57 protein-coding genes and 1 pseudogene (1 of these 58 running past the window's edge) are annotated in these 57,447 nt (G+C 49.2%); 23 read left to right on the forward strand and 35 right to left on the reverse strand.

Features of this window, described 5'->3' with window-relative positions; translation table 11 throughout:
- Positions 1–166: the 5' end (the start) of an NUDIX hydrolase gene (locus DFR47_RS04305; protein WP_113943077.1), read on the reverse strand. Its footprint begins 275 nt before the window's first position; 166 of the gene's 441 nt are visible here — the first part of the coding sequence; it begins with the start codon at positions 164–166; the stop codon falls past the left edge of the window.
- Positions 167–634: 468 nt separating this feature from the next.
- Between DFR47_RS04305 and DFR47_RS04310 the strand changes: the two genes are divergently transcribed.
- From DFR47_RS04310 to DFR47_RS04320, 3 genes are all read left to right on the forward strand, one after another.
- Positions 635–1,426 (forward strand): amino acid ABC transporter substrate-binding protein, encoded by a 792-nt coding sequence (locus DFR47_RS04310; protein ID WP_113943254.1) that lies wholly within the window; start codon positions 635–637, stop codon positions 1,424–1,426.
- 159 nt (positions 1,427–1,585) lie between these two features.
- Positions 1,586–2,266 (forward strand): amino acid ABC transporter permease, encoded by a 681-nt coding sequence (locus DFR47_RS04315; RefSeq protein ID WP_113943078.1) that lies wholly within the window; start codon positions 1,586–1,588, stop codon positions 2,264–2,266.
- Entirely contained in the window at positions 2,266–3,042 is a 777-nt protein-coding gene (locus DFR47_RS04320; RefSeq protein WP_113943255.1) for an amino acid ABC transporter ATP-binding protein, read from the forward strand. The genes DFR47_RS04315 and DFR47_RS04320 overlap by 1 nt, the downstream gene beginning before the upstream one ends.
- A gap of 59 nt (positions 3,043–3,101) precedes the next feature.
- On the opposite strand, the gene DFR47_RS04325 is transcribed toward DFR47_RS04320, so the two are convergent.
- Together DFR47_RS04325 and DFR47_RS04330 are read right to left on the reverse strand one after the other, a co-directional pair.
- Positions 3,102–3,497: a hypothetical protein gene (locus DFR47_RS04325; protein ID WP_113943079.1), complete on the reverse strand. Its 396-nt coding sequence runs from the start codon at positions 3,495–3,497 to the stop codon at positions 3,102–3,104.
- Between the two features lie 21 nt (positions 3,498–3,518).
- The gene (locus tag DFR47_RS04330; protein ID WP_147245484.1) at positions 3,519–4,565 is read right to left on the reverse strand and encodes a hypothetical protein; all 1,047 of its coding nucleotides are present in this window, start codon (positions 4,563–4,565) and stop codon (positions 3,519–3,521) included.
- A 291-nt stretch (positions 4,566–4,856) separates the two neighbouring features.
- Here DFR47_RS04330 and DFR47_RS04335 point away from each other — a divergent pair, with 291 nt between their 5' ends.
- Positions 4,857–5,450, forward strand: a complete 594-nt coding sequence (locus DFR47_RS04335) for a nitroreductase family protein (protein ID WP_113943081.1) — start codon at positions 4,857–4,859, stop codon at positions 5,448–5,450.
- Positions 5,451–5,486: 36 nt separating this feature from the next.
- A complete protein-coding gene (locus DFR47_RS04340; RefSeq protein ID WP_113943082.1) occupies positions 5,487–6,092 on the forward strand; it encodes a flavin reductase family protein in 606 nt (201 codons plus the stop codon).
- Between the two features lie 138 nt (positions 6,093–6,230).
- Here the strand turns inward: DFR47_RS04340 and mazG are convergent, their stop codons facing one another.
- Entirely contained in the window at positions 6,231–7,055 is an 825-nt protein-coding gene (gene mazG, locus DFR47_RS04345) for a nucleoside triphosphate pyrophosphohydrolase (protein WP_113943083.1), read from the reverse strand.
- Between the two features lie 122 nt (positions 7,056–7,177).
- Here mazG and galE point away from each other — a divergent pair, with 122 nt between their 5' ends.
- The 4 genes from galE to DFR47_RS04365 all read left to right on the forward strand — a co-directional run bounded on the left by galE (position 7,178) and on the right by DFR47_RS04365 (position 12,072).
- A complete protein-coding gene (gene galE / locus DFR47_RS04350) occupies positions 7,178–8,188 on the forward strand; it encodes a UDP-glucose 4-epimerase GalE (RefSeq protein ID WP_113943084.1) in 1,011 nt (336 codons plus the stop codon).
- A gap of 243 nt (positions 8,189–8,431) precedes the next feature.
- A complete protein-coding gene (locus DFR47_RS04355; RefSeq protein ID WP_113943085.1) occupies positions 8,432–9,421 on the forward strand; it encodes a bile acid:sodium symporter family protein in 990 nt (329 codons plus the stop codon).
- Positions 9,422–9,597: 176 nt separating this feature from the next.
- Positions 9,598–10,422 carry a class I SAM-dependent methyltransferase gene (locus tag DFR47_RS04360; protein WP_113943086.1) on the forward strand — a complete coding sequence of 275 codons (825 nt, stop codon included), beginning with the start codon at positions 9,598–9,600 and terminating at the stop codon, positions 10,420–10,422.
- A gap of 228 nt (positions 10,423–10,650) precedes the next feature.
- Complete coding sequence (locus DFR47_RS04365; protein ID WP_113943087.1) at positions 10,651–12,072, forward strand: ISNCY family transposase; 1,422 nt, start codon at positions 10,651–10,653, stop codon at positions 12,070–12,072.
- Positions 12,073–12,349: 277 nt separating this feature from the next.
- On the opposite strand, the gene DFR47_RS04370 is transcribed toward DFR47_RS04365, so the two are convergent.
- Entirely contained in the window at positions 12,350–12,703 is a 354-nt protein-coding gene (locus DFR47_RS04370; RefSeq protein ID WP_113943088.1) for a cupin domain-containing protein, read from the reverse strand.
- Positions 12,704–12,856: 153 nt separating this feature from the next.
- Here DFR47_RS04370 and DFR47_RS04375 point away from each other — a divergent pair, with 153 nt between their 5' ends.
- Positions 12,857–13,924: a D-alanine--D-alanine ligase family protein gene (locus DFR47_RS04375; RefSeq protein WP_113943089.1), complete on the forward strand. Its 1,068-nt coding sequence runs from the start codon at positions 12,857–12,859 to the stop codon at positions 13,922–13,924.
- A 52-nt stretch (positions 13,925–13,976) separates the two neighbouring features.
- A complete protein-coding gene (locus DFR47_RS04380; protein WP_113943090.1) occupies positions 13,977–14,432 on the forward strand; it encodes a GFA family protein in 456 nt (151 codons plus the stop codon).
- A 59-nt stretch (positions 14,433–14,491) separates the two neighbouring features.
- On the opposite strand, the gene DFR47_RS04385 is transcribed toward DFR47_RS04380, so the two are convergent.
- The gene (locus tag DFR47_RS04385) at positions 14,492–14,815 is read right to left on the reverse strand and encodes a hypothetical protein (RefSeq protein WP_113943091.1); all 324 of its coding nucleotides are present in this window, start codon (positions 14,813–14,815) and stop codon (positions 14,492–14,494) included.
- Between the two features lie 81 nt (positions 14,816–14,896).
- Between DFR47_RS04385 and DFR47_RS04390 the strand changes: the two genes are divergently transcribed.
- A complete protein-coding gene (locus tag DFR47_RS04390) occupies positions 14,897–15,577 on the forward strand; it encodes a helix-turn-helix transcriptional regulator (RefSeq protein ID WP_113943092.1) in 681 nt (226 codons plus the stop codon).
- Positions 15,578–15,581: 4 nt separating this feature from the next.
- On the opposite strand, the gene DFR47_RS04395 is transcribed toward DFR47_RS04390, so the two are convergent.
- Together DFR47_RS04395 and DFR47_RS04400 are read right to left on the reverse strand one after the other, a co-directional pair.
- A complete protein-coding gene (locus DFR47_RS04395) occupies positions 15,582–16,514 on the reverse strand; it encodes a DMT family transporter (protein ID WP_113943093.1) in 933 nt (310 codons plus the stop codon).
- Positions 16,511–17,119 (reverse strand): TetR/AcrR family transcriptional regulator, encoded by a 609-nt coding sequence (locus DFR47_RS04400; protein WP_113943094.1) that lies wholly within the window; start codon positions 17,117–17,119, stop codon positions 16,511–16,513. The genes DFR47_RS04395 and DFR47_RS04400 overlap by 4 nt, the downstream gene beginning before the upstream one ends.
- A 563-nt stretch (positions 17,120–17,682) precedes the next feature.
- On the opposite strand from DFR47_RS04400, the gene DFR47_RS04405 reads away from it, so the two are divergent.
- Positions 17,683–18,984, forward strand: coding sequence for a GGDEF domain-containing protein (locus DFR47_RS04405; RefSeq protein WP_245416433.1), 1,302 nt, complete (start codon positions 17,683–17,685; stop codon positions 18,982–18,984).
- Between the two features lies 1 nt (position 18,985).
- Here the strand turns inward: DFR47_RS04405 and DFR47_RS04410 are convergent, their stop codons facing one another.
- Positions 18,986–19,309: a DUF982 domain-containing protein gene (locus tag DFR47_RS04410; protein ID WP_113943095.1), complete on the reverse strand. Its 324-nt coding sequence runs from the start codon at positions 19,307–19,309 to the stop codon at positions 18,986–18,988.
- Positions 19,310–19,826: 517 nt separating this feature from the next.
- On the opposite strand from DFR47_RS04410, the gene proV reads away from it, so the two are divergent.
- From proV to DFR47_RS04430, 4 genes are all read left to right on the forward strand, one after another.
- On the forward strand, positions 19,827–21,032 hold the full coding sequence (proV, locus tag DFR47_RS04415) for a glycine betaine/L-proline ABC transporter ATP-binding protein ProV (RefSeq protein WP_374788385.1): 1,206 nt from the start codon (positions 19,827–19,829) through the stop codon (positions 21,030–21,032).
- 21 nt (positions 21,033–21,053) lie between these two features.
- Positions 21,054–21,959, forward strand: a complete 906-nt coding sequence (locus DFR47_RS04420; RefSeq protein ID WP_113943097.1) for an ABC transporter permease — start codon at positions 21,054–21,056, stop codon at positions 21,957–21,959.
- Positions 21,960–22,090: 131 nt separating this feature from the next.
- Positions 22,091–22,957, forward strand: coding sequence for a glycine betaine ABC transporter substrate-binding protein (locus DFR47_RS04425; RefSeq protein ID WP_113943098.1), 867 nt, complete (start codon positions 22,091–22,093; stop codon positions 22,955–22,957).
- A 258-nt stretch (positions 22,958–23,215) separates the two neighbouring features.
- Positions 23,216–23,866 carry a pentapeptide repeat-containing protein gene (locus DFR47_RS04430; RefSeq protein WP_113943099.1) on the forward strand — a complete coding sequence of 217 codons (651 nt, stop codon included), beginning with the start codon at positions 23,216–23,218 and terminating at the stop codon, positions 23,864–23,866.
- Positions 23,867–23,870: 4 nt separating this feature from the next.
- Here the strand turns inward: DFR47_RS04430 and DFR47_RS04435 are convergent, their stop codons facing one another.
- The 5 genes from DFR47_RS04435 to DFR47_RS04455 all read right to left on the reverse strand — a co-directional run bounded on the left by DFR47_RS04435 (position 23,871) and on the right by DFR47_RS04455 (position 27,912).
- Positions 23,871–24,287 carry a hypothetical protein gene (locus DFR47_RS04435; protein ID WP_113943100.1) on the reverse strand — a complete coding sequence of 139 codons (417 nt, stop codon included), beginning with the start codon at positions 24,285–24,287 and terminating at the stop codon, positions 23,871–23,873.
- A 104-nt stretch (positions 24,288–24,391) separates the two neighbouring features.
- On the reverse strand, positions 24,392–24,988 hold the full coding sequence (locus DFR47_RS04440) for an ankyrin repeat domain-containing protein (RefSeq protein WP_342633942.1): 597 nt from the start codon (positions 24,986–24,988) through the stop codon (positions 24,392–24,394).
- A 155-nt stretch (positions 24,989–25,143) separates the two neighbouring features.
- On the reverse strand, positions 25,144–25,629 hold the full coding sequence (locus DFR47_RS04445; protein ID WP_113943258.1) for a GlcG/HbpS family heme-binding protein: 486 nt from the start codon (positions 25,627–25,629) through the stop codon (positions 25,144–25,146).
- Between the two features lie 106 nt (positions 25,630–25,735).
- Positions 25,736–26,341 carry a response regulator transcription factor gene (locus DFR47_RS04450; RefSeq protein ID WP_113943101.1) on the reverse strand — a complete coding sequence of 202 codons (606 nt, stop codon included), beginning with the start codon at positions 26,339–26,341 and terminating at the stop codon, positions 25,736–25,738.
- A gap of 2 nt (positions 26,342–26,343) precedes the next feature.
- The gene (locus DFR47_RS04455; protein WP_113943102.1) at positions 26,344–27,912 is read right to left on the reverse strand and encodes a sensor histidine kinase; all 1,569 of its coding nucleotides are present in this window, start codon (positions 27,910–27,912) and stop codon (positions 26,344–26,346) included.
- A 162-nt stretch (positions 27,913–28,074) separates the two neighbouring features.
- Here DFR47_RS04455 and DFR47_RS04460 point away from each other — a divergent pair, with 162 nt between their 5' ends.
- Entirely contained in the window at positions 28,075–28,569 is a 495-nt protein-coding gene (locus DFR47_RS04460) for a GNAT family N-acetyltransferase (protein WP_113943103.1), read from the forward strand.
- Between the two features lie 6 nt (positions 28,570–28,575).
- On the opposite strand, the gene DFR47_RS04465 is transcribed toward DFR47_RS04460, so the two are convergent.
- On the reverse strand, positions 28,576–29,007 hold the full coding sequence (locus DFR47_RS04465) for a GFA family protein (protein ID WP_113943104.1): 432 nt from the start codon (positions 29,005–29,007) through the stop codon (positions 28,576–28,578).
- A gap of 359 nt (positions 29,008–29,366) precedes the next feature.
- On the opposite strand from DFR47_RS04465, the gene DFR47_RS04470 reads away from it, so the two are divergent.
- Positions 29,367–30,236, forward strand: a complete 870-nt coding sequence (locus DFR47_RS04470) for an NAD(P)-dependent oxidoreductase (RefSeq protein WP_113943105.1) — start codon at positions 29,367–29,369, stop codon at positions 30,234–30,236.
- A gap of 74 nt (positions 30,237–30,310) precedes the next feature.
- Here DFR47_RS04470 and DFR47_RS04475 read toward each other — a convergent pair whose 3' ends face one another.
- The 7 genes from DFR47_RS04475 to DFR47_RS04505 all read right to left on the reverse strand — a co-directional run bounded on the left by DFR47_RS04475 (position 30,311) and on the right by DFR47_RS04505 (position 40,209).
- Positions 30,311–31,564, reverse strand: coding sequence for an OmpP1/FadL family transporter (locus DFR47_RS04475; protein WP_113943106.1), 1,254 nt, complete (start codon positions 31,562–31,564; stop codon positions 30,311–30,313).
- 577 nt (positions 31,565–32,141) lie between these two features.
- On the reverse strand, positions 32,142–34,874 hold the full coding sequence (locus DFR47_RS04480; protein WP_113943107.1) for a valine--tRNA ligase: 2,733 nt from the start codon (positions 34,872–34,874) through the stop codon (positions 32,142–32,144).
- Positions 34,875–35,297: 423 nt separating this feature from the next.
- Positions 35,298–36,056, reverse strand: coding sequence for a PopZ family protein (locus DFR47_RS04485; protein ID WP_170137437.1), 759 nt, complete (start codon positions 36,054–36,056; stop codon positions 35,298–35,300).
- 231 nt (positions 36,057–36,287) lie between these two features.
- The gene (locus DFR47_RS04490) at positions 36,288–37,241 is read right to left on the reverse strand and encodes an alpha/beta hydrolase (protein ID WP_113943109.1); all 954 of its coding nucleotides are present in this window, start codon (positions 37,239–37,241) and stop codon (positions 36,288–36,290) included.
- A 75-nt stretch (positions 37,242–37,316) separates the two neighbouring features.
- Entirely contained in the window at positions 37,317–38,681 is a 1,365-nt protein-coding gene (locus tag DFR47_RS04495) for a TolC family outer membrane protein (RefSeq protein ID WP_483470589.1), read from the reverse strand.
- Positions 38,682–38,990: 309 nt separating this feature from the next.
- Positions 38,991–39,659: a protein-L-isoaspartate O-methyltransferase family protein gene (locus DFR47_RS04500; RefSeq protein ID WP_113943111.1), complete on the reverse strand. Its 669-nt coding sequence runs from the start codon at positions 39,657–39,659 to the stop codon at positions 38,991–38,993.
- A gap of 304 nt (positions 39,660–39,963) precedes the next feature.
- On the reverse strand, positions 39,964–40,209 hold the full coding sequence (locus DFR47_RS04505; RefSeq protein WP_113943112.1) for a hypothetical protein: 246 nt from the start codon (positions 40,207–40,209) through the stop codon (positions 39,964–39,966).
- A gap of 286 nt (positions 40,210–40,495) precedes the next feature.
- On the opposite strand from DFR47_RS04505, the gene cml reads away from it, so the two are divergent.
- Both cml and DFR47_RS04515 read left to right on the forward strand, forming a co-directional pair.
- Complete coding sequence (gene cml / locus DFR47_RS04510; RefSeq protein ID WP_113943259.1) at positions 40,496–41,725, forward strand: CmlA/FloR family chloramphenicol efflux MFS transporter; 1,230 nt, start codon at positions 40,496–40,498, stop codon at positions 41,723–41,725.
- Positions 41,726–41,934: 209 nt separating this feature from the next.
- Positions 41,935–42,330 (forward strand): c-type cytochrome, encoded by a 396-nt coding sequence (locus DFR47_RS04515; protein ID WP_170137438.1) that lies wholly within the window; start codon positions 41,935–41,937, stop codon positions 42,328–42,330.
- Here DFR47_RS04515 and DFR47_RS04520 read toward each other — a convergent pair.
- Positions 42,296–42,742: an acetyltransferase gene (locus DFR47_RS04520; RefSeq protein ID WP_113943114.1), complete on the reverse strand. Its 447-nt coding sequence runs from the start codon at positions 42,740–42,742 to the stop codon at positions 42,296–42,298. The genes DFR47_RS04515 and DFR47_RS04520 overlap by 35 nt on opposite strands.
- 196 nt (positions 42,743–42,938) lie before the next feature.
- Between DFR47_RS04520 and DFR47_RS04525 the strand changes: the two genes are divergently transcribed.
- Positions 42,939–43,631, forward strand: a complete 693-nt coding sequence (locus DFR47_RS04525) for a glutathione S-transferase family protein (protein ID WP_113943115.1) — start codon at positions 42,939–42,941, stop codon at positions 43,629–43,631.
- 48 nt (positions 43,632–43,679) lie between these two features.
- Here DFR47_RS04525 and DFR47_RS21530 read toward each other — a convergent pair whose 3' ends face one another.
- Positions 43,680–44,003 carry a WYL domain-containing protein gene (locus tag DFR47_RS21530; protein ID WP_147245486.1) on the reverse strand — a complete coding sequence of 108 codons (324 nt, stop codon included), beginning with the start codon at positions 44,001–44,003 and terminating at the stop codon, positions 43,680–43,682.
- A 272-nt stretch (positions 44,004–44,275) separates the two neighbouring features.
- On the opposite strand from DFR47_RS21530, the gene DFR47_RS04535 reads away from it, so the two are divergent.
- Positions 44,276–44,479, forward strand: a complete 204-nt coding sequence (locus tag DFR47_RS04535) for a hypothetical protein (RefSeq protein ID WP_147245488.1) — start codon at positions 44,276–44,278, stop codon at positions 44,477–44,479.
- A gap of 68 nt (positions 44,480–44,547) precedes the next feature.
- On the opposite strand, the gene DFR47_RS04540 is transcribed toward DFR47_RS04535, so the two are convergent.
- The 11 genes and pseudogenes from DFR47_RS04540 to DFR47_RS04590 all read right to left on the reverse strand — a co-directional run bounded on the left by DFR47_RS04540 (position 44,548) and on the right by DFR47_RS04590 (position 57,175).
- Positions 44,548–44,964 carry a DoxX family protein gene (locus DFR47_RS04540; RefSeq protein ID WP_113943118.1) on the reverse strand — a complete coding sequence of 139 codons (417 nt, stop codon included), beginning with the start codon at positions 44,962–44,964 and terminating at the stop codon, positions 44,548–44,550.
- Between the two features lie 315 nt (positions 44,965–45,279).
- Positions 45,280–45,738 (reverse strand): redox-sensitive transcriptional activator SoxR, encoded by a 459-nt coding sequence (gene soxR, locus DFR47_RS04545; protein WP_113943119.1) that lies wholly within the window; start codon positions 45,736–45,738, stop codon positions 45,280–45,282.
- A 172-nt stretch (positions 45,739–45,910) separates the two neighbouring features.
- Positions 45,911–47,662 (reverse strand): annotated as a pseudogene (locus DFR47_RS04550) (amidohydrolase).
- Between the two features lie 266 nt (positions 47,663–47,928).
- Positions 47,929–48,948 carry a histone deacetylase family protein gene (locus DFR47_RS04555; protein WP_113943120.1) on the reverse strand — a complete coding sequence of 340 codons (1,020 nt, stop codon included), beginning with the start codon at positions 48,946–48,948 and terminating at the stop codon, positions 47,929–47,931.
- Positions 48,949–49,072: 124 nt separating this feature from the next.
- A complete protein-coding gene (locus tag DFR47_RS04560) occupies positions 49,073–49,900 on the reverse strand; it encodes an MBL fold metallo-hydrolase (RefSeq protein WP_113943121.1) in 828 nt (275 codons plus the stop codon).
- Positions 49,901–49,983: 83 nt separating this feature from the next.
- Complete coding sequence (locus DFR47_RS04565; RefSeq protein WP_113943122.1) at positions 49,984–50,760, reverse strand: TatD family hydrolase; 777 nt, start codon at positions 50,758–50,760, stop codon at positions 49,984–49,986.
- Between the two features lie 76 nt (positions 50,761–50,836).
- Positions 50,837–52,375, reverse strand: a complete 1,539-nt coding sequence (gene metG, locus DFR47_RS04570) for a methionine--tRNA ligase (protein ID WP_113943123.1) — start codon at positions 52,373–52,375, stop codon at positions 50,837–50,839.
- A 214-nt stretch (positions 52,376–52,589) separates the two neighbouring features.
- The gene (locus DFR47_RS04575; RefSeq protein WP_113943124.1) at positions 52,590–53,663 is read right to left on the reverse strand and encodes a DNA polymerase III subunit delta'; all 1,074 of its coding nucleotides are present in this window, start codon (positions 53,661–53,663) and stop codon (positions 52,590–52,592) included.
- The gene (gene tmk, locus DFR47_RS04580) at positions 53,656–54,309 is read right to left on the reverse strand and encodes a dTMP kinase (protein WP_113943125.1); all 654 of its coding nucleotides are present in this window, start codon (positions 54,307–54,309) and stop codon (positions 53,656–53,658) included. Before tmk ends, DFR47_RS04575 begins: the two co-directional genes overlap by 8 nt.
- Before the next feature lie 99 nt (positions 54,310–54,408).
- Entirely contained in the window at positions 54,409–55,620 is a 1,212-nt protein-coding gene (locus DFR47_RS04585; RefSeq protein WP_113943126.1) for a D-alanyl-D-alanine carboxypeptidase family protein, read from the reverse strand.
- Positions 55,621–55,903: 283 nt separating this feature from the next.
- The gene (locus DFR47_RS04590; RefSeq protein ID WP_281011558.1) at positions 55,904–57,175 is read right to left on the reverse strand and encodes a septal ring lytic transglycosylase RlpA family protein; all 1,272 of its coding nucleotides are present in this window, start codon (positions 57,173–57,175) and stop codon (positions 55,904–55,906) included.
- Positions 57,176–57,447 lie beyond the last annotated feature (272 nt).

The raw sequence follows: 57,447 nt of genomic DNA on the forward strand, positions 1-57,447 counted from the left end.
GTAAAGCTGCCACCGGCGATTCACCATTTTCGATTTTCCCGCCAGCCTGCATGAAAGCCGATGTCCCCGCTTTGCGCACCAGCAAAATCCGGTTATCCGGAGCCATCAATATTGCTGCTGCAATATGAATGCGTTTAACCGGTGTTGTTTGTGCAGTCGTGGACATAGGATAAAATTCCTGAGATGCTGGATACAGAATGAGTGGCTTCAATACATTGCCCGCTCTTTATAGCGATGCGCGGATGAAGCCCAGATGAATGATTTTCTTTATTATAGTCTGATTTGAGCAAAAATCTTCAAGCGTCAGGCAACGAAAAGCTCTTTCGCGCATTATTGAGCAAAATACCGCAGAGAATAAGCAATTCAGTAGAATGCATTTTTTCATGATTGCCGCTAAAATTAGCTACTGAGTAAAATTTTCTACAAGCATTCAAAATTAGGAATTTATTTTTGCATTCTGAGTTTCCGCAGGCGCAAATATATCTGTGACGTTCCGACCTGTCATGACATCTTAATCGCAACACGGACTGCATATCCAAACTGCACCGTAGAACAGTCAGGCACAGATAATAAGTGCTCTTTGATTATGGAAGAAGCCTTTGCAATCAAGGGTTTCGTAAAAAGGACAGGTAATATGAGCTGGTTTAAGTCTATTCTTGCAGTTGGCGTGTTGCAGACAGCCGTTCTTGGTTCCGGCGTTATGACCAGCCAGTCTTTCGCTGATGCGGCGCTAGACCGGATCAAAGCCGAAGGCGTTCTGAAAATCGGTACCGAAGGCACCTATGCGCCGTTTACCTATCATGACAAAGACGGCAAACTGGTTGGTTTCGATGTGGAAATCGGTCAGGAAATCGCCAAGCGTCTTGGTGTTGAAGCCAAATTCCTTGAAGGTAAATGGGACGGTCTGATCGCCGGTCTCGATGCCAACCGCTATGATGCCGTGATCAATCAGGTCGGCATTACACCGGAACGCCAGAAGAAATATAATTTCTCTGAACCTTATATTGCATCCAAAGCCGTGCTGATCGTGAAAACCGGTAATACAGATATCAAGAAGTTTGAAGATCTGAAGGGACGTAAAGCCGCCCAGTCTCTGAGCAGCAACTACGGCAAAATCGCCCGTGAATATGGCGCAGAGATCGTTGCCAATGACGGTTTTGACCAGTCCGTTCAGTTGGTTCTGAGCGGCCGTGCGGAAGCAACAGTTAATGCCAGCCTGTCTTTCCTCGACTTTAAAAAGCAGAAACCTGATGTGCCGCTGGAAGTTGCAGCCGAGCTTGAAAATGCTGACCGTTCCGGCGTGTTGCTGCGCAAGGGTGAAGAAGACCTGCTGGCAGAAGTCAACAAGGCGCTTGAGCAGATCAAAAGCGACGGTACATATGCCAAAATCTCCGAAAAATACTTCGGTGCAGACGTCTCTAAATAAGGTTTTCTCCCAAGAGCAGTTTCCTCAAAAACTGCGACTTTGAAAGGAAAAAGCCGGCGGTCACAGATCGCCGGCTTTCCGCGCCCGCAGCTGAGGGCCAGAACCTGTGAAACCACATAAGTCCGCTTGAGGGGCAACAAACATAGCGGGGACGCATAAATGGCTGACATTTTATCTCTGATGCTTGACTCTTTAGGGCCGCTTTTATGGGCTGCTCTGATCTTTACTATTCCGCTGACATTGCTGTCGTTTCTGTTCGGCACCACACTCGGGCTGTTTGTAGCGCTCATAAGGCTGTTTGCGCCGCGCCCGATAGCTGCAATTGTCAATTTCTATGTCTGGCTGATCCGCGGCACGCCGCTGCTGGTGCAGCTGTTCCTGATTTTCTATGGCCTGCCAAGTCTTGGTGTCACGCTGGATGCATTTCCGGCAGCGTTAATCGGCTTTACCCTGAGTATCGGCGCGTATTCCTCCGAGATTTTCCGCGGCGTTATTGTTGCTGTGCCAAAAGGGCAGTGGGAGGCCGCCTATGCAACGGGCATGACCTGGGGGCAGGCGATGCGCCGCACAATCCTGCCGCAGGCAGCGCCCAATGCCGTACCACCATTGTCCAACAGCTTTATCTCTCTGGTGAAAGATACATCGCTGGCCGCAGCCATTACCGTGCCGGAAATGTTTCAGGTCGCGCAGCGTATCGTTGCGGTCACTTATGAGCCGCTGATCCTCTATGTTGAGGCTGCATTGCTCTATCTGGCGCTCAGCTCCGTGCTGTCTTATTTGCAAACCCGTCTGGAAGCACGGCTGAAACGCTATGGCGGCTTTCTGGAGGTCCGTTCATGATGATTGAACTGAAGAATATTGTTAAAAAATTCGGCGACAACACCGTTCTCAATGATATCTCGCTTTCTATTGCTGAGGGCAGTGTGACGGCTTTTATCGGCCCTTCCGGTGCAGGCAAAAGCACATTGTTGCGTTGCCTCAATCTGTTGGAAGTACCGACCTCCGGTTCAATTGAAATCGCCGGTGACAGGCTGAGTTTTGAACTGGGACGCAAAACCAGCCAGAAGGATATTCATTTGATCCGCCGTCATTCCGGTATGGTGTTCCAGAACTTCCAGCTGTTTCCGCATCGTACCGTCACGGAGAATATTACCGAAGGTCTGATTACCGTTCAGAAATGGCCGAAGCAAAAAGCACGCGAACGGGCGATGCAATTGCTGGAGAAAGTAGGACTGTCCCAAAAGGCAGATGCCTGGCCTGCAACGCTCTCCGGTGGTCAGCAGCAGCGTGTTGCTATTGCCCGTGCTTTGGCACCATCACCTAAAATCCTGCTCTGCGATGAGCCGACATCAGCACTTGATCCGGAGCTTTCCGGTGAGGTGGTCGATGTGCTGGCACAACTGGCAAAAGAGGGCACAACAATGATTATGGTGACCCATGATCTGCGGCTGGCCTCCCGAATTGCGGAGGATGTGTTGTTTATTGATAATGGTATGATTGTTGAGCGTGGCACAGCACAGGCAATCTTCCGCACACCGCAACAAGAACGCACCCGCCGCTTCGTCAATACGCTGACCCATGAAGGGCAGGGCTTTAGTCAGGGAGCTGGTATTTAATTTAGTTCAAAACATTAAAAATATAATGCAATATATTGATTTAAGTAATAATCCTGCAATCATGTGATTGCAGGATTATTTAATTTAATTGAATGAGAGATGGTCGTATCGAGAAGCAACTTTAGAGCTTCAGGAAAAGTATCCGGCATGATTTCAAATTCCTGAATATCAGTCCATTTGTCCTCAAATGCATAGTATTCATAACGGGTATCGAAAATTTCAATTTCTATTGGTGGTATTGAATACAACCATATAATTCGAATTGTCGGCCAATAACCCAAACATATTTCATTCGGAACTTGGTATCGCTCTGTAGCAAACTTTACGAACTGCAACGCGTTTTCAAGCGTATTTTGTTCAACATTGGGATTTTGAATAGCAACCTTATGAATTGCAGCCTCAACTTCGAACCATGTAGCGCAATTTATAACGAGTTTATCATCATAATCCGGCATTGACGTTCAGCACCCATCTTTTTAATCAATCTGATCGCTATCGACTTCGTTTTCCGCTTTTGCAAACACGTCAACATCTTCATTCTTGCCGGATTCAACGGTAAATTCGCGCTGATACAAACGGTCTTTGTTCTTGGCTACAGCGATATAATCACCGGCAGCCAGCACCAGCGATGCATAGGCGCTCACGCTTTCAAAAACGATATCACCATTGGTATTGACGATATTCCATGACGTATCCGCCAGTGCTTCACCGCCAACGTCACGCAACAATTTCAAAGTCACTTCGGCCGCATTATGCTCAACAGTTGCTTCTGTCAGTTTACCCGCACTCACCACGATTTCAGCACGGATTGTTGCATTGGCGCTGCCGTAATTAGAAACCACGTGATAGGTGCCGCTATTGAGGCGCACCACGGTATTCGGTTTGATATTCGGCACGATCAGCGAGCGCTCATTGCCTTCATCGTCGTTCTCATAGATGGAAAAGCGCAGGAATTTATCCGAGATTTCTTTACCGTCCGGTAGCTTGGCGCTGAGCTTCAAGCCACCGGCATCAAGGATCAGCTTCTCATGGCGACTGGCGTTGCGGATTGTAATGCGCTTGGTCGCACCCGCACGGCCAAAGCTGGCATGAACCAGATAACTGCCTTGGGGCAGAGAGAAACTCGCGGTGCCGCCTGTTGCGGTGGCAATCAACGGCAGTTTGTCTTCAGCATTCGGTTCCGGTGAGAAAACACGCCAGACCAGACCTTTTTCCAGAGGCATGCTGTCTGGTGTCAATTGCGCTTCCAGCAGTAATTCATTCTGGTTTGCCAGTGGTGCATTTTGCGGCGCACGCGGATCAGCATAGGGTGTAATACCGGCCGCAGGTGAGGCGGGCGACATAATCGCGCCGGTTGGCGGTGTGCTACTATCCGGTTCTTCGCCTTCAGGCACAGAGATTTTCGGCAATTGCAGCTTGTCAAATTGTGCACCCGGCACAACGCGCATGGAGAACCCCTCCTGCGGCTGGGATAAATCCTGAGCCAGTGCCGAACCGGTGAAAATCAGACTCGTTGAAATCAACGCGGCAGCGCAGAGGCTCCGACTTTGCGCATAATATGCGCTATGAGCGGATCGTTTTCTGGCATGCTGAACAGGGCGGGATTTCATAAGCCGGTACTCATTTGAATTTCATAGTCACAGTCGTTAAACTTTGACCGCACTGTAAAGGCATTTTCAAGGCTGATAGTGTTAAAATGTCATGAGTTTGCATTAAACACACATATAACTGCATCCGGCCTCTGTCTTTAAAGCTGCAAATTAGCAATAAAGACATGCTTATAGTGCCAGTGAACAGAATGAACAGGAAATAAAGTGTCGGATCTCATTGATTTCTTTAAAACCCGTAGTTCCACCCCGATTGTAGGTCTGATTGAGCCTGCACCATCCGCAGAGGAACTGACAGAGATTCTGACAATTGCCTCCCGCGTACCGGATCACGGTAAGCTTAATCCATGGCGCTTTATCATTTATCGCGGCGATGCGCGTATTCAGGTCGGTGAAATGCTGGCAAAACGTGCTGCACAGCGCGCTGCGGAAAATAATGAAGAGTTCTCCGACAGCCATCGTGAAAAAGAGTTGAAGCGCTTCTCTCGTGCGCCGCTTGTTATTGGTGTGGTTTGCAGCCCGCGTGACACGCATCGTATTCCGGAATGGGAACAATTCCTGTCCTCCGGTGCTTGCGCTATGCAGCTTTGCAATGCTGCCAATGCGCTTGGCTATGGCAGCAACTGGATCACCAACTGGTATTCCGATGATGAAGAAGGCAAGCGCCTGCTCGGCGTTGCGCCTCATGAAAAAGTGGCCGGTTTTGTCCATATCGGCACGCCAAAAGCCGCAGCGCCGGATCGTCCGCGCCCTGAATTGCAATCCGTTGTGAGTGAATATACGGGCCCGTATCAGGGCTGATTTTGCGATTAGAGTGAAAAGAACAGAGATTTTCTGATGTTTTATGAGCCGCAAAAAGGCCATGGTCTGCCGCACAATCCGCTCAAGGCCATTGTTGCACCGCGCCCGATCGGCTGGATCGGAACACGCTCAAAAGAGGGCGCTTTGAACCTTGCCCCCTATTCATTTTTCAATATTGTCTGTGATACGCCGCCTTTGCTGATGTTCAGCTCTTCCGGCTATAAAGACAGCGTGGCTTTTATCGAAGAAACGCGTGAGTTTACCGCTAATATGGTAGGCGAACATCTGGCAAAACAGATGAATGCAACATCGGTTAATGCACCGCGCGGCGTCAGCGAGTTCGATTATGCCGGTCTGACTGCCGCACCTTGCGAGCAAATTCAGGCACCACGCGTAGCTGAAGCCTATGCATCGCTGGAATGCGTTGCGGTGGATATCCGCCAGCTAAAGGGCAGGGATGGCGCCCTTGCCGATGCCTATATGGTGATTGGTGAGGTTGTCGGCGTGCATATTGATGAGACAATCCTTGTTGACGGATTGATTGATATCACCAAGTCCAGACCGGTCACGCGTCTCGGTTATATGGATTTTGCCACAACTGCTGAGGTCTATCAGATGTTCCGCCCCAAATGGGGCGAATAATCTGTTTTAGAGCGGCTCCGGTTTTCATTGAACCGCAGAACCGCTCTAATTCCTTATTTTTACGCATTATCCGACGCAAAACCGCTTCGCACTTTTGCTGGAAATGCTTTAGCAATTACAGGCCGGAAGATAGAAATCTTATTTTCCGGCCTGTTTTGCTTTATTCCAAAGCGCCTCCATCTCATCAAGGCTTGCAGCCTCCAGAGATTGTTCGTCACTGTTCAGTGCATCTTCAATGAAGTGAAAGCGGCGTTTGAATTTCTCATTCGCTGCACGCAAGGCCATTTCCGGCTCGAGTTCCAGATGGCGGCCGAGATTGACCATAGCAAACAGCAGGTCACCATATTCTTCCGCAATATTGGCCTTCTCCTGGTTGTTCATTGCCTCGCGCAACTCCTGCGTTTCTTCAGCAACTTTGTCCAGAATAGGGGCAGCCTCTGCCCAGTCAAAGCCAACGCGCGCAGCTTTTTGCTGATATTTCAGCGCGCTTACCAATGCCGGTAAATAGGTCGGCACATCATCAAGGAAGCCTTTTTTCTCAGTTGTTTCAAGCCCAAGCGCAGTGCGGCGGGCAAGGCGTTCGTCTTTTTCAATCTGCTTGATACGGTTCCAAGACCCCTTGGCCATACCGGCAGAGCGTGCTTCTTCATCACCAAAAACATGCGGATGACGGCGGATCATTTTGGTGGTCACGGCCTCGACAACATGGCCGAAATTGAAACCGCCTTTTTCTTCTGAAATACGGGAATGGAACACCACTTGCAGCAGAAGATCGCCGAGTTCCTCACGCAGATCATCCATATCATCACGCTCAATGGCATCAATGACCTCATAAGCTTCTTCCAGCGTATAAGGGGCAATCGTGCTAAAATCCTGCTCAACATCCCACGGGCAGCCGGTTTCCGGATCACGCAGCGCAATCATTATATCTATAAGGGTTTGAATATTGCGGGAGGGCTGCATAGTAAATCCTGACGAAACAGAGACCGGACAATATATCCAGTTGATTATGTGGAAATTTGAACCTACTGGTGCCATAAAATTCAGCTTATGAAAACCGTCTGTAACCGAACAAAGAGAAACTGATGACAATTCTGGTAACCGGCGGCGCCGGCTTTATTGGTTCCCATGCTTGCGTAAGTCTGCTTGAAGCCGGACATGATGTTGTTGTTGTCGATAATTTTGACAATAGTCAGCCAGGTGTTTTTCAGCGTATTGAACAGATCACAGGCAGAATGCCTAAGCGTGAAACCGGCGATATTCGTGACCGTGAGTTTCTTGAAAACGTTATGCGTACCTATAATTGCACTGCTGTCATGCATTTTGCGGGTCTGAAAGCAGTCGGGGAATCCACGCAGAAACCGCTTTATTATTATGACTGTAATCTGGTCGGTACTTTGCGTCTGCTGCAGGCCATGCGCAGTTGCAATGTAAAGAAGATTGTTTTCTCTTCATCGGCCACTGTTTATGGCGATCCGCAGCGTCTGCCACTGGATGAAACCCATCCGCTGTCAGCAACCAATCCTTATGGCCGCACCAAGCTGATGGTCGAAGAAATGCTGCGCGATCTTTATAATAGCGATCCGGAATGGAGCATTGCCATTCTGCGCTATTTCAATCCTGTTGGTGCACATGAAAGCGGCCTGATCGGCGAAGACCCGAAAGGTATTCCGAACAATTTGATGCCGATCATCGCGCAGGTTGCTACTGGCCGCCGCGAAAAACTGAGCATCTGGGGTAACGATTATCCGACACCGGACGGTACCGGTGTGCGCGATTATATCCACGTTATGGATCTGGCCGAAGGTCATCTCAAAGCGCTGGATAGACTGAATGAGCCTAAATGCCTGACGGTTAATCTCGGTACAGGTGAGGGCTATAGTGTTCTGGATGTGATTAAGGCTTTTGAACACGTTTCTAACCAGTATATTCGCTATGAAGTGGCACCGCGCCGTCCAGGTGATATTGCTAGCTGCTATGCTGACCCTGCATATGCTAAGCAAGTACTCGACTGGAGCGCTAAGAAAACCTTGCGCGAGATGTGTGCTGATATGTGGAACTGGCAGTCTAAAAATCCGAACGGGTATTCGGATTAGTCTCAATTTATTATGGTTGCTTTGCGCTGTTGCAACAGCGCAAAGCAAATGACCAATAGCTCAAAATAAAAACCTTGTCAGCATAGTCTCATCGTTGCATGCTTGAAATCCGAGTCTGAAACAGACAGTCTTTTCATCTCAGGCACCAAAGAAAATCACCCGGAATTTTTATACATTTTAATGGCATCCGGCCATGTTTTGTGCAATTCCGCAATGATTTGATGCAAAAATGCGATCGGACATATGCGCTTTCTTCCCGACAAATTCATCTCTACCCTTATTCTGGCTATTATCGTAGCATCATTTTTACCAGTTCAGGGCGAGGCCGCTCACTGGTTTTCGCTGGCAACAAAAATCGCAATCGGTTTGCTGTTTTTCCTGCATGGTGCCAGATTGTCCCGTCAGGCTGTTGTAAAAGGCATCGTGCATTGGCGCCTGCATCTTATGGTGCTGTGCGTGACATTTGCACTGTTTCCGCTGATCGGTGTGTCTCTCGGCTGGGTTATCCCGGGCTTTTCCAGCTCAGTGTTTTACGCAGGTATTTTGTTTCTCTGCGTTTTGCCATCAACAGTTCAGTCATCAATTGCCTTTACGGCGATCGCTAAAGGCAACGTGTCTGCGGCAATTGTATCTGCATCTGCGTCCAATATTATCGGCATGTTCCTGACACCTTTGCTGGTTGGACTGTTGTTTGCCAGACAAAATGATGCCGGTGTCTCGCTGGATGCACTACTGTCAATCCTGTTGCAATTACTGGCTCCGTTTATTGCCGGTCAGATCATGCAGCCATGGATAGGGAATTTCATCCGCAAGCATAATAAGGCTCTGGGTCTGGTAGACCGCGGCTCAATTGTTATGGTGGTCTATCTCGCTTTCAGCGAAGCGATGGTGCAGGGCTTATGGACGGAAGTTTCAGGCCATGACCTGTCAATTATGATCGCTGTTAACGTTGCTTTGCTGGCATTTATCCTCTGGTTTACGGGATTTTCAGCTAAAATGCTGGGCTTTTCACGGGAAGACCGGATCACCATTATCTTCTGCGGTACGAAAAAGAGTCTGGCCAGCGGTGCACCTATGGCGAGCGTGATCTTTCCGGCGGCAATGGTTGGCAGTGTCGTATTACCATTGATGATTTTCCATCAAATTCAGCTGATGGCCTGCGCTGTCTTGGCAAGGCGCTACGCTGCACAAGCATCACTGATTGAAGGCGATGCAGCAGAGCAGGGACTGTGAACGGGAGAGGGGATCCCCCTATTCTCTTTCAGCCTTGGTCTCTTACAGATTGATAAATGCTTTAATTTGCGCCAAAGAAACGGCAGTTTATTATTTCGCCTTATCTCAAGCTAAAGCGGAGATCGCTTTGGCTGAATGCATGATATGCGCATTCAAAAAACAGAAAGTTTTTAATCATGTCCGCAAGCCCGTTATTTGATGAAGAAGCGCTGGAACAGGCCTATAATGAGGCTTTGAAGCTTGAAAAATCGGGTGATTTTGACGGCGCAGCCAAAGCCTATCAGAAGGCTCTGGAGATAGATCCGGATGATCATGGCGGTGCTGCTGTGCGTCTGGCGAGCATGGGACGTGGTGAAGTGCCAAACAAAGCGCCTGATGCTTATGTGGCGACTTTGTTCGACCAGCATGCTGAAATGTTCGACACCATCCTCGTTGATCAACTTGGTTATGATGTGCCGTTGCAGCTTGCTGATCAGCTGGACGAAATGAATCCTGATGCCCATTATGCGCGTATGCTGGATCTCGGTTGCGGTACCGGACTTGGTGCTGATGCATTGTTTGAAATGACCGAGCACCGTACAGGCGTCGATATTGCTGAGAATATGATCGCCATTGCTGACGAAAAAGGCGATTACAATGTGCTGTATGTCGGTGAAGTTGTGAACTTCCTTGACCAGACCACAGCGCCGGCATGGGACATTATTATCGCGACCGATGTGCTGCCATATATGGGCGATCTGGAGCCGTTTTTCTCAAAGCTTCCGCTGAACCTCAATCGCAATGGCATTTTCGCATTTTCAAGCGAAACACTGTCTGACAAGGATTTTGCCGGCCGTGATTATACAGTCGGGCCGCATCAGCGTTTTGCACATAAGCAGGACTATGTTGAGAAGCTGCTGCTGAGCCACGGTATCAAAATGCTGCGCGTGACAGATATCACAGTGCGCAGTGAGCAAGGCAAACCGGTTCCGGGACATCTGTACATTGCTCAAAAGGCTTAAGGCCTGAAATCAGGCATTTATAAACGGCAGATACATACTCTGCCGTTTATCTTTATATAAATTAGTTCCATAATCTATCTTATGTGATTTAGTCTTATAACAGCTATATAGAGATGCGACACTTGGGCAAATTAGAGATGCGACAGATTTTGCAGCTCATGCCCTGTTCAAACAGAATAAAGAAAGGAAGACTGGGGTTCCGAATGCAAGCAGCGGATGGGAGCCGTCATGTCTTGTTTGATCACAATGTCGCAGAAAGAACTCAATCGATTAGACGCTATTCAGAAGATACGGGATCGCCGCCTGACTGTTGTTCAGGCGACTGCATTGCTCGATCTCAGCCGCAGCCATATTCATCGTCTTTTACAGGCCTTTGACAAGTTTGGTGCGGCTGGCCTTGTTTCAGGCAAACGTGGTCACCCAAGCAATCGCCGTTACAGCGAGGATTTCCGGAATACGGTGCTGGATCTTATACGGGCTTATTATCGGGATTTTGGCCCGACACTGGCCTGTGAGAAGCTGGTTGAGCTACATCAACTTTCAGTCAGTAAAGAAACGCTGCGCCAGTGGATGACAGCTGCAGGTATATGGATTTCACGCCGAGAACGCAAAAAACGTGTATTTCAACCGCGCGGCCGGCGCGATTGTTTTGGTGAACTAGTGCAGATTGACGGTTCACATCATTGGTGGTTCGAGGGTCGGGGGCCCAAATGCGCCCTCCTCGTTTATATTGATGATGCAACCGGTAAGCTTCTGCATCTGCGTTTTGCCGGATCAGAGAACACATTTGATTATTTCCATGCGACGAAGGCCTATCTGGAGCTTTGGGGCAAGCCGCTGGCATTTTACAGCGACAAGCATGGAGTATTTCGCTCCACCCATGGTTCTGAGAAAGATCGAACGAGTGGGCTAACGCAATTCGGTCGGGCACTTTATGAGCTGAACATTGATATTATCTGTGCCAATACCCCACAGGCCAAAGGCCGTGTCGAGCGTGCAAACAGAACTTTGCAGGATCGCCTAGTGAAGGAGTTGCGATTGCGCGGCATTGATACGATGGAAGCAGCAAATGCTTATGCACCGGAATTCATTGCAGATTTCAATGCCCGTTTTGGTAAGCTACCGCGCAATCCGAAGGATATGCATCGGCCGCTGGCTGCGCATGAGAACCTCGACGGCGCACTGTGCCGGAAGGAAGTGCGGACACTGTCGCAGTCTCTGACGCTGCGCTACGACAAGGTATTGTTCATCCTGGAGCCAACGGAGATTGCAAAACGACTGGCCCGTCAAAAGGTCATTGTCTGCGATTATCCGGACGGTCGCCTTGAAATCATGCACGGCACGGACACCCTGCCCTATAGAACGTTTGACAAATTGCGTTCGGTTCATCGCTCACCCGTTGTCGAGAACAAACGGCTGGACGACATGCTGGCTCTTGTCGCTGAGATGCAGGCTGGACGGGAACAGCAACGCAGCAAGAGTGGTCCGCGTCGCACGGGACAGACGAACCATATGTTTGGCGTCCGCGACGGCAGCACCGCCAACGGCTATCAGAAGCGAGAGCGTAAATCGCGCACAGCCTACATGAACGATCCTGCTGTCATTGCTCGGCGAGAGCAAGCCCTATTGAGACAGCCGGCGCAGGAATAAAGCTCGTCAATGGACGCTGATATGGCTTAGCGTAGCCGATATAGGTGGGCCGAGTATCAACTAATGACAGAACAATTGCTACTGAGAAAGCTAAAGCCGAAGAGGCGGGTATTCACTCGCCCCCATTCCTCGCTTGCAACCCTGACCAGCCTCTCGGAATGGGGGCTGTCGTCAGCGCCTGTCGCATTTCTATTTTGCTGGGAACGTCGCAACTTTAACTTGCTAAAACAAGTCTTGCAGCTACATCCGTTCGTTACATTGAATGCTGCACGCTGCACTAATCTAAATTTTCCTGCTCAAATTTATCAGTGACGTGGATATCCGTCATTTCCAAAGGCTCTGGGCCAAGGTTCTTGTAGTTATTCGGAATATTGGCTGGTCCGAATATAATTTGTCCCACTGAAGCTTCAAATTGCTGATCACCAACGGTGAATAAAGCACGACCCTGTCGCACAATGAAAATCTCATCGTATGGATGTTTGTGGAGACGCGGTCCATGGCCGATTTTATCCGTCGTATAAAACATCACGGATGCGTTGGTACCAAAGTGACGACCTTCAAACTCTCCCTGCCAGACATCAGGCTTTTCAGCCCATTCTTTACGTTCAAGAATTGCAGCTTGTTTTTGCATTTTTCCTCCTCCGCATTCAGTATAGTCTTTGTTTACCATAGCGAGCGCAACAGCTGTGCGTTGTTTGATAGTTTTAGTGTGAAACTTAATATTGTCGATATTCCGTAAAATGATCTCAAGCACTGAGACAATTGTTAAATCAACGGATAACACATGACCGGAACACAGAAAAAACTACGTATTGCTTTGCTCTTTGGCGGTCGCTCACCCGAGCATGATGTCTCGGTTCTGTCTGCCACCAATGTGATACAGGCGCTTGATCCGGATAAATATGAGGCTGTGCCGGTTTTTGTTACACGCGAAGGGCAATGGCTGTTGAGTTCCTATGAGCAGGGACAATTGGCACAGCCCTCTTCCGGTACGCAGATTTGCCTTCTTTCCGGTGGTTACGGGCGTATGATCGGGCTGGATGATCAGCTTGGCTTCCGCGAATTGCCAAATATTGATGCTCTTTTTCCGGTTCTGCACGGATTGCATGGTGAGGATGGTGCCGTACAAGGTTTATCAGAAGTCGCCTGTGTTCCCCTCGTCGGCTGCGGCATCCTTGGCTCTGCGGCAGCGCTCGATAAAGATATGACAAAGCGTCTGAGCAAAGAAGCCGCTGTTCCTGTTGCGCATTCGGTGACTATTCATCAGGGCAACGTGCCGGAGTTTGAGGACTTGAAGCAAAAGCTAGGCCTGCCATTTTTCGTTAAACCTGCGCGCCAAGGTTCGTCCGTTGGTGTCACTAAAGTGAGCTCAGAATCCGGCTATCAAGCTGCACTCAACGCCGGTTTCCTGCATGATAAAAAGCTGTTGGCTGAAGAGTTTATTCGCGGCCGTGAAATTGAGTGTGCTGTACTCGAAAATGCCGACGGCAGTATCTTTGTATCTCGTTGCGGTGAGATAACACCGGCAGAAAGTCATGGATTTTACAGCTATGACGCGAAATACATAGATGAGGCTGGTGCGGCGTTAAAAGTACCGGCAGACCTGCCCTCCTCTGTTGAAACACAAATACGTGAAATGGCTGAGAAAGCATTTCGGGCTGTTGGCTGTGATGCAATGGCGCGCGTGGACTTCTTCGTGACAGATGATATGCGAATTATCCTCAATGAAATCAATACAATACCTGGATTTACAGATATCAGTATGTATTCCAAAGTTATGGCCGTGAGCGGTGTCAGCTACAGCCAGATTATTGACCGGTTGATAGAGCACGGCATAAAACGCGGTAGCTAAAAACGTAATAAACCTGTAAAATCATGGCATTACTTACAGAAGGATATGGCAGATGAAAATGCCCCGATTACCTTTAAGCGGACAGTGCCGTTGCGGAGAAGTCCGCGTTGAAGTGACAGCAGAACCGTTGATGACTGCTGCCTGTCATTGCACCGGCTGCCAATCCATGAGCAGCAGTGCTTTTTCATTAACCGCTATGATCCCTTCTTCCGGTTTTAAAGTGACCCAAGGTGAGCCGGTTATCGGCGGCTTGCACGGGCCTCAGCAGCATCATTATTTCTGCGCATATTGCATGACATGGATGTTTACGCTCATTGATGGCGTCGATGCATTTGTCAATGTCCGCCCGTCATTGTTTGATGAGCGTAAGTGGTTTGTCCCGTTCATCGAGACAATGACCAAAGAAAAACTGCCTTGGGCACATACGCCGGCAACACACAGCTATGAGGGCTTTCCGCCTTTCGAAGATTTCGAAAAGCTGATGACTGAATTTGCTGCTGCGAAGTAAGTTAAATTGCTATGGGCTCGTTTTGCCCATAGCTAAACTCTGCATTATACGGATATCTTTTAGAGAACTGTCCCGAATTCCATGCTGATTGGCTCAATGAATGCCAGAAAAGTATCACAAACGGGCTGATCGCGCCAACTCGCACAAATTGTCTTTGCATGATCTTCAGTCTGAGCAAAGGCCACATCAAGAAAAATACCATCGCCAAGTTTGACCAGATGCTGACCGCACCAGCCGCTCTGCTTTGACAGATGGTTTGTGACCATTGCCTGATAAGCTTCTTGCAGAGCAGCTTCGCTCATACCTTCTTTGAGACGGAAACGGCCCAGTTCAAGACCGAATGATTTCTGTATCTGAAAAACCTGTTTGTCGCCGGATTGCATAATTATAATCTCCTTATGTGATAAGCAGTCTATAAAACATTCTCCCTGACAGTTTTTGTCAGGATAGTGTAAACCTCACTCATGCGCACATTTCGTCTCTTTGCATTACTTGACCATTTACGCGGCAGAACTGAGCCTGTTTCAGCGGAAATACTGGCACAGGAACTCAGTGTTTCTGTCCGGACAATTTATCGCGATATGGCAACATTACAGACCATGGGCGCACCGATACGCGGTGAGGCCGGTATTGGTTATCAGTTGGAGAAGGGCTATTTTCTGCCCCCTCTCCACTTCGACCCTGATGAACTCGACGCCCTGATGCTCGGAACCCGTCTGATTGCTACGCGCGGTGATGATGATCTGGCTGCTGCTGCTCGCCGTGTCTCTGCCAAAATCAGTGCAGTAATCGGTCATGATAAAGGTGAGAATTATTCACGATTGCCTTTGCGCGCTGTTGCACGGCAAAATCCGGAGAATGATAAGGCCGCGGAGCATCTTACACTCCTGCGCGTCGCCTTGCGCGATAAGGCCGTATTGCAAATCCGATATTGCGATTTGCAAGATAAACACAGTCAGCGTACTGTTCAGCCGCTTGGCCTGACAATGTTTGATGCGGTCTGGCTGCTGACTGTCTGGTGTGAAGACCGCTCGGATTTTCGTAATCTGCGCGTGGATCGTATAGAGGTCATTCAGCTTGCAGGAAGGCTCTTTCGTACAGAACGCGGGAAGCGTTTTGAGGATTATCTCAAGACACTTCCCTGACCGATTAATACGTCTGTTCTTTCTTCGGCGCTGAAAGAATGACAAGGCAGAATATCACCAGCAATGCGCCGAGCCAACCCAATGGTGACAGATTTTCACCAACAATCACCACTGCCAGCAAAGCAGCAATAACCGGCTCTGTAAGCGTGATCGTTGTCGCCATACTGACGGATATACGCGCCAGCGCATAGCCGAACAGCACATAACCAGTGAACATCGGGATAATGGCCATATAAGCACCGACAAGCGCATTATTCCATGAGGCCAACAAGGCACCGCCGGTGATCAGCAAAACCGGCATCAGCAACAGTCCGCCTGCTCCGAAAATTGAGCCCATCGCCGCCTTCGCGGAAATCCCTTTGCACATCAACCGGTGTGCTGCCCAAGCATAAAGAGCATAGGTCAAGCCGCCGACAAGACCTAGCAACACGCCTGCTACAGTTGTTCCTGTTGTGGTAGTAGCAGATGCGATTTCATGAGTGCCGCCACCGAAAAAACAGAGCAGTACAATGCCGCTCAGCCCCAATGCTGCACCGGCAACCCATTGCTTGCTCAGGGTCTTATGATCAATGATCCATTCAATCAGTGCTGAAAATAATGGCGCGGAACCAATGGTTACAACAGTGCCAATTGTGACACCCGCAAGATACATCGAAGAGTAAAAAGCCAGCGGATAGACCGCGACAGAAACTGCGCCGAAAAGCACCAGCAACCATTGCGCTCGCAACTTTGCTTTGTCACGTTTCAACGCTCGTAAAGCGAGCAGGGCTTGCAACAGCCCGCCTACTCCCATGGCCACCGCACCGATCGCTAAGGGGCCGACTTCCGGCGCAAAAGTTGCGGCTGTGCCGGTGGTGCCCCACAAGAAAGACGCGATTAAGACGCAGATGATGCCGAGGCCGACACGATCCGTGCGGATAACAGATGCTTCACTCATAGGGCTGCCAAAATGCTTTCTGCAAGGCGCCTTGCACTCAGGACACGGTTGCTATTGCCTTCAAGTCCTGCACGCGCGAAAGAACCCTCAAGCAAAAACGACAGATGCTCAGCCGCCAGTGCCACCTGCTCTTTCGGTAAAGCCTCGCCTGCGGTACTGTGCCAGCTTTCAAGGTGCTGCACCAGCAAGCGCTCGACCTCTTCCTTATGGCGGCGCACAGCCTCCCTGCCCTCATCACCAGCCGCCAATTCCGCCGCAGCATTGAGCAGCCCGCAGCCGCGAAATCCGTTCTCATAATCAAATTCCGCATGATCCTGATAGGCATCAAACACAGCCAATATGCGATCCGGCACGGTATGCGCCTGCTTTAAACGAGCTTCATACAGATCGAGCCATTCCTGATGCCGCATTGCAATAAACGCAGCGACAAGGTCGGATTTTGATGAGAAATTATTATACAGGCTCATTTTCGCAACGCCGGCTTTGGCAGTGATCATATCAATGCCGGTTGCGTTAATCCCATAATTATAAAACAAAATTCCTGCTGCCTCGAGCAGACGTTCACGTGCAGAAGCAGTTTTCTGCGCCTTTAAAGATGTTGGCATTTTATCTCTGACTCAAATTTATTAGGTAGATCAGTCTATCTAATAAATTTTAAGATCGCAAGATGGGCAGAACGATAACTGCAAAGATCAAATTTATTTTATATATAAATAGTCATATTATCGGCGATAAAAACTTTTATATAAAATTTAATTTAAGTATTTCATTCATTCGACAGACATTATATGAGGGCAATAAATGAGGCTTATTCCGGCAGCTTTTTCATGTAACGCTGGCAGTCTCCATGATGAAAATTTGGATAATTGTTACAGCGGTCGTGAGAATGGCAAGTAGCCGTCAGTATAGAAAAGCAAGTTCAGTCACGGATTTTTGATCTTGTTCCGATTAAGACGAATTTACTTGAATTATATCCGATATTACGGATTTCCGGATCCACGAATTGACACCGCCAAAGCATATGAGTGACGGAGATATAACGGTTTTGAATATGCCCCCTCTCACAGCAGAGATAGCCGGTTATGCCGCTCATCAGCCCCCGCTCATGCCCTCTGAATGGGAATGGGTTCAGCTTACCCGAGGCCTTCCTGAGGGGCCGGCAAAGCGAATGGCGGATCTGATCGAGGCTGACAAAGATCGTCTGGTGCGGGTGTTTTATGACCGCTTGCTGCAAAATCCGGATGCCAGCCCGTTTCTTTCACAGGAAGTCGTGCATGACCGGTTGCAGCATTCGATGCGCGGCTGGCTGCGGCGCCTGTTTGTTGAACGCACAATGGATGTTGAAGTATTTGTCGCTGAGCAGCGCAAAATCGGCGAAGTTCATGCGCGTATTCAGGTACCAATCCATGTGGTGATGCAAGGCGCGCGCCTGTTAAAAAATGAAATCATTTTGAAGCTGCGCGATCAGGATATCAGTCTCGAAGATTTTGCAATTCTGGCGGGCTATACCAGCAATGCGATCAATATTGCCATTGAGATCATGAGCCAGGCCTTTGTAACCAATACCAAAAGCGATGCCCAGACAGACGAAGCTTACCGTGCCTTTGCGCTTACACAGGATGTTACGCTGGAACGCGAAAGCCAGCGTGCAGCACTCATGGAGTGGAGCCAGTCGGTTCTCTTCAGCCTCTATGGCGCACGACAGGATACGGCGCTGCCGCCACTTGCGAGCTCAGATTTCGGCCTGTGGCTGCACCATAAAGGTGATATGATTTTTCACGGCTCATCGGTTCTGGAAAATATCCGTAATGATATGCGCTATATCGACAATATTCTGCTGCCAGCCATTACAGTAGCCAGTGCAAATAGCGATGCCGCTTTAGCCGATCTGATTGAAACTTTTAAAAATAAAACCGGTGAAATTAAATTCCTGCTGGCTGAGCTGTTTCAGGCAGCCGCAGCAATGGAAACCGGTCGCGATCCGTTAACCCGCACTTTGAACCGCCGTTTTCTGCCATCCATTCTGACCCGCGAAGTCAAAATGGCAACGCAAAACCGCATGGATCTGAGCGTTATGATGGTCGATATCGACAATTTCAAACGCATCAATGACACATACGGACATGGTGGTGGTGATCATATTCTGCAACAGGTTGCGGAAAGCATCTTCACTCAATGCCGCGCCAGTGATTTTGTGTTCCGCTATGGCGGCGAAGAGTTTCTAGTTGTTCTGATTGAAGCAAGCGCTGCATCAGCTTTTGAAACCGCAGAGCGGTTGCGACAGAAAATTTCCGTTCAGCAGTTTCAGCTACCGGACGGAGGTATGCAGAATATTACTCTGTCGATTGGTGTTTCGACCTTCAATGGTCATCCGGATTTCAGTCATTTGATTGAAACGGCAGATCAGGCGCTTTACAAAGCAAAACGTAATGGCCGTAATCGTACAGAGGTTGCGATACCTCTCGCCTGATTTAGAGAGCGGCGGCTGGCAATTGTTCAGCAAAAGCTGCAGGTAAACTGACATCAGAGTGGCCATGCGCAAGTGCGGCCATCTCAAATTTATATGGAATTTCCGCCTCTTTCAGAGCGGCAATAAACAATCTTATGATCGTTTCAATATTGGATTTTTTATAAAAATCTTGAGAAAGACTGCAAACAGCTAACGTATAGGCTGCGCCGTATTTTACCGGCCAATGACATAGCAGGAACATAGATAAATCCGACCAGTCGGATATCTTAATGACCCGCCCCTTTTCAGGTTCGGCAACTATAGAAAAGCTCCATACTCTATTCATATGTTACCCATTGGTATTTAAGCCAATCTGAATAATACTCGATTTATAGAATAATGTAAGCAGGTATTTGTATTTTAAAATATTATATTAAGTCATATATATAATTTTATATTTTTGATTTATTTTTTATTATTATACTTGAATTAAGCAATCAAAATTTTAGCCAGTTCTAAATTTTTTCTCTAATAGACCGGAGAGAATCTCTCTTCCGGTTCCGCAGTTTATTCTCTTTTTCTCGCACCTATTTTGCCGATACTCGCCTTCCATCAACAATGCTGTAACCACCGGATTAGCAGGCTTTTGAGTCTATTTTGATACTTCGGGTGGACTTTTTTGAGCTTTTACGATATATATTTTTAATCTAATTCGATTTATCAGCATTTTTAAGACTATTATTTCTGTGTGATTACAGTTCAATAATGCTGATTATATGTATTAAAAAATACAAAAGGAGAATAGGTCTGCCACTATGGCAGGGTTAACTTACCATATGAATATTTATACAAATGAAATAAGTATGGATGAGACAAAGTCTGCAAAATTATCTTTGAAAGATGTTTTTAAAGTCTTTGGCGACAAGCCGGAAAGAGCAATGAGCCAATTGCGTTCCGGAAAAAGTAAAACTGAGATTCACAAAGATACGGGCTGCACAATCGGCGTTGACGGTGCAAGCTTCGAAATTATGGATGGTGAGATTTTCGTCATCATGGGACTGTCGGGTTCCGGCAAGTCTACATTGCTCCGGTTGTTAAACCGTCTGATTGAGCCGACCTCCGGCGTTATCGCCGTTGATGGCCGTGACATTACCAAAATGTCGAAACGCGAGCTGATTGATCTTCGTCGTCGCGATATGAGCATGGTATTCCAGTCCTTTGCTCTGCTGCCGAACCGAACCGTGCTCAACAATGCCGCCTTTGGTCTTGAAGTTGCAGGTATGGCTGAGGCCGAGCGCCATGAGCGCGCAATGAAAGCGCTCACCGCCGTCGGTCTGGAGCCTTATGCACAAAGCATGCCTGATCAGCTTTCCGGTGGTATGAAACAGCGTGTCGGTCTTGCCCGCGCGCTTGCTAATGAGCCGACCATTCTGCTGATGGATGAAGCTTTCTCGGCGCTTGATCCCCTCATCCGCACAGAAATGCAGGATGAACTGATCCGTCTGCAATCGGAAAACAGCCGCACGATCATCTTCGTGAGCCATGACCTTGATGAAGCTATGCGTATTGGCGACCGTATTTGCATCATGCAGCACGGTAAGGTTGTTCAGGTCGGCACACCGGATGAGATTGTCTCCAATCCGGCCAATGACTATGTGCGTTCATTCTTCAAGAATGTGGATGTCTCGCATGTGTTCTCTGCCGGTGATGTGGCACGTAAAACATTGCTGACGATTATTGACCGTCAGGGTGTTGCAGCGGCCTCTGCGCTGGAGCAGATGGAAACCACCGGACGTGACATTGCTGTTATTCTCGGCCGTGACCGTAGTTATCACGGCATGATCAGTCAGGATTCCCTGATTGAGAAAGTAAAAAATAAATCGCCGCATCCCTACAGGGAAGCCTTCCTGAGCGATATCGTTCCGATTGATGCAAGCGAACCCCTTTCCAATGTGCTTGGCCGCGTTGCTGAAAGCCGCTGGCCGGTTCCGGTTGTTGATGAAAAAAACAGATATGTCGGCGCGATTTCGAAGTCGGCATTGCTGGAAACGCTCGACCGCGCCGGTTGAGCTGAAACGATTGGGAAAAACATGGATATGAATTTTAGTATCGGCAAAGGTGCCGATATCACCGTGAACTATATTCTCGACCACTTCACACCGGCGCTTGATATGATTGCAGCCGTCATCGGTTTCGTTACCGGTGGTATTCAGGGTGGATTGCTGGCCATTCCACCGGTCGCGGGAATAATTATTCTGGCTCTGTTGTCGCTGTGGCGCGTTGGCTGGAAATTTGCACTTTTCACTGTTCTGGCTTTGGCACTTGTCCATCATATGGGCCTGTGGACCGGCACTATGGAAAGCCTGTCGCTGGTGCTTGCCGCAACATTTATTGCGATTGTTATCGGTATCCCGATGGGTATTGCGATGGCGCGTAATGAAACACTGGCAACAATCATTCGTCCTGTGCTTGACCTGATGCAGACCATGCCTGCCTTCGTTTATCTCATTCCGGCGGCCATGTTCTTCGGTCTGGGTGCAGTGCCCGGCACTATTGCGACTGTGATTTTTGCGATGCCACCTGTGGTACGCCTGACCAATCTTGGTATCCGTCAAGTACATGAAGAGTTCGTCGAGGCCGGTCTGGCCTTCGGTTGTACGGCTAAACAGCTGCTGTTCAAAGTGCAGCTGCCGAATGCCTTGCCTTCGATCATGACCGGTATCAACCAGACCATTATGCTGTCGCTGTCGATGGTAGTGATTGCCTCCATGATTGGTGCCGGTGGTTTGGGCAATACTGTTCTAACCGGTATTCAGCGTCTGGATGTCGGTACCGGTTTTGAAGGTGGTCTGGCCGTGGTTATTCTGGCTGTGGTTCTCGACCGCATTACTCAGAGCTTCGGCAAACCTCAGCCAAGTCTGTTCAAGCGCTTTGCAGCTTTACGCAAGCACACGGACAGCACGCAAACAACATCCCTGCGCAAGCAGGAAGTTTAATCCGAGACTAGAGCGTCGTGCGCCCTACTGGGGCGTACAAAGGTCGCTCTAACAATAAAGTGAGAGCATAATTTGGGATTAAACTGATCTAATTTTAAGAAAATATGCTCTAAAACCTTAAAGGAGAAGATATGTTCGGGAAACTGACACGTCTAAGCCTGGCGGCATTGCTGGCGGGAACTATGGCAACTTCAGCATTTGCTGCAAGCGATGCCAAAGTGGTGAAAATCGGTTGGGCTCCGTGGTCCGACGCTGAATTTGTCACCAAACTCGCAGCTAAACTTATTCAGGATAATCTTGATCAAAAAGTCGAGCTGGTGCAGACCGATGTTGCACCGCTCTATCAGGGCGTAAGCCGCGGCGATCTTGATGCCATGATGATGGCATGGCTACCTGCAACACATGCTGATTACTACAAGCGCGTTGAAGGTAAAGTAGAAGATCTTGGCCCGCTCTATGAAGGCGCAAAACTGGGTTGGGTTGTTCCTGCCTATGTGCCGGAAAGCGATATCAAGTCGATTGAAGACCTGAAAAAAGCTGAAATTCACGAAAAGCTTAAAGGCCAGATTCAGGGTATTGATCCGGGTGCCGGTCTGACCCGCCTTTCAGAAGAAGCCGTGAAAAAATACGGCCTGAATTATAAGCTGCAGATTTCCAGTGAAGCGGCCATGCTCACAACGGTTGACCGCTCAACCCGCTCGGAAGGCTGGTTCGTGGCGACCGCATGGAGCCCGCACTGGATGTTCGGTAAATACAAGCTGCGCTATCTGGAAGATCCGGAAGGTGCATTGGGTGCGGCAGAGCATGTGAATGCCCTCGCCCGTAAAGGTTTTAAGGAAGACAATCCGAAAGTTGCCTCCCTGCTGGAGAAGATGAATATTCCGCTGGCAGATCTCGAAAAAGCGATGTTTGAGGCACAGGAAACTTCCTATGATAAGGCTGTCGACAAATATATCGCCGACAATCCTGATCGTATTAAAGAGTGGCTGGCCGAGTAAGACCAGTTTGTTCGTTTGAAGGACGGCGGTGTGTAAACACCGCCGTTTTTTAATTCTGGTAATTAATAATCATATTTAAAAAGCTGACAGCGCCGCGTGAGAGTGATAAAGCACTGCGCAGATCATATGTTTCCTAGCAAATGAAAGGTGATCTCATGAGCTCAATACAGTGGGTTTTCCTGGTTCAGGGCGTTATCGCTTTCGGTCTGGCCGGTTGCGTGGCCTTTGTTGTTTTGACCCGCAGGCGCTGAGAGCGCTATGCCTGTGACAGATACGCTTCTCAGCCAGATTGCTGGTGGTACGCGCAACTTTAACGGCCAGAGATTTGATGGTGCGGATTTATCCGGCGGCAACCTGTCCGAATGCGTGTTTACGGATTGCACCTTCATTGGCTGTAATCTGAAAGCTGCGGTGATCAATGATACGCAGTTTCATAAATGCAGGCTCAGTGGCGTAAACCTGTCGAATATCGACGGCAACAGCGCACAATTTCACAATTGTGATCTGTCGAATACGCTGTGGAGCCGCTCCAATCTCAATAGCGCTAAATTTCTGCAATCGAAACTGACCGGTGCGGATTTTACCGATTGCAGCCTGATCGGTGCCGATTTTGAAGAATGTTTGCTGATTGCAGCTTTCCTGCCGCGTGTCTCTTTCCGCAAGAAAATCCTGACCAATATGGATTTCAGTGAGGCCGATCTCAGAGAATGTGATTTTCGCGAAACTGTGTTTCAGGATTGCCGTATGCGAGGGGCAACTTTGCGTCTGAGCAAATTCAAAGGCGCGGATTTACGCGGCTGCGACCTTGGCAGCCTGAACTTTCAGGATGCCGCAGTCCTCAAAGGCGCAATTATCTCCAAAAGCCAGGCAACTGATATTCTCAGCGGCATCGGCCTGCTGGTGCTGTAATCGCTCAAATCGTAATCAGATAAGCATAAATTCTGGTGAGAAAACCCATTGTCGCCAGCAGAGCGAACAAAACAGCTGCCCATCTCCAGCCTTTAGCTTCAGGTGTACTTAATGCTTTGCGTGCTACCGCTATAAATAATGTGATATAATAAAAGCCGAGCAGGCAAAACCAAATTGCAAGACCAAAGCTGAAATAGGTATCGGGTAAAAAACCACGCGCCAGAACTGCCATAACAAATGTGACAGGCGTAATAATCAGAGTGCTGCCCAAATATCCCAGCCAGAATGTGTCGCCAAGCGATAAGCGGCCGGAAAACAGGTTTTTAAACCATTGCAAATGAAAATGCTGGTTCCGTTCAGCAATGATTGCAGCAATATCCTCTCGCGAGGCATTGTTTTCTGACTGCTGTTGAACCGGCATATTCACTATCCTTAAGGCTATAATAGGCTCTGTATCAAAGCCTATTATAGCCATTAATTCCAGCGTAACATGAAGAGTAAAATTTATTTTACAAACTTATTATTTTACTTTTCAAGAACCGCGACAATTTCAGTATAGCCACGCTTTTTTGCATGCTGCAGCGCTGTTACACCGTCATTATCTTTGATGGACAGATCGGCACCGGAATCTTTCAGCAATTTCACAATTTGCACATGAGCCGGACCGCCATCACTCAAGATCACAGCCTCAATCAGCGCTGTCCAGCCGAGGCGGTTGATATGATCCACATCGACACCTGCTTCAATCAGGGTGCGCACTGTCTCTACATGGCCGCGCTCAGATGCCGGAATTAAAGCCGTACCGCCAAAGCGATTAATGCTTTTCAGATCGGCACCATGAGACAATGTCATTTTGAGAATTTCCAAATGACCGCGTGCACCCGCATAAAGATAAGGGCTGTCCTGTATCATATCCTTGGCATTGACATCCGCACCGGCATCAATCAGCACTTTTGCAGCTTCAATCTGATTATTATGCGTTGCCAGCAACAAAGCCGTCTGGCGATGATCATTGAGTGTATCCGCATTCACGCCCTCTTTCAGCAGTTGCTGAATAATGGCCACATCACCGGACGCTGCCGCCTCAAGCATTTGGCGTTCTTTGCTCGTCGTTGCAGACATGGAAACTCCTGTCATTGTCACTATCAGGCCGGCAATAAGCAGAGTGCTTTTCAGGATTGCACATATTGATAAAAAACGGGACACCACGCTCTCCTTATCGGGATTTCATAATGATTGAACCGCCGTCCTGAAACAACAGAACGGCGGCTGATTTATTATTTAAGCTGGTCTTTGACTTTATCCAGCGCAGCCACGGCACAGGCTTCATCCAGATGGCCACCCGGTGCGCCGCCAACGCCGATTGCACCAATGGTTTCGTCACCAATCTTCACCGGCACACCGCCGCCCAGCACGAGGAAGCCCGGAATATTGGCCAGTTCAGCGGCAGTTGGATTTTTCTGAATATTTTCTGCCATAACACCGGTTGGTGTGCGGGAAGATGCAGAGGTGTAAGCCTTTGCAGTTGCAGCGGCTGGTGTATGCGCGCCGGCATTATCAGCGCGCAGCAATGTGCGCAGCACACCGGCACGGTCAACAACTGCAACGGAAACATTGTAACCCTTTGCAGAGCAGGCAGCGATTGTTTCATTGGCAATGTTTACCGCAAGGTTCAGCGGCATGTTTTTTTCCTGCAAAACCTGCGCAGATGCAGCAGAGGTCAGTACAAGTGCCGCAGCTCCGGCAAACAAAATGCGTTTCATGATCGTCTCCTGATTGTTGATGAAAGCAATCGGCTTTCTGATCATTAATCTAATGAAACCCATGAACATCCGGAATCCGCGATAGTCCTGAACTTTATAGGTAGTATTACGGATGCGCCGTATCATTGCCTGATAATTGCAGCCGTACAAAATCGGCAACCGAGCTGGTTTCCAGTTTTTCAGCTATATTTGCTCGATGTGCATCGATTGTGCGGACAGAAATAGTGAGCGCTGCGGCAATTTCCTTGCTGCCGAAGCCTTTGCATATCAGATCAAAAATCTCCTGCTCACGGTCGGTCAGTTTCGCCAGCAGTTTTTGCGCCTCGGCTTTTTCCAGAATTTTATCCAGCTTTGCAGAGGCCAAGGCCAGCGCATCCAGCAATACTTGCTCATCGACCGGTTTGGAGAGAAAGTCCAGAATACCAGCCTTGAAAGCACGGCGACAAGCATTAATATCACCGTGGCCTGTAATCATGATGGCAGGCCAGTCAATGCCGCGCTCAAGCAGTTTTTGTTGTAATTGCAGCCCGCTGATCATCGGCATACGTAAATCCAGTATCAGACAGCCGGGTTTTTGCGGATCAACATGCGCCAGAAAAGTTGCCGGATCACGAAAATTCTCAACAGACATGCCATAGGTCTGTAAAAGCAAGGACAGCGCATCCCTCACCGCTTCATCATCATCAATCAGATAGATATTGAGGTTTTTCATAATCAGACCTTTATTGATGATGCGTCTGCTACAGGCAGCGTAATCGTGAACTCAGCACCGCCCTCAGGTCGGTTTGCGGCAGTGATTTCCCCGTCAATTCGTTCAATCAGTGTTGCACAAAGCGCAAGCCCCAGCCCCATACCGCCATTGCGCGTTGTGAAAAACGGCTCAAACAAACGTGGCAGTACATCGTCGGCAATGCCACTGCCATTATCGGACACAGTGATCACAAGCTGCCCTTGCCCGCTGCGGGCAGTAACAGAGATCTGCTTGTCCGTTTTCTCTGTTTGAACGAGACTATCAGCGGCATTGCGGATGAGATTATAGAGAACCTGCTCCATCTCCACAGCGTCGCCCATAATCGCGGGCGTGTTTTTCTCTGTTTGAATTAGCAATGTTATATTGCGTTGCGTGAGGTCGGTACGCAGTAATTCGCTCACATCGCGAATGCTCTGACTGATATCCATCTGTTTGCGCTGCGGTTCATGATTGCTCATATAGTTACGCATACGCTTTAAAATTTCACCGGCACGTGATGCCTCGCGCACATTGGCCGTCAAAGCTTGTTTCAACAGGTCAGGTCGCTCGCCGGAAGCCTCAAGGCGCAGTGCTGCCTGACTTTGACTAAGCAATGCGGTGAGCGGTTGTGTGAGCTCATGGGCAATCCCAGATGCTAACTCCCCCATGGAATTCACCCTCGCCGCATGGGCAAGGCGTGTTTCATGTTCCAGTAATTGTGCTTTTTGCTCAGCCTTTTTAGCAGCGCGCACAGACTGCCATAGTGAATAGGATATCAGCAGTACCAATAGCGAGAAAGCTGCCAGCACACCTACGCGAAACGAGTCAATAACTTCAGACAGCGCTATCGGACGGCTTAATGTCAGAATGATCGGTTGGTTCTGACTGTCAATCTGCTGAGAAAACACTGGCGGCTGGAAAAATGATGAAGAGACCGGCGAGTCAGAATGCTGCTGGAGAATAGTCTTGCCATCAATGGAAAGGCTAAGGTCTGCCCAGTCAGGGCGCTCATTGGGTTCGATCATCAGAGCCGGATTAATAGCCATAACAATGGCATAACCTGGATTGGAATTGTCTGACTTCTTACCGAGATAATAGCGGTCGGCAACTTTGTCAGAAATATAAGTGCGTACCTCACCCGGTTTCTGCACGGCGATTGACGCGGCAAAATCATCAGCGACAGTGCCATGCTCGCTCTCATCAACCATCAAAAACGGTTGCGCACTCACTGTTGTGCCCTCTCGGGTCAAAAGCAGCACATCTATAATGCTGATGCGCGGGTAAAACCGGATAATATTGCGCGACACTTGACGCAGCGCATCGACAGGCGGTGGATTGGCCGAGAGGATAAGAGCATTCAGACTGGTCAGATGCGCATCATGTTGTGCTGCCCGCTGCGAAAGCACGCGATGCAATGCCATACCCGTCTGCTTCACCTCATCACGCGCCTGATTAATGCTCTGGCGGGCTGAATAAGCCACAAACAACAGCACAATCAGCAACCAGATGGCTGCGATAATCAGATAGGTTTGCCAAGCCCGCTTTCCCGTCAAACTGTACTCCTGCTTTTAAAGCCAATAATTCAACGATTAATCGCTGGCATAATATTTATGCAGACGCAATGCTACTGTAATAAAATGCAATTTTCTCTCAATGTAGGGATTGAGTTTCCGGCGTCTTCTGCGGCATAAAATAAAGCCAATACGGAGAGTAAAATGATAAATTTACAACCGGTTAGCAGAAAAGACGCTCCGGAACTGATAGCAGGAAATATTGCCAGCCGCGACCATCATCATCCGTGGATGCGCAATTTCACTGATCAGGTCGGGTTTGAAGAATGGTTTTGCAATTTACAGAGCAGCGCGTCACTGGCGCTGATCGCACGTGAACCGGAGAGCAGCAGTATTATTGGTGTTTTTACCTTCAGCCAGATTTTTATGAAGGCTTTCCGCAGTGCCTATCTCGGTTATTACAGCATGGTGGAACTGGCGGGGCGTGGGTTGATGACTGAGGCTCTGAAGCAAACTGTTGCTTATGGTTTTGAAGAAATCGGGCTGCATCGCATTGAGGCCAATATCCAGCCGGATAATCAGCGTTCAATTGCACTTGTTCAGCGCGCGGGTTTTCATAAAGAGGGTTTTTCCCCGCGCTATCTGTTTATTAACGGCGACTGGCGCGACCATGAACGCTGGGCGATCATCAGTCATTGATTTACATTACTCGCAGCGGATATATTTCAATATCCCGACATAAGACGGCCGGTTTGGCGATTTATCATCTGCCGGATGATTAACGCCGTCATTAACAATCACTTCGTCAAAATCAAACGGGCTGACACCTTCGAGACAAGCGGCATTAATGCCATATTGCTGAGGGTTGGAGCGGCGCTGATGATGCGTATAAATCCCGCAAACAGAGCAGAAATAGTGTTTCGCAGCCTTGGTGTTGAACTGGTAGAGTGTCAGAGCCTCCTCACCGCTGGTAATTTCCAAACCACCAACCTGAGCAGAAACTGCAACAGCTCCACGCATCCGGCAATAAGAACAGGTGCAACGGCGCGCTGTATTGAGCCCGTCAGATAACTTCACCCGAAACTGCACTGTTCCGCAATGGCAAGCACCATTTACCGCTTCATCACTCTGATTCATAACTCTGTTCTCCTGTTCATGCTCCGCAAAAACTACTGCAAAAACCCAATGTGATCCATAGTTTCAGTACACAGTTACGGGATTGAATTCTCACTATTACAGGAGGCAAAGCCTCTGTCTGCGGTAGCACCACCACGGTCTATCTGTTTGCAATATCAATGAAACAGCCTGGAGCGCTTTACGTTCAGATTAGATCATGGCGCTCGCTCTGGTTTGTTTAGTTTGTCGCATAATTACGAGGCCAAGTTGATCTGACTTGACTGAAAAATGCTCCGGCGCTCTCTGTTGCTAAAACCGACATTCTTCCTTACGAATACCATAACAAAACGTCTTCTGCAGAATGATGGAATGGGAGAGAAATGGCTAAAGTTGCATTTATTGGCCTCGGCGTAATGGGCTATCCGATGGCGGGACACCTTAAAACCCGTGGTGAGCATGAGGTTACAGTTTATAATCGCACAATTGCTAAAGCACAGGCCTGGGCGCAGGAGTTTAAAGGCAGCTTTGCGGCAACGCCTGCTGAAGCTGCTCAGGGGCAGGATTACGTTTTCTGCTGTGTCGGCAATGATGATGATCTGCGTGAGGTAACACTTGGCAAAAATGGTGCATTCCACACCATGAACAAAGATGCGGTATTCATTGATAATACAACAGCATCCGCTGAAGTTGCCCGTGAGCTTGATAAAGAAGCCCGCAAGCGCGGTTTCCATTTCATCGATGCGCCGGTTTCCGGTGGTCAGGCCGGTGCTGTAAATGGTGTTCTCACTGTGATGTGCGGTGCCGATGAAGCTGCATTCGACAAAGCCAAACCAGTCATTAGTGCCTATGCCCGTTCAGTCGGACTGATGGGGGCTGTCGGCAATGGCCAGCTTGCCAAGATGATGAACCAGATTTGTATTGCCGGTATTGTGCAGGGGCTGGCAGAAGCCATTCATTTCGGCAAATGCGCTGGTCTTGATATTCAGACGGTTATTGATGTGCTTTCCAAAGGCGCTGCCGGTTCATGGCAGATGGAAAACCGTACGCCAACAATGATCCAAGGCGAATATGAGTTCGGTTTTGCAGCAGACTGGATGCGCAAAGATCTGAAAATCTGCCTAGAAGAAGCCGATCGCAATGGAGCAACACTGGCTCTGACTGCTCTGGTCGATCAATATTATAAAGATGTCCAGAAGCTTGGCGGCGGCCGCTGGGATACATCGTCCCTGCTCGCTCGTCTGGAAAAATAAGCCGCTAAAATATTCATATAAAAGGCGCTGTGATCACCACAATCACAGCGCCTTTTGTTTATCTGACAATCAGATCAGAAACGGTATTTTGCCGAAAGCGTCATACCGCCAACAACGTCTGTGCCAAAGTCAGCTTTGGAACCAAACTGGCTTCCGCCATTCTTGGCTGCAAGTGTATTGTCCAAAGTACCGGAAGTGAGGATACCAACAGCACCGGCAAGACGGAACTCAAGATGTTCGGTTGCCTTATAATTTGCCCCCAGCCCCAGCAACCAGACATCTGTCTGTGAAGTAAGGCCTGTGGTTGTACCACGATCCCACGTAAGAGTTGCAGCACCGGACCACTTGTCATTAAACTTGTGCCCGACACCACCCATGAGTGTCCAGCCATCTTTGTAATAGAGGTCCAGGGAGGTAACTTCAGAACCGACAGGAATTCGGCCTAAGAATGGCTGAGAGCCATCATTCAGAAAGCTAACAGCGGTAATGCTTTTCCAATCTGTCCATTTGATCGAAGCCAGTGCTAACCAATCCGGCGCAATACCTGTCTGGAATTTGAACTCAACCGATTGCGGTGTGGCAACACTGCCGATAACTGGTGTCGTAAAGCTGAGTGGCGCACCAGCCACATCAATATCGACATTACCTTCAAGTTTATAATTCACTTTGGATTGATAAACGAGGCTGGCACGTAAAGCGATTTCAGGAATTTCATAAGCAGCACCTAAGCGCCAGCCAAATGCTGAATCGTCAACATCAAGGCGGCTATTGCCATATGCCAAACCCGTAGGAAGCGGTAATGGCGATATTTTAGTCTGCTCACCCTTCAACTGCTGATAGCTCACGCCACCGAGAATCCGGAAAAAGCTTTTGTCACCTGCCGCAAAACGATAAGAGCAGTTTAAACCATAATCATTGGATGAGATTTTTTGCTTAATAGCGCCAAACATACGGGCATTATTAATACCGGAATCTGTATCAATACCCCATGGCTGACGATATTGTGCAGCACAGGCGAGATCATCAGTTAACTGGAATTTTGCAGAAACCTTTGGCACCCAATAGGATTTACCTTCATCCACTTCAGTATCAAAAGGTTTACCAAAATTCTGATCCGGTACCGGATTTACTGGAAAAGGATTACCACGAATATTCTTTAGTTTACGCTGCGGTGTAACAAATGTTGCGCCGGTTTCGACCACGTTACCGTCATCAAACAGAATATCGAAATCCTGCGAACTGCGCTCCAAACCGCCGGCATGTGCAGTCAATATCCCTCCCGATAATGCCAGCGTTACAGCAGAAACTTTAAATGCAGTTTTAAGCATAGTGTCCCTCAATTTTTATACTTAATTTTGACGTGAGCGTAACATGCCGAATAGGTTCTGCAAGGCCAAGAAACAGCTAGCGAACTGACGGTTCGTTTTCGCTTTCCCCAAAAAGCGAAAATTGGGCTGCTTTACGAAGATTTTTTATGATTTATCGCGCAAACCACCCTTTGAAATGCCAATTTTTGCAGGTTTCTCTTTGCCAAATGCGCTCTGTGTTAAAAATATCACGCAAAAAAGACAATCGCTTATTATTGTCCTGAAATCATAATATTCGACCACAAACACAGATATCGGGCTTTGCATTAACCTGATTTTGTCATGTTTCTCGCCAAAGAAATTACAGATAATTTGGTCTGAAAGCTACAGTATTTTTAAATTAATATAAAAAATTCATATAGTTAGAGACTTGAAAAATATCATACAGAATCAATGAGATTACAGGTTTAGCGGTTTCATGCGGATTGCAGCCGAAATCTGACCGGAATTCGTTTCAAATACAGGATAAAATAATTCCGCCCTCAAACCTGTCTGGCTCAAGGGCGGAACAATGATTCAGCGAAGTGAGAGAACTTGCTTATTCAGCATCTTTCAGACGCTGCTGCGCGACAGCAATCTTGCTCTGTGCTTCCTGCAATTCCGCAAAACGGGCACGATCAGCTTCCACCACTTCCGGCTTGGCATTGGCAACAAATTTCTCGTTTGAGAGTTTCTTGTCGATCTTTTCCATTTCCGCTGCCAGCTTGCCGTTTTCTTTCTCAAGGCGCGCCATTTCCGCACCAAGATCAATCAGGCTGCCGAGCGGCATGCAATAGGTTGCCTCGCCCACAACCAGCTGTGCAGAGCCTTTTGGCGCAGCATCAGACAGGCTGATATCAGCAACACGCGACAGACGTTTGATCGCCGCATCATGATGTGCCAGACGCTCTTTGGTCAGGTCGTTGGCTTCCAGAACCGCAAGCGGTGCCTGAGCTGACGGCGGCACATTCATTTCTGAACGAACCGAACGGATACCACTTACCAGCTCAATCAACCAGTTGATATCATCCGCTGCCGATGAATCTTCAAAGCTCAATTCCGGCCATGGTGCATGCGCGAGCAGTGTATCACGGCTCTGGCCTTCACCGGCTGTCAGGCCCCACAGTTCTTCCGTCATGAACGGCATAAACGGATGCAGCAGCTTGTAGATTTCATCCAGACAATAAGCAGCACAGGCCTGTGCTTCACGCTTTGCATCTTCGTCATCGCCCATAAAAATCGGCTTGAGAAGTTCCAGATACCAGTCACAGAACTGGTTCCAGACAAAGCGATAGGCTGATCCTGCCGCATCATTGAAGCGGTAAGTTGTGATGCCTTCGGTAACTGCTTTCGTTGCCCGTGTCAGTTCGGTCAAAATCCAGCGATTAACGGCCAGCTTTGCATCTTCCGGCTTGAAATCCGGCTGACGGCTCACGCCGTTCATCTGCGCAAAACGTGTCGCATTCCACAACTTGGTACCGAAATTGCGGTAACCGGCGATACGTGCCGGATCAAGCTTCACGTCACGCCCTTGGGCTGCCATGATTGCCAGCGAGAAACGCAGCGCATCGGCACCATATTCATCAATCAGATCGAGCGGATTGATAACATTGCCTTTGGATTTCGACATTTTCGCACCGTTCTTGTCGCGCACCAGAGCGTGAACATAAACGGTGTGGAACGGCTCTTCTTTCATGAAGTGCAGCCCCATCATCATCATACGGGCAACCCAGAAGAAGATGATGTCAAAACCGGTTACCAGAACGTCCGTCTGATAATAGGTGTCGAGTTCCGGCGTCTTATCCGGCCAGCCAAGGGTCGAGAATGGCCACAGAGCCGACGAGAACCATGTATCCAGAACGTCGCAATCGCGGGTCAGTTCGGTTGGCGCACCATAATGCTTCTCAGCAGCCGCAACAGCTTCTGCTTCCGACTTCTCAACAAAGATCGCACCATCCGGGCCGTACCATGCAGGGATCTGATGTCCCCACCAAAGCTGACGGGAAATACACCAAGGCTGAATGTTTTCCATCCAGTCATAATAGGTTTTTTCCCATGTTTTAGGCACGATTGCCGTGCGGCCTTCACGAACGCTCTCAATCGCAGGCTTGGCCATTTCCGCAGCATTTACATACCACTGGTCAGTCAGCAACGGCTCAATAGGCACGCCGCCACGGTCACCATGTGGAACCATATGTGTGTGATCTTCGATCTTTTCGAGATAGCCGCCCTCATCCATCATCTCAACGATGGCTTTACGCGCCTTGAAGCGGTCTTCATCATGGAAGCGCTCAACCAAAGCATCAAGCTCAGGGGATGCAGTCAGACCTTCAGAAAAATCTTCATTATCTTTCAGAAGAATTTTAGCTTCCGGCGACATGATGTTGATTTTACGAAGATTATTACGCTTACCAACTTCAAAGTCGTTGAAGTCATGGGCAGGCGTAATCTTTACCGCGCCGGAACCGGATTCCGGATCAGCATAATCATCGCCAACAATCGGCAGCGCACGACCGACAAGCGGCAGAACAGCATTTTTGCCAATACGTGCCTGATAGCGCGGATCTTCCGGATTAACCGCAATACCGCTATCGCCCAGCATGGTTTCAGGGCGCGTTGTCGCAACAACAATATAAGTATCCGGATTTTCGGCATCAAAAGCCACGCCTTCCAGCGGGTAGCGGAAGTGCCAGAGATTGCCTTTGATTTCACGCTGTTCAACTTCCAGATCGGAAATAGCGGTCAGCAATTTCGGATCCCAGTTTACCAGACGCTTGTCTTTGTAAATCAGGCCTTCTTTGTAGAGCGTTACGAAAACTTCGAGAACAGCTTTCGACAAGCCTTCATCCATGGTAAAGCGCTCGCGCGACCAGTCACAGGACGCACCAAGACGACGCAGCTGATTGAAAATCAGACCACCGGATTCTTCTTTCCACTGCCAGATACGCTCAACAAATTTCTCACGCCCCATCGCATGACGGTTCGGCTCCTGCCGTTCCATCAACTGGCGTTCAACAACCATCTGCGTTGCAATACCGGCATGGTCCATACCTGGCTGCCACAGCACATTCTTGCCGCGCATACGCTCAAAGCGCACCATAATGTCCTGAATTGTATTGTTGAGCGCGTGGCCCATATGCAGAGAACCGGTAACATTCGGCGGCGGGATCACCACCGCAAACGGATCCGCACCAGGCTTGGAACCGGCACCGGCTTTAAAAGCCTCGGCCTTTTCCCAAAGTTCAGCAATTTTTGGCTCTGTGGCCGCGGAATCGTAGGTTTTCTCTAACATAAAAACTCTGTCTCTTTATATGAAGGCAGGCAGTATGAAACTTATGTTACGCGCCGCCTCAGGCAGGCATAATCATATATTCATAACGGACAAGACTCTTTGTGCGTTTCAAAGCAAGTTTAAAACAAAGAATCAAGACAGACTGCGTGCCTCACATTGCAAATCACGATATTTCTATAATCTATATAGGGTGACTGTTGCCATAAAAATAGCCCCGACTACAGCGGCAGCGGGGCTATAATTTTCTTTATATTGACCGCAAAGTCACATGACTTACAGCGGTGCCAGTTAAGACTGTATCGTTGGAACCGCTGTAACTATTTATTTTAACGCATTATCCGACACATCGTAGCAGGAAAAGAAATCAGTCCGGCGAACTGATTTCCCTGCGGACGCGCTTCGCACTTTTGGCTCGCAAATGCTCTAACCGCGACGAACAACCCGTTCGATTTCTTCACGGACAAGACGCTCGACAAGCGGCGGCAAATTGGTATCCAGCCATTCCTGCAGCATCGGACGCAACATTGCTTCCATTTTGTCATTCAGCAGGCGCTTCTGCTCTTCGAGCAGAGCCTGACTAAGACTGCCGAAAGATGCGGCAACCTGCTTTTCAGCAGCCTGCGAGATCAGCGGCTTTTCTTCAGTCGCGGCAGAAAAACTATGTGTTGCAGTTTCAGTTGCACTCTCTGTCACCGGTGCGGCCTCTTCTTTTGCAGTTGGCTGGGGCATGGAAACAACCCGCTTTTCAGCCACCTGCATAAGCAGCGCCTCGGACATTTTTATGGCATCGCTTTTTGGCTGCTCTGCAACCGCTACAACGACCGGCGGCACAGGCGGATTAACTGTTGCAATCCGCACATGCGCAACATTACGCTCATGCTGTTCAGCGCGTGTCGCTTCAGATGTCTGCTGCTCGCTGATGCTACCGCGCAAAACGGCATCCAGTGAGAAAGTCGGCGCAGAAGCACGCGCTTCAGTCTGGATGGTTTCAACCGCAACAGGACGCGGAAACTGGGTAACCTCACCGCGACGGTCTTCAGCGGCTGGTTCCGGTGCTTTCGGGGTGGCAGTCAGCTCAGCTGTTGCCTGCTTGGTAACATCGCTGTCTTCAATAATTCTGCGGATGGAAGCCAGAATTTCTTCCATGGACGGTTCACGTGTTGCGCTGGAAGTCTGTGCCATATCGTGCAGCATCCTTTGTCTGGCGCATATTCCGGAAAAGTCTCAGCAACGATTGCTGCACTTCAACGGCTATGCGTAAAAATTCTTCAATTTCAAAATTCAACGAATCTTACGTCTAAACTACAGAAGCATTCGTGATTTGAGAATCCCTGCAGAGGCCTCCCCAGCGTAAAACACAGATTTCTTAAGTGTTTTTTAACCGTTCTTTCGACGGAGAGTTTCCCGCTAATGCTACTCTTGTATGAAACTCACCAATGCGGGAAGCAATTCCGGTGCAAGTTTCAGATGAGGATTGCTATAGCTGGCAAGGTTTTTGACACGGTCTGTATCTAACGGCTTGAGTATGTGGTTCATATTTTCGATATGCACCCATCGGCCTTTTCCGACAGCGTCCAGTTTTTTGGCTTCAACTATCGGCACCTGTATATCCTGCCCGCCAGATACAATCAGCACCGGAACAGTGACATGCGCCAACTCCTTTGCCGGATCCAATGCAAACCATGAAATAACATAATCTTGTACTGAAGGTCTGAACAACGCATTCAACTCGTGCGGCACAGTATCAACTCTCTGCCCGTTCTGCAGGTCCAGCAAAATTGTCAGTGCCCTTTGCAACATATCATGGGGCAGTTGCGCAGCGATAAGCTGTGTCTTTAATATTTCTGCGGCTGGTGAGCCCGCAGCAGTCAATAAAATAATGCTTTTAAGTTTCTCCTTCTTTTGTTGCTGGATTTTTTGCGCTGCCAGAGTTGCAACTAAAGCCCCTTCACTATGCCCCAACAAGAGGATGTCGGAAAACCTCTCATCCTTCTCAAGCAGCTCATACCAATCCAGCATATCATTGACATTATTGGAAAAGCGCAAATCCCTTTCAGGGACAATCGAAGATGCACTGCCTGCAACACCACGCTTGTCATAACGCAAGCTGGCAATTCCGTTATCTACCAGTGCTTCAGCTAAATATTTCAAGCTGTTATTCTTGAGATTAGCAACATTCCCATCACGATCGACAGCACCCGAGCCTGCTACTATCAGAACAACCTTCATCTTTGAATTTTTTTCATGATGAACGGGCAGTAATAGCGTGCCTGATAAGCCAGAAGACGATGTTATGTATTCTGCGGCCTGAGCAGGCAGGCCTACAATACACAGCCAAAGAGGAATGAGTAATTTCAACATCATCATTATCTCGCTCTAACAGGTATTATAAAAAAAGCGGCGCATTGAGCGCCGCTTTTTTAAAACATATAAATCGGTCGATTAACGGCCATCCGGCGTACGCAGACCAATCCATTTATCTTTCACAGCATCATAATGCTGTTCAGGCTTATATTCTGCAACCTGCAAACCGATCTGGGTAGCGGTCAGACGACCAACCGCCGAGAGAACAGCATAGCTCGCCACAACAACATCACGCTCAGCCTGAACTTGCTGAATCTGAATATCAACCAGATCATTCTGCGCGTTCAAAACGTCGAGTGTGGTACGTTGACCAACATTGCGTTCTTCAACCACGCCTTCCAATGCAAGACGTGCTGCGGAGATACCGTCCTGATAAGCGGAAAGCGAAGCTCTAGCAGATTCAAGTTGCGACCATGAAGACGCAACAGCTGCGCGAACCTGATCCTGAACCACATCAATTTCAATACGCGCCTGACCGAGCTGTTCCTTGGATTTGCGAACAGTTGCCGAGTTCTTACCGCCGGAATAGATCGGAACAGTCACACCAACACCAATCGATGCGGAATTACCGTTACCCGCCATAGGCAGACCGGAGTAAACGCTGGAATGCGAAGCAGATGCTGTGAGACCAACTGTTGGCAGCAATGCCCCTTCTTTGGCTTTCACATTATGACCGGCAGCATCCATCGCAAATTGAGTTGCTTTGATGCCCGGATGACCGGATTCAGCAACAGCATAGGCCTGAGCAATGCTCTTTGGCAGGGATCTGCCGGCAGGCTTTGCTGCTTGAAGCTTATCCGGTGTTGCACCGGTGACCTGACGATAAACAGCTTCAGCTGATTTTACATTAGCCAGAGCTGCATTGAGCTGCGCAATAGCAGATGAACGCTGGGCATCAGCCTGAGCTACGTCTGTACGTGTACCTTCACCAACATCAAGACGAGCTTTTGCAGAACGAACCTGCTCATTCATTGCAGCCAGATTTTTCTGGCGCAGTGAAGCAATCTGGCGGTTCTGATACACATCCATATAGGCTTGTACGGCTTCGAACAGACGGTTCTGCTCTTCATTGCGAAGTCTTTCGCGTTGAGCAAATACGGTGCTTTCGGCCGTCGCCACATTGTTTTTTGTTTGGAAACCATCAAACAGCGTCTGGTTCAGCTGGATGCCGACTTCGCCTGTGGTTGAGTACTGGTCTGTCACGCCGTTGCGGCTGCGACCGTATTTATAAGTACCGTTCAAAGTCGGACGGTAGCCGGATTTGGCAATCGCCACATCTTCATCAACGGCGCGAAGACCCGCGCGGGATGAATTGAGTGACGCATTATTGTGATACGCTTTTTGCATAGCACCAAACAGCGTTTCCGCCATGACAGGTGCCGGTGCGAGTACCGTGCTCGCTAAGAGTGCAACAGCTAAAACCTGTTTGCTGAAATTGACCACGGTTTACCCCATACAATTCGAATCAAAATTCCCAAACTCATTCGGGTATTTGCTAATAACGGGTAAAAATCGGATTTTCCACCCGTCAGGCTAACTCATTAATAAACAAATTGTTATTGTTGCCAAAACAACAATTAGCGATCTGCCCTATTTTGCACAATTTTACGCTTTGCGAGCCGTTTAAAGTGCTTTCAGCAAACGAAACATATCAGTTTATCCGGAGATTTTAAGCTCAAATATCCGTCATAAACAAAAAGCCTGCCGGATTATGATCCGGCAGGCCTGTTTTATCAATCGTATGTGTGCTGATCAGAACACAAATTCTGCCGAGCGGCTGAAGCCTGGAAGCAATTTCACTGCCGCGTTAAAAACACCGCGACGGGAAACAATACCGTCTTCTTTAACATAAATATGAGCGACGCCCATATTGCCCTGCCCTTCGATCGCAACCAGACGGCCGCCGTCTCTGAGCTGAGCCTGAAGTGCTTCCGGAACGAAATCCACAGCGCCTTCGATGATGATCACATCAAACGGAGCTTCCTTGGCGTAACCGGCGGTCAGTTCACCGCTGACGACAACAACATTGTCACAGCCGAGCGTCTGAAGTTTTTCAGTCGCGGCCGCTACAAAGTCAGGATTGCTTTCAAGAGCAATCACTGAGCTTGCCAGCTGAGACAAAACCGCTGCGAGATAGCCGGTACCGCAACCGATATCCAGAACCACATCCTGCTTCTTTACCAGAGCAAGCTGCACCAGACGGGCTGCCGGTGACGGCTCCATCAGATAGCGCACGCCTTCAGCTGTTTCTGCCAGAACCTGATCTTCATCAATATAAGCCAGTTCGCGGCGCTGCGCAGGTACAAATTCTTCACGCGGAACTGCCAGAAAAGCATCCAGAACAGCAAGATCCGTCACATCCGTTGTGCGGATCTGCGTATCAACCATATTAACACGAAGCTCGCGGAAATCGGCTGTCATAGCCCTAAACCTTTCCTGTGCATCTGATGCACGTCATAATCTCAAACTCACATCGCAGCATTTGCCTGACAGGACTTACAACAGCGCCGCAACATTCTGCAATAAACACAGAGGCATTATACAGGGATCATCCTGTGCTTCCATGAAAATCATTTGCGCTGATTTGGCAAAAATACACCGTCCAGTCAATCAAAGACCGACATTCTTCCCGCGATCATAGTGCCGCATGGCCGATAAACCACTCACATTTGTGTTTATCTGCGGGTTTTCGTAGAGCTACACCTCTGTGCACCAGATAGTGTGATCAGTCCTGCAGCGAAATCACAACTGTCTTGTTCCGGTGCTTTTCACGCACATCCAAAACCGTCTGATAAGGCTGATTTGTAACGCTTGCAGCACTGAGCGTCCTGAGGTCAAGGCCTTTAATTTTCAGTTGCGCGAGCGCTGCATCCGGCAAAATGCGTGCAGCAATCCGCACCAGTGAGAGCGGAACATTCACTCTCTTCTCGAACTGTCCATCACTATATTTCTCAACAACCAGCTTAGCCATATTCAGCTCCTCAGATACCTCAGCAATATTTTATATGCACGCGGTTGTTACGGCAAACTGAAATCAGCATCCGCGCAAAGCAAAAACAGGACTTTGACAATAACCCGACAAATGACCTAAAGAATGCGCATTATGAGCAAAGTCGAATCCGCAACCCGTCAGCCGTAAATTTTATCATCTGAAGTAAATTTACGGCGTAACATTCAGAACCATGCTCCGCCGGATGCTTTAAGCACTGTTGCGGATGATGTTCTGTATGCATGCCACATTCATGTGGATTCAACTCATGTCTTCTTTAAAAAACAGGTCTTTGCAACCCGCAGAGGGAAATCTGCCGGTGCAATGGCACTTTACACTTGGTGCAGCGCTTTTTCTGATGGCGCCTTTTGATCTTCTGGCCTCCATGGGGATGGATATTTATCTGCCCGTGGTTCCGCATATGACAGAAGCCTTGCAAACCAATCCGGCAGTGGTGCAGCTGACCCTCAGCCTCTATATGACTTTACTGGGAACCGGTCAGCTCATTTTCGGCCCCCTGTCTGACAAGGTCGGACGCAGACCGGTTCTGCTTGGCGGCGCATTTCTATTCAGCGCGGCATCAGCGGGTCTGGCACTCACCGGCTCTGCCAATCTGTTTCTGGTTTTACGGCTGTTACAGGCAGCCGGTGCTGCGGCCATGCTGGTGGCAACCTTTGCCACGGTGCGGGATGTTTATGCCGAACGTCCGGAAAGTGCTGTGATCTACAGTTTGTTTGGTTCCATGCTGGCTTTTGTACCGGCATTGGCACCGCTGCTTGGTTCCTTGCTGGATATTCAATTCGGCTGGCGCAGTATTTTCTGGCTGCTGGCTGCATGCGGTGCTTTAGCTTGTATTCATGCCGCAATACGCTGGCCTGAAACACGCCCGATCAGGCATCATGATGGCGAGCCGAAACCATGGAGAAAATTGCAGTCTATTCTGACAAACCGGCCATTCTGGACCTATACCACCGGTTTCAGTACAGCTATGGGCGCATTCTTCGTCTATTTCTCAACATCACCTCGCCTGCTAATGGATAAGCTCGGCCTGTCTTCCGTTACATTCAGTCTGTGTTTTGCAAGTGTTGCGATTGTCATGGTGATCTTCGCCCGCTTTGCAGGCAATTACACCAAATGGTGGGGGCTGCGCGGCACTTTAAGGCGTGGTGTCTTGTTGATTATGACTGGTGGTATCCTGCTGTTCTTTGCAGGCTGGATCGCAGAACTGAACCTCATCGTTTTCATATTGATTATGTGGCTTGTTGCCGCCGGTATTGCACTCACCTGTTCAGTCACAGCCAATGGCGCACTCAAAGCCTTTGGCGCTTATGCCGGTATGGCCACAGCAATCTATTATTGCATTGAAAGTCTGGTGGTCAGTATTGGCGGAACCATTGCGGTTCTGCTTCTCGGCGGTGATACGGTGCTGCCGTTAGTAGCCTATTGCATAATCTCAGCATTACTCACCTTAGCGCTGACACTAGGACAGAAGGACTAGAGCATAATTCCTTAAACTTAGATCAGTTTGAAGTGAAATTATGCTCTCATTTTAAAGTGTTAGAGCGACCTTTGTGTGCCAAGTCTGGCACACGGCGCTCTAATATCACGCGGCACCGGTACACAGCAGTTTTACCGGTGTCGCATTGCAGCTGGTGCTGATCCGGCCTAAAGCAGTCCGAACAGACTTATGGCTGAATGGTAGCTGCAATGTTTCGCGTTTTTAAAACTTCAATCCTCATTCTCTCACTGCTCGCGCCTGTAGCGGCACAGGCAGAAGCCGATGTGAAGAATGGTGAGAAGATTTATAAGAAATGCTATTTTTGCCATACGCTGGATCATCCGACCAATCGGATGGGACCGCACCTGGTGGATCTGCAAGGGCGCAAAGCAGGCACAATTGAAGGCTTTCGTTACTCTGAAGCCATGCGACAGGCCGGTGAAAACGGCCTGATCTGGAATGATGCAACGCTCAAAGAATTTCTTACGTCCCCGAAAACGATGATGCCCGGCACCAGCATGCGGTTCTGGGGGCTTTGGGAAAGCCAGATCGATGATCTGTTGGCCTATATCAAGAGCAAGTCTGAGGCTGTGCCAAGTGAATAATCGGGAAAGGCTTGCCCTCGCCGTCTGTCTCTGAACGGCCGGTTTGGATAAAACCATATTTCAGATAGAACCCCACGGCTAACGGGTTCTGCTCATTCACATCAACGTCAAGGCGACCTTTCAGGCTATGTGCATGGTCGAGCAATGCACGGCCAATGCCCTGCCCTTTAACGGCCGGATCAACAAACAGCATTTCCACTTTGTTTTCAGACAAGCCGATAAAACCGGTGAGTGCGCCTTGTGCATCTTCTGCAACCCAGACTTCTACGGCAGGCAGATAACTATCCCGCACAAGCGGTTCGTAATAATCAATATCGGCAACAGTCAGAAAGTCATGGGTTGCCTCAACGGCGGCGCGCCAAATCTCGGTAAGTCTGTAACGATCCTCTGAAACGAGAGGTCTGATATGCATAAATTTTGTCCGTCTTTTTCGAAACTGCACGGGAATACACGAGGGCATTCAGCCGATTCAAGTTTCCCTGTCATTGCTGCGATTTTATAAGGTTTTGTCAGGTTTGTATCAATTTTTGCTACAGATTACTGTTTTTTCTATGCCAAATACGTATTTCATGGAATGAGTGTTGCATCTGCATCAGGGATTTAATGCCATGTACACACTCATTATCGCCAATAAAAACTACTCCACATGGTCGCTCCGGCCATGGCTCTTGATGACACAGCTCGAAATCCCTTTTGAAGAAGTTCTGATCCCGTTCGGCAGTCCGGATTGGCATAAAAACCCGTCCCCAACCGGTCAGGTGCCTTGCCTCTCCGACCAGCAAAAAGATGGCAGCGTTATTGCTGTCTGGGACTCTCTCGCCATCACTGAATATGTAGCGGATGATTATCCGCAGGTCTGGCCGCAGGACAAAAAAGCCAAAGCCTGGGCACGTTGTGCAACCGCAGAAATGCATTCAGGCTTTCATACATTGCGTAGCATTTGCACCAATAATATCGGTTTGCGCATTGATATCAGTGCAAAGACCGAACCGGCTCTGCTCAAGGATATCAGCCGCATTGAACAGCTATGGATTGAAGGGCTGGATACGTTCGGCGGGTCGTTTCTGGCCGGTGAGCAATTCAGTGCCGTCGATGCCTTTTTTGCACCGATAGCCTTCCGTTTCCAGACCTACGGCATCAAGCTCAGCGACAAAGCAGCAAACTATGCTGATTTCCTGCGCAACCAGCCCGCCATGCAAAACTGGTATCAGGCAAGCCTTGCAGAAACATGGCGCGACGAACCGCATGAAGCCGATGCCCGCAATGCAGGCCCTTGGATTCAGGATCTCAGAGCTATTTGATTTTGTCCCGCATCATGCAGCGATCACGCCGGATTGCTGCATGATCAATCAGAAATCGCCGACGTCGATTGATGCATTAAAGCCTTCAAAACGCCAGACCACCTGCGCGATGGATTTATCGTAAGGATTATAATCTGATCGAGCCCGCAAAAAACGCTTCTGCATCAAAACGGCATTTGAAATGAGCGGCACATGAAATTGCTGCCAGCCGGTTTCATGGCGATGCGATACAACCCAGCCGTTTAAAACCATATCACCATCCGGCGAGTAGCCGAGCAAATACGGCTCCACCATCCAGCGAAGTGATTTATAAATAAAACGAATTTGTCTTCTCTGCCTTATAGCATCACAGAGTATTGGAAATGCCAGCATGCGGTTCCCTCCCGCTAATGCGGACGCAATGGCAGAAATTGAAGTGAAATTCAATATAAACTACAAAAAATCAGACTATAGTTGAATTAAATATTCAATTTAAATATCAGTAATTTAAGCAATTCAAATGTCTCTATGCTGTCAAAAAGCAAGAAAAACAATTAAACGTGAATAAAAGCAATGAGATTGCAATTCTAATAATGCTCTGTAGACTTTAAAGAGCAACCAGTGAAACTGGTCTGAACAACAAGGGGCGCATAATGATTTTTAAAATGACAACACTTATTGTGTCGCTGCTGGTAATCGGACTGCCACTTTCAGTTGTAATAGCAGCCTATGCCGAAAGAAAATATCTGGAAAGCCAGTCCGGTACACAATATGCAGAGATTAAAGCCTTTGGTGTCTGGGTCGTATCACTGGTTACAATTTTCAGCATCTCATTGTTTTTCATCAATATTATTGCCTCCTACCTTTAAGCAGTCTTTGCAATGCAGATAATCACTCTCCGGCACAGACCATGTCCGAAGAGTGATTTGTAACTCGTCTACTGAAAAAGCATCCGCTCTCTCTGACGGAAATACACGGCATATACTGCCAATCCGCCAATCACTGATATATGTTCAAGTGCTACGGTCATATCCTGAAAAGCCTCCTCACCGCTCTTTGCCCAGAACGGGTGTGCAATCGGAATTGTCAGCACTGTAAAAACAGCAAGTGCACCTGTAGCGAGCCATACACCTCTGTTACAGATAATCATCAGCGAGGCGCCGATCTGCAGGATCAGTGTTGCTATATTATATGCCCAGCCCGGTTGCAGGCCGAAGTCATCCATAATGCCAGCGCTGGCCGTAAAGTCGAATAATTTACCCAGACCGCTTGTCCAAAACACCAGTGTCAGCAGTATACGTGCCAAAACATCGAACCACTGCGCATCCAGTATTCTTGTAATCATAACCGGCATTTCATCACCCCTTATAGCCTGAGAGGCGCATGATCTTCATGGTGTTGAAATGTGCCGCGAACAGAGTGGCAGCAGCCGGTTTTATATCAGTTTCATATTTATTCATGTCGGCTCTCCAAAAGCGATAAAACGCAAAGAGATATTTGCGACCACATGCCATCACCGGTTTTCACCAATGCGGAAATCATGCGGCACTTGAAAAGAATACCCGCGACAACTGCCAAATTGACAAGTTGTCGCAAGTACCGACATGCTTATAGAATCTCAAGCTAAGTTGAGGTCAAGCGATAATTATAAAAAACTTTATTCGTCAATTCAGAGGCTCTTCTGTATTAAGCGCTGTGGCCCTGCACCTTCCTGCGCCAACCGGTCATCCGGATTTCTGAGCGGACAGTCTGCAAGTGAAAGACAACCGCAGCCGATACAAGTAGCAATCTGGTCACGTAATTGCATCAGGCTGACAATGCGCTCTTCCAGCATATCTTTCCATTTATTGGTAAATTGCCGCCAGTCGCGTGCAGTCGGCACATGATCATGGGGCAAATCTTTCAGTGCATCATGAATAATAGCGAGCGAAATCCCTGCCCGCTGCGCAATCCGGATAATCGCAATACGCCGCAACACCGCGCGATGATAACGCCGCTGATTTCCGGCCGTACGCCAGCCGGCGATCAGCTCTTTTGTTTCATAAAAATGGATTGTGGAAACCGGAATACCGCTACGGCGGGCAACATCGCCCACCGTCAGCGTATCTTTTAGTTTGCCGGAACTCATCGTCACACCTCAATTATAGTTGAGGTATACTAGAGCGCATTCCGAAAAGTGCAAAGCGGCTTTCGGATAAAATGCGCGTGAAGACAAAGGCTAGAGCGGTTTCAACGATTCAACATTTACTGAAGCCGCTCTAAATCAAAATATTCTGCAAAAACAGGTACTCACGAAAATATCATGCTGAGTAACGCTGTTCCCCTGCCATCCAGGTTTCGCTGACTTTGATCTTACCGATATCGGCGACACCGCTGGTCGGATCCTGCTCGAGAATGGCGAAGTCTGCATATTTGCCGACTTCGATACTGCCGACAATATCATCCATATGGCAATGCCATGCGGCATCAAGAGTCACAGCACGCAATGCTGCATCCGCTGAGATACATTCATCAGAGAAGAAAACGCCACCGCCTTCATTCATAATGCGGCTCACTGCGTCCTGCATATAACGTAATGGCTCAATCGGCGTTACACTCCAGTCGGAATGTAAGGAAATTCGTAATCCTGCAGCCAGAGCAGAAGCACATGGATCATAATATTTTGCGCGTTCCGGCCCCAGAATGCGATCGCGGAAAGCTTTCCCCCACCACCGTACATGGCCGATCAAAAATGATGGTGACAAACCGAGCTGCACCATTTTCTCCATCTGCTCCGGATGGAACACGCTGCAATGCTCAATCCTGTGTCGCAGATCATTGGTGCCCTCATTTTGCAACACTGCCTGATAGGCCTCAAGCACCGTATCAATAGCCGCATCGCCATTGGCATGCACACCAACCTGCCAACCGCCTTTATGCGCCCGCTCAATCACTGCTGTGATCTACTCAAGACTGTAATTCAGTGTGCCCCGACTGTTTTTGCCGAGATAATTCTCGCGCTGATAACCGGTTTCCGCCTGATTGGACCCGTCTGCCCAAGCTTTGATGCCACCAATCCGGAACAGATCATTGCCATAACCGGGTTTAATACCAATTTTGTCCCATTCATCCATGAGTGTTGAAATCAGCATACCGCGATAGCGTACCGGCGGATTATCAGCCATGACTGCATCAAGCAGAGCAATATCATTCGTGCCGGACAGCATGCCAATACTGCAATCATGCAGGCTGGTGCAGCCAACCGATGCCGCATGATCAAACATATTACGGATACGCTTCTGAATTTCCTGCGCCGTCGGCTGGGGCATTTTTGCAATAAACGGCTCTTGCGCCGCGCTCTCTTCCAGCCTGCCGCTGAGCTTACCACTGGCATCGCGTACAAAACGCGCGCCTGACGGGTCCTTGGTTGCCTCGGTAACGCCGGACAGTTTCATTGCGAAACTATTGGCATAAGCAATATGACCATTGCTCTCGATCATGAAAAACGGATTATTCGGCGCTAACTCATCCAGTTCTGCCAAAGTCGGCGGACGCGCATCCAGCGTAATACTCGGGTCAAAATTCTTGGCACGAATCCAGTCTCCGGATTTGGCCTTTGCCGCACCTTCCCGCAACTGCGTCCAAACCTCAGCAAAGCTCGGTGTGGCCATCGGGCTGACATCAATCCAGTCGTCCAGCACCACAAATGTTGAATGCATATGCGGATCAATCAAGCCCGGTATCAGTGTACGCCCCTGAAGATCAATGATCCGCGTTTGAGCACCGCTCAGCGCCTGCACATCATCTGCTTTGCCAACGCCGATAATCTTATCGCCACGAATAGCGACAGCCTCTGCACGGGCATTATCCTTATTAACAGTAAAAATTGTGCCGCCCTTGAAAATGATATCAGCGGGGCCTTCAGTTGGTGAGGCGGCCAATGCAGAACCACCACTTAAGACCGGAGCAGCAAAAACGGATGTCGCGGCCACGCCCATATATTTCAGGAAATTGCGTCGTGAGGCTGCATTTTTAAGAATGGCTGTGACTGCGGGATTACAGGCTAAACACATCAGATATCCCCTTTTAAGGATGATTGAAGGCCGGGTTATTCCTGAATGCAATGTAAAACTATGAGAAGGAAACGCAGCAAAAATGCAGATTTAAAAATCTGAATAGATTCCGTAGGTGAGTTTATAAATTTTGATTCAATATACATAAAAGCATTTTCAGCGGAACAGCAATATTCATTATACGGTTCATTTTTTATTATAAGAAGATGAAACCTTATATAAGCGGGCAACATATATTCACCCGCTTATAGTAATTCTGATAATAGTCAGCCGCCAAATCCACGCAGAAAATGTGTAAGATTTCCGCCAAGCTGATTACAGATATAACCGCCCTCCTGCACAATCACAGTCGGCAGTTTCAGGCTGGCGCATTTCTGAGCAATACTGGTGAAGCCTTGCTCATTAACGGTAAAGCCGCCAAACGGATCATGCTCGGAGGCATCAAGCCCGAGAGCTACCACCAAAGCACCGGGGCGATAGGCACGAATACGATCCAGTGCCAGATCCAGCGCATCGAGAAACTCCTGATTGCCGGAACCACGCGCCAAAGGCAGGTTGTAATTATAACCAAGCCCCGCACCCTCGCCGCGCTCTGAGACATATCCCCAGAAGAACGGATAGAACACCGACGGATCAACATGGATGGAAACCGTCATCACATCTGCACGATGGTAGAAAATACCCTGAGTGCCGTTGCCGTGGTGCAGATCAACATCAAGAATAACCACACGATCATGGCTCTCACGCAGAATTTGCGCGGCGATCGCGGAGTTGTTCAGAAAGCAGAAGCCGCCAGCCATGTCGGCATAGGCATGATGTCCGGGCGGGCGGCACAGTGCATAGGCCGCAGGCTCACCATTCTGCACCAGTTTCGCGGCTTCAATCGCAGTCTGTGCACTCCAATAGGCTGAATTCCACGTATCCGCAGCAATCGGACATGCCGTATCGGCCATATGGTATCCTGCACGGCCAACCGGTGATGTCGGATAGGAAAAATCACGGCGGTTCGGATGGATGTTCGGAATAACCTCATCCGATGCACCATTGATTGTTTGCCACTGGCCGTAAATGGTCTGCAGAAACTCCAGATATTCAGGACTATGCACGGCACTCACTGCCGTCAGACCATGATCCTGCGCTGCAATCATTGAAAGTCCGGCCTCATTTGCGCCGGTCAGAAGTCGCTGTATGCGCTCAGGTACTTCGGGATTAGGTTTGCGTGCACCAGCCGAAAGAAACATAGCCGGATTATGCGCGCGCTGAGGCTCAGCAAATGTAAATTTCATAAATCAGTTTCCTCCACATGCTGCAGCTATTTCCCCATATCTGCGATATGGTCTCCTGAATAACTGCACCAAAGGAAACTACGGACAGGTTTATTGAATTGCAAATGAAAACAACAGGCTGAACCTATTCAGCTTCTGCACGCCATTCAAATGCCAGACCATCATAGGCAGGCTCGATGTTTTCAGGCAAAGCGGCACGCACTTCATCATAATCCAGCGGCACATGCATATGGGTCAGAATAGCGTGGCACGGCTTCAAACGTGCAATCCATTCCAGTGCTTCATCAAGACTGAAATGGCTCGGATGTGTTTTATATTGCAGCGCGTCAATCAGCAAAACGTCCAGATTTTCCAGCGATGAAGCGGTTTCCGGCGGGAAAGCATTTACATCAGAGCAATAAGCGACATTGCCGATACGAAAACCAAGACTGGTAATATCGCCATGCACCAATGGCATTGCCTGAAAGCGGATTGCGCCGCCTGCCCCGTTAATGCTGAAATCCTCCGTATTGGTGATTTCATGCGCTCTCAGAATTGGCGGATAACTGGAGCCGTAAGGCGTAGCAAAACAGTAGCCAAAAGCCTCGTAGAGCCGGTTGAGCGTAAAACGGTTGGCGTAAATCGGCATCAGCTTTTTATTGTCCAGCATGAAGCTACGCAGATCATCAATGCCGTGGATATGGTCTGCATGCGGGTGCGTATAAACAACAGCGTCGAGATGATGGTCAGGTTTGCCTTCCAGACCGTCAATGATTTGGGAACGAAAATCCGGCCCCGTATCGATCACCACACGCGTTGTACCGGCGCTGCTGACCCGCTCCACCATCAGCGATGCGCGACGACGGCGGTTCTTCGGATTGAGCGGATTGCAATTTCCCCAATCGCCGTTCGGACGCGGCACACCCGGAGATGAGCCGCAACCAAGAACTGTAAAGCGATAGAAGTCAGACATATGTCAATTCCGCTTTTATATGCCTTTTAATAATTAAATATCAAAAGGTTGAAATGTTTTTCTGATAATTTAATTAAGCATTATCAGCGTGATATTTTGGTGAACAGGCGAAGCACATTCTCACCGGTAATCCGGCGAATTTCCGCATCACTCACACCAATGACATCTGCCAGCACCGCAGCCGTATGCGCCACATAGGACGGCTCGTTACGCTTACCGCGATGTGGCATTGGTGCCAGATAAGGTGCATCTGTTTCAACCAGCAGACGATCATGCGGCACGATTTTTGCGGCTTCACGAATTTCTGCAGAGTTTTTGAAAGTGATGATACCGGAGAAAGAAACATAGCCACCCAGCTCAACGCCCGTACGTGCCAGTTCAATCCCTGATGAGAAGCAATGCAGAATAAACGGAAACGCGCCTTTGGTGGTTTCTTCACGTAGCAATGCCGCCATATCCTCATCCGCGCTGCGGGCATGGATCACAAGCGGCAATTGTGTACGGCGCGATGCCTCAATATGGGTCAGCAAACCTTGGCGCTGGGCTTCCGGTGTTGAATAATCATAGTGATAATCCAGACCAGCTTCACCGATGGCCACGACTTTCGGATGCTGCGCTAGACGCACCAGCTCATCAGCTGTCACATCCAGTTCTTCATGCGCATTATTCGGATGGGTGCCGACTGAGCAATAAACCTGATCATAGCTCTCTGCAACGGCGAGGATCTGATCAAACTTCTTCACGCGGGTGCAGATGGTGATCATTTTTTCAACACCGGCATCAAGTGCCCGTTGAATAATCGCGTCACGCTCTTCTGCAAAATCAGCGAAATCGAGATGGCAATGGCTGTCTACAAGCATAATAAAAGTCCTGCCCGAGGTTTAGCACTCGGGAAAATGATACGGGCGATAATTCGCCCGTATCTTATATAAGATATTACTCTTCAGTTTCCACATAACGCGGGAAGATCGGCTCTGGTGCCGGCAGTTCAGCACCGCTGACCAATACTTCACCGAGATCGGCAAAGCTGCGCTTGTCTGCAGCAATACCCAGAATATCCAGCAGCTTGGCTGAGGATGTCGGGATATAGGCCTGTGTCATGATCGCAACGCGACGCAGCACTTCAGCGGTCGTATAGAGAACTGTGCCCATGCGAACCGGATCGGTTTTGCGCAGAGCCCAAGGCTCCTGAGCCGCGAAGTAACGGTTGGCTTCCGATACCACATTGAAAATTGCCGCCAGCGCCTGATGAATAGCCTGAACTTTCATCGCATTACGGGCGATATCCAGCGCTTCTTCAGCCAATTTCAGAATAGCCGTGTCTTCCTCATGGAAATTGGCTTTTTCCGGAACTTTGCCTTCGCAGTTCTTGGCGATCATCGACAGCGAGCGTTGTGCCAGATTGCCAAGATCATTGGCGAGATCGGCATTGGTACGGTTGACAATCGCTTCGTGATTGTAGCTGCCGTCCTGACCGAAAGGTACTTCACGCAGGAAGAAATAGCGCACCTGATCCAGACCGTAACGGTCGATAAATGCGAACGGATCGATCACATTGCCAACCGATTTCGACATTTTCTCGCCGCGATTGAACAGGAAACCATGCGCGAAAACACGTTCCGGCAGAGGCAAACCGGCAGACATCAGGAATGCAGGCCAGTAAACCGCATGGAAACGCACAATGTCTTTACCCAGAATATGGGCAGTTGCAGGCCAGAACTGTGCCTTCTCCGCGTCCATATCCGGATAGCCGATAGCGGTGAGATAGTTGGTCAGGGCATCAACCCAGACATACATCACGTGCTTGTCGTTGCCTGGCACCGGCACACCCCAGTCAAAGGTGGTGCGGGAAACAGACAGGTCACGCAGGCCGGATTTGATGAAGCTCAGCACTTCATTGCGGCGCTCAGATGGGCCGACAAAGTCCGGATGCTTTTCGAAATAGTCGATCAGCGGCTGCTGGTATTTGGACAGACGGAAGAAATAGCTTTCTTCTTCATGCCATTCTACCGGCGAACCGATCGGCTCACGGCGCACGCCGTCTTCACCAACGGTTGTTTCGCTTTCGTCAAAATAGGCTTCCTGACGAACCGAATACCAACCGGCATAGCTGTCGAGATAGATATCGCCGTTGGCAACCATACGCTCCCAGATATCCTGACAAGCTTTGTAATGACGGTCTTCCGTAGTGCGGATGAACTGGTCATGGCTGGAGCCGATTTTCGCCAGCATTTCGCGGAACACGGCAGAGTTCTTGTCTGCCAGTTCAAGCGGTGTAATGCCTTCCTTCTCAGCGGTCTGCTGCATTTTCAGACCATGTTCGTCTGTACCGGTCAGAAACAGCACATCTTTGCCGTCCAGACGCTGGAAGCGCGCCATGGCATCGGTAGCAATCGATGTGTAGGCATGGCCGATATGCGGCGTGCCGTTCGGATAGAAGATCGGGGTGGTGATATAAAATTTTTCGCGGCTCATGTCGGATCCGTCTTGTCGAGATATTTTATCTCATGAAGTCAATATGATGATAACTGATAAAACCGGCATATCGCATGTCAGGCGTGAAGTCAGCCCTAAATGCAACTAAATCAGAAACTCATGCTTGTTTATGCGGTTTTTGATCGTATGAGTGGTGCATTTTAGCACTTCCACAGCGACCGGCCTGCTCGGCGGCATCAGCCGGTCTCAAGCCTCAGACCGGCATGCCGCTGCGCATTGCGCGATACATCTTTTCCATCATGATCAGTGCTGCTTGTTTGCGGTCGAGATTATAACTCTCTGTTTCCAACGCTTCACGGCGCAGATCATCCCAGAATTGCGACCATTGGCTGGCCTGCACAACCTGTCCTTGTTCAGCAAGGCTAAGCGCCTGTCCGGCGGCTTTATCCAGCAGATATTCAAGGAACAGCTGGTTTTGAACGTCAGCATCACGACCACCGAGCACGGCGGCAAGCGCCTGCGCTCTCAGTAGATCAAAGTGATTACCGCCAAGAACAGTATCGACTGTATCCGTAATTTCCAGCCCGCCATGGGCAACAAGCAACAGAGCCTTACGTACAGAACCTTCAGCCCGCGCACTCAATGCTGCAAAATATGCCTGATCCTGAACATCAATGCCGACATCTCTGCCTGCAACTTCCAGCGCACGTTTCAGCTCGGCATCATCCAGCGGCTTAAACGCCAGTGACTGGCAGCGTGAACGAATGGTTGGCAGCAAACGACCGGATGAATGGGAAATCAGAATAAACAGTGCCCGTGCCGGTGGTTCTTCCAGCGTTTTTAACAGAGCATTGGCAGCATTGCGGTTCATATCATCCGCAGGATCAATAATCACAATACGCCATGCACCGTCACCGGATGTGCGGCTCAGGAAATGTGTAATACGGCGGATTTCTTCAACCGTAATTGCAGTGCGGTATTTGCCGGTTTTGGCATCATATGGCCGCGTAATATGCAGAAGCGCCGGATGCATACCCTGCGAAATCTGACGATAAGGCGCCGCATCTAAATCCGGTGTATCAAGCTGCTGCGGTGCTGCTGCGCTGTCCGGATATTTCAGCATATGACCGGCAAGATGAAAGCCGGTTGTTGCTTTGCCAATGCCCTGCAAACCTTCAAACAGCAGTGCATGGTGCATGCGGCCTTCCTGGTAGGCTTGCGCGAGAAATGTCCGCACATCCTCATGGGCAGTCAAAAAAGCGGTCGCATTCGGTGCCGGAACGCCGTCAATCGCATCATAAGTGCTGTTTGGTGCCTGTTCAGCCATGGGCAGACACCTCCCGTTGTTTCACTGCTGCATCAGACAATGCGGCGATCTCCGCGCTGATCTCATCGACTGTGCGGTCTGCATCAATCACTTTGCAGCGCTGCGGCTCACTGGCAGCAATGGCCAAAAATGCCTGACGGCGCGCCTCATGGGTGGCAATAGTTTCCTTCTCAAAACGATCAGCCACTTCAGTCCCGCGGCGCAAGCCTGCGCGCGCCAGACCTTTATCGGCCGGAATATCGAGAATGAAAGTCAGGTCAGGCATGGTGCCGTCAATCGCAATGCGTTCAACCGACTGCATGAATTGCGGATCAAGATTACCGCTAATGCCCTGATAAACACGGCTGGAATCGATAAAGCGATCGCACAGCACAATCTGTCCGGCTTCAATTGCAGGTCGGATTTTCTGATCAACATGATCGCTGCGCGCTGCGGCAAACAACAGGGCTTCCATAGCGGGCCCGTAAGTTTCTGCCGCGCCGCTTAAGATCACATGACGGACAGCCTCTGCCCCTGCCGAGCCACCGGGCTCGCGGGTAACAATCACCTCAAAGCCTTGCGCGCGCAGATGATCAGCCAAAGCAAGAATCTGCGTGGATTTCCCCGCGCCTTCTCCGCCTTCAAATGTGATCAGCAATCCTGACAAAGCTCTGATTTTCCTAAGCAGTCGAAATAAAATTTGAATAAAGCTTATTGAGGATGGGCATGGCTTTGTCAAATAAAACCGACAAGGCGCATAAGTACCTTATTTCAGCAAGCGGCGTATCCAGCCCGTTGCCAACTCATATAGGGCATCAAGCGATTTATTACGCAATGTCCCTTCAGCTACATCCTGTGCCGCATAGACCGGCCGCTCCAGCAGAACATCCTTATCATGCAGGATTTGTATCCGGCCGATCTCCTGCCCTTTTGTAACGGGCGCTGCAACCGGCCCTTCATAAATCACCTGTGAGCGCAATTTGGTTTTATCCTGAACCGGCACAAGCACAGACACAGCCTCCTGTACCACCAACCCAACCGAGCCTTGTGTACCGCCATAGAGCGCGGCCTGCGCCACTTCCGTATCGGCGTTAAAAACAGGCGTTTTGACAAAATCATTCATTGCCCAGCGGATCAGTTTTTCAGCATCTTCAGTTCTTTCCAGCACAGATTTTGCGCCATTCAGCCCCAGATAGACCCGTCGTCCGTTTTGCTGTGCGGAAGCAATAATCGACAGCCCTGTCTCTTTCGTACCGCCCATTGCCAGTCCGTCAGCCCCCATATTGAGGCGCAGCAGCGGGTTGCGGTTTCGCTGCAGAATATTATTCCAGCTAAAACTTTCCTGACTATAAAGCGGATAATATTGCGCGTAGCTGTCGTGTAAATGCCGTGCCAGCTTCACCATATCTGTCAAAGTCACCTGCTGCTTGCCATCCTGAGGCAAACCGGTAGGATTGATAAAGACCGATTGCTTCAAACCCAGTGCATGCGCCCGCTCATTCATTGTCTGCGCAAAAGCCTGTTCGCTGCCGCTCATGCCTTCTGCAAGCACGATAGCGCCGTCATTGGCCGATTGAACGGTAATTCCCTGTATCAGATCATTGACTGTCAGCTGTGAATTCAGCCTGGCAAACATCGTTGCTGTACGAGACGGCGCTCCGCCGGTACGCCATGCATGTTCGCTGACTGTAAAGGCAGTATCCGGCTGCAACTTACCCTCAGCCAATGCCTTAAATGCAATTTCAGCCGTCATCAGTTTGGCCAGCGATGCAGGCGGGAAAGGCTGATCAGCCTTGCGGGAAAACAAAACGCTGCCGGTATCGGCATCAAACAGCAAGATCTGCTCGGATTTTACGGTAAAAGGCGGTTCGGCACTATGGGCATTCGAGCTAAAAAATTGCGTCACCATCAGCACAGCGGCAAAACAGACCTTACGCACAGGCTTTGCTTTGACATTTGCGCTTTGAAACCAGACCACCTTGCTCTCCGCTCATTATTTTCAATCATCCGGATTTAAAAATAAAACACGATGATTGACGATCCATGAAGCTGAAATAAAAAACGTCCGGCAAAACCGGACGTTCAACAAGACTTATAGCATTTGCGAGCCAAAAGTGCGAAGCGCCTCCACAGGGAAATCAGTTCACCGGACTGATTTTTTTCCTGCTGCAATGCGTTGGATAATGCGTAAAAACAAACAATTACAGCGGTTCCAACGTTTCAGTCTTAACTGGAACCGCTGCAATCAGTTTATAGCTGATTTATTCCGCGCGTACCACAAAGGCATCATTTGCACCGGCAGCCCATGCAGCCTGCAACAACGCATCATTATTGCCGTTGCGGGATTTTGCAGTCAGGCTGTAAAGAGCACCATCGCCTTCCGGTGTCATGGAACGGCTGACAGCACCCAACTTACCAAGCGCTGCCGCAATACGGTCAGCTTCAATCTTGCTGCTGAATGTGCCGAGATCCACAAACTCACCCTGCTCGGCCGATGAGTTCAGGAATTTCGCAGCCTGCGCATTGCGCCAGTCTGCAGATGCAGCATCCGGCATCAGCACTTTAGAATAGATACCCTCATTAGCCTGTGCAATGCGGTTTGAAGCATAAGCGCTCACCAGAACATCACTCTGCGCAGCCGCATAGAGACCGTATGGCTTATCGAGTGGTACCGGAATGACTGCCGGCAGCGCCGGTGCGGCACCGTCAGCAAAACCGAATGGCAGCTGTGGCTGGCCGGAAATCTGATCAAAGGCGCTGGCTGAACCCTGCTCTGCACGATTAGGTGCCGATGTCGGTGTCGGGCCATTCATCGCCATCATCACGCCGGTTGCAGGCTGACCAATATTGTCATTGCTGCCCGCAGGACGATAAGACGCCATCAGATAGGCATCATCCAGCCCATGAAGCGGCGCACGACCGACATATTCAACTTTAACATTTGCAGTGCCATGATGCTTATAATCCAGCATCTCAGCCGCTTTTTCCGACATATCAATAATACGGTCGTTGGAGTAAGGGCCGCGATCATTGACACGCACGATCACTGAACTGCCATTAGCGGTATTGGTCACACGGGCATAGCTTGGCAGTGGCATGGTCGGATGGGCAGCTGTCAGATGCGCCATGTCATAGACTTCGCCATTGGCAGTCAGGCGACCGTGAAAGGCCGAACCATACCAGGAAGCGCGGCCGACCTTCACATAATTCGGGTCTTCCTTCGGCTTATACCATTTGTCTTTGACTTTATAAGGCTTGCCAACCTGATTGCGGCCGCCGCCGCGCGGAATTTTTTTGCCATTGGCAACACGCGGGCTGGCTTTAACGCCATAGGCGGATTCTGCAAAATATTCTTTGGAACGTTTTTTCTGCTGTTTGACTTCCGGCTGCGGTGCTGCGCAGGCCGTTGCCAGCAAACCGACAATGCCAAGATAGAGAACACGTTTCACTTGAGAAGAATGCAGCATCCAGCCCCCGCTCTTTTTCTTGTCTTTGGTAACAGGCGCATGCGGCTGTTTCTGAAATGACTTCATAACGCTACTCAAACCCATCACAAACAACAAAAATCAGTCTGCAACCAAACCGGCATTTTTCCTGTTTCTTATACCAGCCAGACTATGACAGTCTTAATTTCGTATAACCAAACAGTTTCAAAACCTTTATTCAAGGCCAAAAATGCCTAACACGAGGCAACAACTCGCAAGAAAACATTGACGAAATCTTAAAATTCACCATTTGCGCAGGCTCACAAACCTTGTCTTACGGAATTTTTGCCTAGATATTCGGGCAGTAGGGGGCGTTATTA

This window comes from Pseudochrobactrum asaccharolyticum, from assembly GCF_003314995.1.
In the GTDB taxonomy this organism is placed as follows: Bacteria; Pseudomonadota; Alphaproteobacteria; order Rhizobiales; family Rhizobiaceae; genus Pseudochrobactrum; species Pseudochrobactrum asaccharolyticum.

Bases quoted from the DNA above. Each gene is read 5' to 3' on its own strand.
- DFR47_RS04490 (WP_113943109.1), bottom strand. From the start codon at position 37,241: ATGATGATGTTGAAATTACTCATTCCTCTTTGGCTGTGTATTGTAGGC.
- DFR47_RS04315 (WP_113943078.1), top strand. From the start codon at position 1,586: ATGGCTGACATTTTATCTCTGATGCTTGACTCTTTAGGGCCGCTTTTA.
- DFR47_RS04485 (WP_170137437.1), bottom strand. From the start codon at position 36,056: ATGGCACAGACTTCCAGCGCAACACGTGAACCGTCCATGGAAGAAATT.
- DFR47_RS04565 (WP_113943122.1), bottom strand. From the start codon at position 50,760: ATGCTTGTAGACAGCCATTGCCATCTCGATTTCGCTGATTTTGCAGAA.
- DFR47_RS04430 (WP_113943099.1), top strand. From the start codon at position 23,216: ATGCCTGTGACAGATACGCTTCTCAGCCAGATTGCTGGTGGTACGCGC.
- proV (WP_374788385.1), top strand. From the start codon at position 19,827: ATGGATGAGACAAAGTCTGCAAAATTATCTTTGAAAGATGTTTTTAAA.
- DFR47_RS04310 (WP_113943254.1), top strand. From the start codon at position 635: ATGAGCTGGTTTAAGTCTATTCTTGCAGTTGGCGTGTTGCAGACAGCC.
- DFR47_RS04575 (WP_113943124.1), bottom strand. From the start codon at position 53,663: ATGGCTGAACAGGCACCAAACAGCACTTATGATGCGATTGACGGCGTT.
- DFR47_RS04590 (WP_281011558.1), bottom strand. From the start codon at position 57,175: ATGAAGTCATTTCAGAAACAGCCGCATGCGCCTGTTACCAAAGACAAG.
- DFR47_RS04500 (WP_113943111.1), bottom strand. From the start codon at position 39,659: ATGACAGCCGATTTCCGCGAGCTTCGTGTTAATATGGTTGATACGCAG.
- cml (WP_113943259.1), top strand. From the start codon at position 40,496: ATGTCTTCTTTAAAAAACAGGTCTTTGCAACCCGCAGAGGGAAATCTG.
- DFR47_RS04395 (WP_113943093.1), bottom strand. From the start codon at position 16,514: ATGAGTGAAGCATCTGTTATCCGCACGGATCGTGTCGGCCTCGGCATC.
- DFR47_RS04555 (WP_113943120.1), bottom strand. From the start codon at position 48,948: ATGAAATTTACATTTGCTGAGCCTCAGCGCGCGCATAATCCGGCTATG.
- DFR47_RS04465 (WP_113943104.1), bottom strand. From the start codon at position 29,007: ATGAATCAGAGTGATGAAGCGGTAAATGGTGCTTGCCATTGCGGAACA.
- DFR47_RS04445 (WP_113943258.1), bottom strand. From the start codon at position 25,629: ATGAAACGCATTTTGTTTGCCGGAGCTGCGGCACTTGTACTGACCTCT.
- DFR47_RS04425 (WP_113943098.1), top strand. From the start codon at position 22,091: ATGTTCGGGAAACTGACACGTCTAAGCCTGGCGGCATTGCTGGCGGGA.
- DFR47_RS04525 (WP_113943115.1), top strand. From the start codon at position 42,939: ATGTACACACTCATTATCGCCAATAAAAACTACTCCACATGGTCGCTC.
- DFR47_RS04400 (WP_113943094.1), bottom strand. From the start codon at position 17,119: ATGCCAACATCTTTAAAGGCGCAGAAAACTGCTTCTGCACGTGAACGT.
- DFR47_RS04535 (WP_147245488.1), top strand. From the start codon at position 44,276: ATGACAACACTTATTGTGTCGCTGCTGGTAATCGGACTGCCACTTTCA.
- DFR47_RS04560 (WP_113943121.1), bottom strand. From the start codon at position 49,900: ATGTCTGACTTCTATCGCTTTACAGTTCTTGGTTGCGGCTCATCTCCG.
- DFR47_RS04440 (WP_342633942.1), bottom strand. From the start codon at position 24,988: ATGTCTGCAACGACGAGCAAAGAACGCCAAATGCTTGAGGCGGCAGCG.
- DFR47_RS04505 (WP_113943112.1), bottom strand. From the start codon at position 40,209: ATGGCTAAGCTGGTTGTTGAGAAATATAGTGATGGACAGTTCGAGAAG.
- DFR47_RS04405 (WP_245416433.1), top strand. From the start codon at position 17,683: ATGGCGGATCTGATCGAGGCTGACAAAGATCGTCTGGTGCGGGTGTTT.
- DFR47_RS04360 (WP_113943086.1), top strand. From the start codon at position 9,598: ATGTCCGCAAGCCCGTTATTTGATGAAGAAGCGCTGGAACAGGCCTAT.
- DFR47_RS04375 (WP_113943089.1), top strand. From the start codon at position 12,857: ATGACCGGAACACAGAAAAAACTACGTATTGCTTTGCTCTTTGGCGGT.
- DFR47_RS04470 (WP_113943105.1), top strand. From the start codon at position 29,367: ATGGCTAAAGTTGCATTTATTGGCCTCGGCGTAATGGGCTATCCGATG.
- DFR47_RS04520 (WP_113943114.1), bottom strand. From the start codon at position 42,742: ATGCATATCAGACCTCTCGTTTCAGAGGATCGTTACAGACTTACCGAG.
- DFR47_RS04420 (WP_113943097.1), top strand. From the start codon at position 21,054: ATGGATATGAATTTTAGTATCGGCAAAGGTGCCGATATCACCGTGAAC.
- DFR47_RS04325 (WP_113943079.1), bottom strand. From the start codon at position 3,497: ATGCCGGATTATGATGATAAACTCGTTATAAATTGCGCTACATGGTTC.
- DFR47_RS04355 (WP_113943085.1), top strand. From the start codon at position 8,432: ATGCGCTTTCTTCCCGACAAATTCATCTCTACCCTTATTCTGGCTATT.
- DFR47_RS04480 (WP_113943107.1), bottom strand. From the start codon at position 34,874: ATGTTAGAGAAAACCTACGATTCCGCGGCCACAGAGCCAAAAATTGCT.
- DFR47_RS04475 (WP_113943106.1), bottom strand. From the start codon at position 31,564: ATGCTTAAAACTGCATTTAAAGTTTCTGCTGTAACGCTGGCATTATCG.
- DFR47_RS04390 (WP_113943092.1), top strand. From the start codon at position 14,897: ATGCGCACATTTCGTCTCTTTGCATTACTTGACCATTTACGCGGCAGA.
- DFR47_RS04540 (WP_113943118.1), bottom strand. From the start codon at position 44,964: ATGCCGGTTATGATTACAAGAATACTGGATGCGCAGTGGTTCGATGTT.
- DFR47_RS04410 (WP_113943095.1), bottom strand. From the start codon at position 19,309: ATGAATAGAGTATGGAGCTTTTCTATAGTTGCCGAACCTGAAAAGGGG.
- DFR47_RS04450 (WP_113943101.1), bottom strand. From the start codon at position 26,341: ATGAAAAACCTCAATATCTATCTGATTGATGATGATGAAGCGGTGAGG.
- DFR47_RS04515 (WP_170137438.1), top strand. From the start codon at position 41,935: ATGTTTCGCGTTTTTAAAACTTCAATCCTCATTCTCTCACTGCTCGCG.
- mazG (WP_113943083.1), bottom strand. From the start codon at position 7,055: ATGCAGCCCTCCCGCAATATTCAAACCCTTATAGATATAATGATTGCG.
- galE (WP_113943084.1), top strand. From the start codon at position 7,178: ATGACAATTCTGGTAACCGGCGGCGCCGGCTTTATTGGTTCCCATGCT.
- soxR (WP_113943119.1), bottom strand. From the start codon at position 45,738: ATGAGTTCCGGCAAACTAAAAGATACGCTGACGGTGGGCGATGTTGCC.
- DFR47_RS04435 (WP_113943100.1), bottom strand. From the start codon at position 24,287: ATGCCGGTTCAACAGCAGTCAGAAAACAATGCCTCGCGAGAGGATATT.
- DFR47_RS04370 (WP_113943088.1), bottom strand. From the start codon at position 12,703: ATGCAAAAACAAGCTGCAATTCTTGAACGTAAAGAATGGGCTGAAAAG.
- DFR47_RS04385 (WP_113943091.1), bottom strand. From the start codon at position 14,815: ATGCAATCCGGCGACAAACAGGTTTTTCAGATACAGAAATCATTCGGT.
- DFR47_RS04320 (WP_113943255.1), top strand. From the start codon at position 2,266: ATGATTGAACTGAAGAATATTGTTAAAAAATTCGGCGACAACACCGTT.
- metG (WP_113943123.1), bottom strand. From the start codon at position 52,375: ATGAGCCGCGAAAAATTTTATATCACCACCCCGATCTTCTATCCGAAC.
- DFR47_RS04380 (WP_113943090.1), top strand. From the start codon at position 13,977: ATGAAAATGCCCCGATTACCTTTAAGCGGACAGTGCCGTTGCGGAGAA.
- DFR47_RS04460 (WP_113943103.1), top strand. From the start codon at position 28,075: ATGATAAATTTACAACCGGTTAGCAGAAAAGACGCTCCGGAACTGATA.
- DFR47_RS21530 (WP_147245486.1), bottom strand. From the start codon at position 44,003: ATGCTGGCATTTCCAATACTCTGTGATGCTATAAGGCAGAGAAGACAA.
- DFR47_RS04365 (WP_113943087.1), top strand. From the start codon at position 10,651: ATGTCTTGTTTGATCACAATGTCGCAGAAAGAACTCAATCGATTAGAC.
- DFR47_RS04340 (WP_113943082.1), top strand. From the start codon at position 5,487: ATGTTTTATGAGCCGCAAAAAGGCCATGGTCTGCCGCACAATCCGCTC.